The sequence below is a fragment of the Alloalcanivorax gelatiniphagus genome (assembly GCF_005938655.1).
In the GTDB taxonomy this organism is placed as follows: Bacteria; Pseudomonadota; Gammaproteobacteria; order Pseudomonadales; family Alcanivoracaceae; genus Alloalcanivorax; species Alloalcanivorax gelatiniphagus.
Genome location: NZ_VCQT01000046.1, coordinates 55,543 through 112,380 on the forward strand (window position 1 = coordinate 55,543; position 56,838 = coordinate 112,380).

At 66.4% G+C, this 56,838-nt stretch carries 52 protein-coding genes (2 of these 52 cut by a window edge); 19 read left to right on the forward strand and 33 right to left on the reverse strand.

All coding sequences use genetic code 11. The features are described from left to right. Both FGS76_RS17840 and FGS76_RS17845 read left to right on the forward strand, forming a co-directional pair. Nucleotides 1–138, forward strand: the 3' end of a protein-coding gene (locus FGS76_RS17840) for a type II toxin-antitoxin system ParD family antitoxin (protein ID WP_138774012.1). The gene continues 150 nt to the left of window position 1, outside the view; the window shows 138 of its 288 coding nt (coding positions 151–288); its start codon lies beyond the left edge, outside the window; the stop codon is at nt 136–138. A gap of 2 nt (nt 139–140) precedes the next feature. Beyond that, the gene (locus tag FGS76_RS17845; RefSeq protein WP_138774013.1) at nt 141–503 is read left to right on the forward strand and encodes a type II toxin-antitoxin system RelE/ParE family toxin; all 363 of its coding nucleotides are present in this window, start codon (nt 141–143) and stop codon (nt 501–503) included. A gap of 57 nt (nt 504–560) precedes the next feature. On the opposite strand, the gene FGS76_RS17850 is transcribed toward FGS76_RS17845, so the two are convergent. Together FGS76_RS17850 and FGS76_RS17855 are read right to left on the reverse strand one after the other, a co-directional pair. Further along, nucleotides 561–1,487 (reverse strand): hypothetical protein, encoded by a 927-nt coding sequence (locus tag FGS76_RS17850; protein ID WP_138774014.1) that lies wholly within the window; start codon nt 1,485–1,487, stop codon nt 561–563. A 378-nt stretch (nt 1,488–1,865) separates the two neighbouring features. Further along, nucleotides 1,866–2,450, reverse strand: coding sequence for a superoxide dismutase (locus FGS76_RS17855; protein ID WP_138774015.1), 585 nt, complete (start codon nt 2,448–2,450; stop codon nt 1,866–1,868). Nucleotides 2,451–2,713: 263 nt separating this feature from the next. On the opposite strand from FGS76_RS17855, the gene FGS76_RS17860 reads away from it, so the two are divergent. Both FGS76_RS17860 and FGS76_RS17865 read left to right on the forward strand, forming a co-directional pair. Beyond that, nucleotides 2,714–3,895, forward strand: a complete 1,182-nt coding sequence (locus FGS76_RS17860; protein WP_138774016.1) for an acetyl-CoA C-acyltransferase — start codon at nt 2,714–2,716, stop codon at nt 3,893–3,895. Between the two features lie 456 nt (nt 3,896–4,351). Further along, nucleotides 4,352–6,154: a beta-ketoacyl synthase gene (locus FGS76_RS17865; protein ID WP_138774017.1), complete on the forward strand. Its 1,803-nt coding sequence runs from the start codon at nt 4,352–4,354 to the stop codon at nt 6,152–6,154. A 60-nt stretch (nt 6,155–6,214) separates the two neighbouring features. Here FGS76_RS17865 and FGS76_RS17870 read toward each other — a convergent pair whose 3' ends face one another. Next, complete coding sequence (locus tag FGS76_RS17870; RefSeq protein ID WP_138774018.1) at nt 6,215–8,884, reverse strand: DUF6351 family protein; 2,670 nt, start codon at nt 8,882–8,884, stop codon at nt 6,215–6,217. Between the two features lie 224 nt (nt 8,885–9,108). On the opposite strand from FGS76_RS17870, the gene FGS76_RS17875 reads away from it, so the two are divergent. Beyond that, complete coding sequence (locus tag FGS76_RS17875; protein ID WP_138774019.1) at nt 9,109–10,566, forward strand: phospholipase D-like domain-containing protein; 1,458 nt, start codon at nt 9,109–9,111, stop codon at nt 10,564–10,566. Between the two features lie 53 nt (nt 10,567–10,619). Here the strand turns inward: FGS76_RS17875 and FGS76_RS17880 are convergent, their stop codons facing one another. Then, the gene (locus tag FGS76_RS17880) at nt 10,620–10,937 is read right to left on the reverse strand and encodes a hypothetical protein (RefSeq protein WP_240692594.1); all 318 of its coding nucleotides are present in this window, start codon (nt 10,935–10,937) and stop codon (nt 10,620–10,622) included. Nucleotides 10,938–11,104: 167 nt separating this feature from the next. On the opposite strand from FGS76_RS17880, the gene FGS76_RS17885 reads away from it, so the two are divergent. Continuing rightward, complete coding sequence (locus tag FGS76_RS17885; RefSeq protein WP_138774020.1) at nt 11,105–11,305, forward strand: CsbD family protein; 201 nt, start codon at nt 11,105–11,107, stop codon at nt 11,303–11,305. Nucleotides 11,306–11,488: 183 nt separating this feature from the next. Here the strand turns inward: FGS76_RS17885 and FGS76_RS17890 are convergent, their stop codons facing one another. From FGS76_RS17890 to FGS76_RS18025, 28 genes are all read right to left on the reverse strand, one after another. Further along, the gene (locus tag FGS76_RS17890) at nt 11,489–13,084 is read right to left on the reverse strand and encodes an isocitrate lyase (protein WP_138774021.1); all 1,596 of its coding nucleotides are present in this window, start codon (nt 13,082–13,084) and stop codon (nt 11,489–11,491) included. Between the two features lie 206 nt (nt 13,085–13,290). Then, nucleotides 13,291–14,136, reverse strand: a complete 846-nt coding sequence (locus FGS76_RS17895) for a universal stress protein (protein WP_138774022.1) — start codon at nt 14,134–14,136, stop codon at nt 13,291–13,293. A 26-nt stretch (nt 14,137–14,162) separates the two neighbouring features. Then, nucleotides 14,163–15,641, reverse strand: a complete 1,479-nt coding sequence (locus tag FGS76_RS17900) for a SulP family inorganic anion transporter (protein ID WP_205717289.1) — start codon at nt 15,639–15,641, stop codon at nt 14,163–14,165. Nucleotides 15,642–16,088: 447 nt separating this feature from the next. Then, nucleotides 16,089–17,669, reverse strand: a complete 1,581-nt coding sequence (locus FGS76_RS17905) for a peptide chain release factor 3 (protein WP_138774024.1) — start codon at nt 17,667–17,669, stop codon at nt 16,089–16,091. Between the two features lie 202 nt (nt 17,670–17,871). Next, the gene (locus FGS76_RS17910) at nt 17,872–18,573 is read right to left on the reverse strand and encodes an RNA polymerase sigma factor FliA (protein WP_138774025.1); all 702 of its coding nucleotides are present in this window, start codon (nt 18,571–18,573) and stop codon (nt 17,872–17,874) included. Nucleotides 18,574–18,675: 102 nt separating this feature from the next. After that, nucleotides 18,676–19,092 (reverse strand): flagellar protein FlhE, encoded by a 417-nt coding sequence (locus FGS76_RS17915; protein ID WP_138774026.1) that lies wholly within the window; start codon nt 19,090–19,092, stop codon nt 18,676–18,678. Next, nucleotides 19,089–21,005: a flagellar biosynthesis protein FlhF gene (locus FGS76_RS19495; RefSeq protein ID WP_170214512.1), complete on the reverse strand. Its 1,917-nt coding sequence runs from the start codon at nt 21,003–21,005 to the stop codon at nt 19,089–19,091. The genes FGS76_RS17915 and FGS76_RS19495 overlap by 4 nt, the downstream gene beginning before the upstream one ends. Before the next feature lies 1 nt (nt 21,006). Beyond that, a complete protein-coding gene (gene flhA / locus FGS76_RS17925) occupies nt 21,007–23,091 on the reverse strand; it encodes a flagellar biosynthesis protein FlhA (protein WP_138774027.1) in 2,085 nt (694 codons plus the stop codon). Further along, nucleotides 23,088–24,224, reverse strand: coding sequence for a flagellar biosynthesis protein FlhB (gene flhB, locus FGS76_RS17930; RefSeq protein WP_138774028.1), 1,137 nt, complete (start codon nt 24,222–24,224; stop codon nt 23,088–23,090). Before flhB ends, flhA begins: the two co-directional genes overlap by 4 nt. 228 nt (nt 24,225–24,452) lie before the next feature. After that, nucleotides 24,453–25,145, reverse strand: a complete 693-nt coding sequence (gene cheZ, locus FGS76_RS17935) for a protein phosphatase CheZ (protein ID WP_138774029.1) — start codon at nt 25,143–25,145, stop codon at nt 24,453–24,455. 33 nt (nt 25,146–25,178) lie between these two features. After that, entirely contained in the window at nt 25,179–25,565 is a 387-nt protein-coding gene (cheY, locus tag FGS76_RS17940) for a chemotaxis response regulator CheY (protein WP_138774030.1), read from the reverse strand. Between the two features lie 47 nt (nt 25,566–25,612). Next, on the reverse strand, nt 25,613–27,385 hold the full coding sequence (locus tag FGS76_RS19810; RefSeq protein WP_138774031.1) for a methyl-accepting chemotaxis protein: 1,773 nt from the start codon (nt 27,383–27,385) through the stop codon (nt 25,613–25,615). A gap of 41 nt (nt 27,386–27,426) precedes the next feature. Further along, nucleotides 27,427–28,488 carry a protein-glutamate methylesterase/protein-glutamine glutaminase gene (locus FGS76_RS17950; RefSeq protein WP_138774032.1) on the reverse strand — a complete coding sequence of 354 codons (1,062 nt, stop codon included), beginning with the start codon at nt 28,486–28,488 and terminating at the stop codon, nt 27,427–27,429. Between the two features lie 146 nt (nt 28,489–28,634). Then, a complete protein-coding gene (locus FGS76_RS19815) occupies nt 28,635–30,455 on the reverse strand; it encodes a methyl-accepting chemotaxis protein (protein ID WP_150002956.1) in 1,821 nt (606 codons plus the stop codon). 104 nt (nt 30,456–30,559) lie between these two features. After that, nucleotides 30,560–31,423 (reverse strand): CheR family methyltransferase, encoded by an 864-nt coding sequence (locus FGS76_RS17960; protein ID WP_138774033.1) that lies wholly within the window; start codon nt 31,421–31,423, stop codon nt 30,560–30,562. Next, nucleotides 31,420–33,012 (reverse strand): methyl-accepting chemotaxis protein, encoded by a 1,593-nt coding sequence (locus tag FGS76_RS17965; RefSeq protein WP_240692595.1) that lies wholly within the window; start codon nt 33,010–33,012, stop codon nt 31,420–31,422. Before FGS76_RS17965 ends, FGS76_RS17960 begins: the two co-directional genes overlap by 4 nt. A gap of 104 nt (nt 33,013–33,116) precedes the next feature. Continuing rightward, the gene (locus FGS76_RS17970; RefSeq protein WP_138774035.1) at nt 33,117–33,614 is read right to left on the reverse strand and encodes a chemotaxis protein CheW; all 498 of its coding nucleotides are present in this window, start codon (nt 33,612–33,614) and stop codon (nt 33,117–33,119) included. Next, a complete protein-coding gene (cheA, locus tag FGS76_RS17975) occupies nt 33,611–35,692 on the reverse strand; it encodes a chemotaxis protein CheA (protein ID WP_138774036.1) in 2,082 nt (693 codons plus the stop codon). The genes FGS76_RS17970 and cheA overlap by 4 nt, the downstream gene beginning before the upstream one ends. Nucleotides 35,693–35,694: 2 nt before the next feature. After that, nucleotides 35,695–36,567 carry a flagellar motor protein MotB gene (gene motB, locus FGS76_RS17980; RefSeq protein ID WP_138774037.1) on the reverse strand — a complete coding sequence of 291 codons (873 nt, stop codon included), beginning with the start codon at nt 36,565–36,567 and terminating at the stop codon, nt 35,695–35,697. Beyond that, complete coding sequence (gene motA / locus FGS76_RS17985; RefSeq protein ID WP_138774038.1) at nt 36,564–37,439, reverse strand: flagellar motor stator protein MotA; 876 nt, start codon at nt 37,437–37,439, stop codon at nt 36,564–36,566. Before motA ends, motB begins: the two co-directional genes overlap by 4 nt. Before the next feature lie 127 nt (nt 37,440–37,566). After that, nucleotides 37,567–38,112: a flagellar transcriptional regulator FlhC gene (flhC, locus tag FGS76_RS17990; RefSeq protein WP_138774039.1), complete on the reverse strand. Its 546-nt coding sequence runs from the start codon at nt 38,110–38,112 to the stop codon at nt 37,567–37,569. A gap of 10 nt (nt 38,113–38,122) precedes the next feature. After that, entirely contained in the window at nt 38,123–38,428 is a 306-nt protein-coding gene (gene flhD / locus FGS76_RS17995; RefSeq protein WP_138774040.1) for a flagellar transcriptional regulator FlhD, read from the reverse strand. A 528-nt stretch (nt 38,429–38,956) separates the two neighbouring features. Next, the gene (locus tag FGS76_RS18000) at nt 38,957–39,253 is read right to left on the reverse strand and encodes an EscU/YscU/HrcU family type III secretion system export apparatus switch protein (protein ID WP_138774041.1); all 297 of its coding nucleotides are present in this window, start codon (nt 39,251–39,253) and stop codon (nt 38,957–38,959) included. Next, a complete protein-coding gene (gene fliK / locus FGS76_RS18005) occupies nt 39,246–40,424 on the reverse strand; it encodes a flagellar hook-length control protein FliK (RefSeq protein WP_138774042.1) in 1,179 nt (392 codons plus the stop codon). The genes FGS76_RS18000 and fliK overlap by 8 nt, the downstream gene beginning before the upstream one ends. Further along, nucleotides 40,421–40,810, reverse strand: a complete 390-nt coding sequence (gene fliT, locus FGS76_RS18010) for a flagellar protein FliT (protein WP_138774043.1) — start codon at nt 40,808–40,810, stop codon at nt 40,421–40,423. The genes fliK and fliT overlap by 4 nt, the downstream gene beginning before the upstream one ends. Further along, entirely contained in the window at nt 40,807–41,232 is a 426-nt protein-coding gene (gene fliS / locus FGS76_RS18015; protein WP_138774044.1) for a flagellar export chaperone FliS, read from the reverse strand. The genes fliT and fliS overlap by 4 nt, the downstream gene beginning before the upstream one ends. A 24-nt stretch (nt 41,233–41,256) precedes the next feature. After that, the gene (fliD, locus tag FGS76_RS18020) at nt 41,257–42,606 is read right to left on the reverse strand and encodes a flagellar filament capping protein FliD (protein WP_138774045.1); all 1,350 of its coding nucleotides are present in this window, start codon (nt 42,604–42,606) and stop codon (nt 41,257–41,259) included. A gap of 145 nt (nt 42,607–42,751) precedes the next feature. Beyond that, entirely contained in the window at nt 42,752–44,416 is a 1,665-nt protein-coding gene (locus FGS76_RS18025) for an HD domain-containing phosphohydrolase (protein ID WP_138774046.1), read from the reverse strand. Nucleotides 44,417–44,690: 274 nt separating this feature from the next. Here FGS76_RS18025 and FGS76_RS18030 point away from each other — a divergent pair, with 274 nt between their 5' ends. Together FGS76_RS18030 and FGS76_RS18035 are read left to right on the forward strand one after the other, a co-directional pair. Further along, complete coding sequence (locus FGS76_RS18030; protein ID WP_138774047.1) at nt 44,691–45,968, forward strand: FliC/FljB family flagellin; 1,278 nt, start codon at nt 44,691–44,693, stop codon at nt 45,966–45,968. A gap of 305 nt (nt 45,969–46,273) precedes the next feature. Then, nucleotides 46,274–46,642, forward strand: a complete 369-nt coding sequence (locus FGS76_RS18035; RefSeq protein WP_138774048.1) for a flagellar protein FlaG — start codon at nt 46,274–46,276, stop codon at nt 46,640–46,642. A 95-nt stretch (nt 46,643–46,737) separates the two neighbouring features. On the opposite strand, the gene fliE is transcribed toward FGS76_RS18035, so the two are convergent. Next, complete coding sequence (gene fliE / locus FGS76_RS18040) at nt 46,738–47,079, reverse strand: flagellar hook-basal body complex protein FliE (RefSeq protein ID WP_138774049.1); 342 nt, start codon at nt 47,077–47,079, stop codon at nt 46,738–46,740. A gap of 243 nt (nt 47,080–47,322) precedes the next feature. Here fliE and fliF point away from each other — a divergent pair, with 243 nt between their 5' ends. The 11 genes from fliF to fliP all read left to right on the forward strand — a co-directional run. Next, entirely contained in the window at nt 47,323–49,035 is a 1,713-nt protein-coding gene (gene fliF, locus FGS76_RS18045) for a flagellar basal-body MS-ring/collar protein FliF (protein WP_138774050.1), read from the forward strand. After that, nucleotides 49,028–50,023 (forward strand): flagellar motor switch protein FliG, encoded by a 996-nt coding sequence (fliG, locus tag FGS76_RS18050; protein WP_138774051.1) that lies wholly within the window; start codon nt 49,028–49,030, stop codon nt 50,021–50,023. Before fliF ends, fliG begins: the two co-directional genes overlap by 8 nt. Continuing rightward, nucleotides 50,016–50,729, forward strand: a complete 714-nt coding sequence (gene fliH / locus FGS76_RS18055; RefSeq protein ID WP_138774052.1) for a flagellar assembly protein FliH — start codon at nt 50,016–50,018, stop codon at nt 50,727–50,729. Before fliG ends, fliH begins: the two co-directional genes overlap by 8 nt. Continuing rightward, on the forward strand, nt 50,726–52,096 hold the full coding sequence (gene fliI / locus FGS76_RS18060) for a flagellar protein export ATPase FliI (protein WP_138774053.1): 1,371 nt from the start codon (nt 50,726–50,728) through the stop codon (nt 52,094–52,096). Before fliH ends, fliI begins: the two co-directional genes overlap by 4 nt. Continuing rightward, the gene (gene fliJ / locus FGS76_RS18065) at nt 52,093–52,536 is read left to right on the forward strand and encodes a flagellar export protein FliJ (RefSeq protein WP_138774054.1); all 444 of its coding nucleotides are present in this window, start codon (nt 52,093–52,095) and stop codon (nt 52,534–52,536) included. The genes fliI and fliJ overlap by 4 nt, the downstream gene beginning before the upstream one ends. A 21-nt stretch (nt 52,537–52,557) precedes the next feature. Beyond that, the gene (locus tag FGS76_RS18070) at nt 52,558–53,718 is read left to right on the forward strand and encodes a flagellar hook-length control protein FliK (protein ID WP_138774055.1); all 1,161 of its coding nucleotides are present in this window, start codon (nt 52,558–52,560) and stop codon (nt 53,716–53,718) included. A gap of 134 nt (nt 53,719–53,852) precedes the next feature. Then, complete coding sequence (gene fliL / locus FGS76_RS18075) at nt 53,853–54,329, forward strand: flagellar basal body-associated protein FliL (protein ID WP_138774056.1); 477 nt, start codon at nt 53,853–53,855, stop codon at nt 54,327–54,329. A gap of 13 nt (nt 54,330–54,342) precedes the next feature. Then, nucleotides 54,343–55,371 carry a flagellar motor switch protein FliM gene (gene fliM, locus FGS76_RS18080; protein ID WP_138774057.1) on the forward strand — a complete coding sequence of 343 codons (1,029 nt, stop codon included), beginning with the start codon at nt 54,343–54,345 and terminating at the stop codon, nt 55,369–55,371. Then, the gene (gene fliN / locus FGS76_RS18085) at nt 55,364–55,837 is read left to right on the forward strand and encodes a flagellar motor switch protein FliN (protein WP_138774058.1); all 474 of its coding nucleotides are present in this window, start codon (nt 55,364–55,366) and stop codon (nt 55,835–55,837) included. The genes fliM and fliN overlap by 8 nt, the downstream gene beginning before the upstream one ends. Then, on the forward strand, nt 55,834–56,268 hold the full coding sequence (gene fliO / locus FGS76_RS18090) for a flagellar biosynthetic protein FliO (RefSeq protein ID WP_138774059.1): 435 nt from the start codon (nt 55,834–55,836) through the stop codon (nt 56,266–56,268). Before fliN ends, fliO begins: the two co-directional genes overlap by 4 nt. Beyond that, nucleotides 56,265–56,838, forward strand: partial view of a flagellar type III secretion system pore protein FliP gene (gene fliP, locus FGS76_RS18095; RefSeq protein WP_138774060.1) — the 5' portion only. It continues 179 nt past the right edge of the window; 574 of the gene's 753 nt are visible here — the first part of the coding sequence; the start codon lies at nt 56,265–56,267; its stop codon lies beyond the right edge, outside the window. Before fliO ends, fliP begins: the two co-directional genes overlap by 4 nt.

Sequence of the window (56,838 nt, forward strand, 5' to 3'; positions counted from 1 at the left end):
CAGGTACTCAAGGACGCCGCCGCCAGAGGGTGGTCCGATATTGACGCCGGGCGCTATCAGGAAGTGGCCGACGACCGGCTGGACGATTACCTGGACCAATTGGGGCACACCGCTGCTCGGGAAAGAACCCGCGATTAACCATGCGCTATGTTCTCCCCGCCGCCGCGCAGGACGATATCCGCGACCTTCTTGGCTGGACGCATGAGCGGTTCGGAGCAGCGGCCCGGGTGCGCTATCAGGCGCTTCTGGCCACCGCCTTGCGGGACCTTGCCCATCAACCGGCGAGGCCGGGTAGTGTTGAGCGCCCCGAGCTGGGTCAAGGCGTTCGTTCCTGGCACCTTCAGCTGAGTCGCGAGCGAGCGCGTACTGATCCGGGTGTGGTGCGGCGTCCCCGCCACTTTGTGATCTACCGTGTCGAGGCCGAGCGCATTCTGATCGGCCGGGTCCTCCACGACGCCATGGAACTGGCTCGGCATCTGGACGCGGACGCGCCCTGGAAATAGTCGCTCAGCCCTTGAAGGGCTGAGCGGGTATGAGCAGGTCTGAGCGAAGTACGGGTTTTACTGCTCGATGCGATCCAGCCGGTTATTGACCTGCAGCCGGTACTGGTCGAACGCCTTGATGGCGTCCTCGATATTGGAAAGACGCTGGTTGAGCCGGTCGGTGCCGGCCTGGTTGCTTTGCAGTTTGGCCAGGGCCTGTTTCTGGGCTTGGTTCTGCTGCTCCAGCTGTTTGACGGTATCGACCACCACGTCCACCTGGGTTTCCAGCTGGCTGAGCTGGGTGCGCCACTGGCCGTTGGCGTCGTTGACCGCCTTGACCGCGCTGTCCACTTTCTTCTGCAGGTCGGCGATCTGGTCGCGGGCCTGTTTGATGTTCTGGTCATAGCCGTCCACGGTTTTCTTGAGGGCGGCGGTGGCGCTTTGGTTGTCCTTGAGGCTTTTCTGGACGCTGGCCAGGTTCTTCTGGTTTTCCTCGATCAAATCCTTGTTGCGCTTGTTGCTCAGGTCCCAGAGCTTGCGGATCTCGGCACTGTTGGTGTCGATGGCCTTGCTGTGCTCGCTGAGGGTGCCGCGCAGTTTGCCGGACGACTGGTCCAAAGATTCGTCGGTGGCGGAGAGCCGGGCCTGCAGGTTCTCCAGTTGCTCGGAGGACATGCCCATGCGGCTTTCCATTTGCCCCTGCAGGCTGCTGATCTCCCGGTAGAAGTAAGTGCACGCTACCGCCAGCACCACGGCCAGCACCAGGGTGAGAATGATCCAGCCGCCGGAGCCGCCGCGCTCGTCGTCGCGCGGTGGCGGCGCCCGACGGGGCGCCGGCCGGTCGCCACGGCCACCACCATCGCCGCCCCGGCCGCCGCCTTTACCGCCGTTACCCGCACCGCCGCCGCCCCGCGGCGGACGCTCCTGAGCGGTGGACCGGCGGCGGGGGTCGTCCACGTTCACGTCGTCGATATCACCCAGTTTCACGTCGCGATCTTGGGTCATTGGCGAATTCCTGTACGAAGTAAGAAAACACGCATGTTACCCGTCCGCCGGGATCGGCGCACGGAGCTGGGGGCTTGGTGCGGAAAAGACAAAGGAAAGTTCCACCCGCCCGTCACGACCTTTCCTCTCAAGGAGAAGGAGGGAGAGAGGGAAACAAAGGGGTGTTGTTAAAAACGGTTCTTTATAGCTGGAAGTGCCGGGCGCCTTCCAGCGCCGCTTCCGGCGTCGCCGGGGGATCGCTCTCAAGGCGCGGACTCGCAGGCGTAGCAGCGCTACGTCAAGAGGCCGCAACGCGGAGAGCGGGCCCCCGGCGGCGCCCCGAAGGGCGGCCGCCAACGGCGGCCGCGGATGCGGCGATGGAAGGTGTTCGGTACTTCCTTACGCGAAGTTCTTGGCCGCGAAGTCCCAGTTGATCAGGTTCCAGATGGAAGACAGATACTTGGGACGGGCATTGCGGTAGTCGATGTAGTAGGCGTGCTCCCACACGTCCACGGTCATCAGCGGCGTGTGGCCGTTGTCGTGGGCGATCGGGGTGTCGGCGTCGTCGGTGTTGACGATGTCCACGCCACCATCGGAGGTTTTCACCAGCCAGGTCCAGCCGGAACCGAAGTTGCCAGCACCCTTGGCTTCAAACTCTTCCTTGAACTTGTCGAAGGAACCGAACTTCTTGTTGATGGCGTCAGCCAGGGCGCCGGTGGGCTCGCCACCGCCGTTCGGGCTCAGGCTGTTCCAGTAGAAGGTGTGGTTCCAGACCTGGGCCGCCTGGTTGAACAGACCACCTTTGGCGCTCTTGATGATCTCTTCCAGGGATTTCCCTTCGTCATCGGTGCCCTTGATCATGTCATTGAGCTTGGTGACATAGGCGTTGTGATGCTTGCCGTGATGGTACTCGAGGGTCTCCGCGGAAATGTGCGGTTCGAGAGCGTCTTTCTCATACGGAAGCGGCGGAAGTTCAAAAGCCATAGTCAATTCCCCTGACGGTTGGTCGAATTACCATTCGCACTGCGAATTTCGGCAGCATCATAACAAGCAGCTTAACCGCGAACCACTGACGGCCCGGCACCACGGTCGGCACCTTTTACGCGATTTGACCCCTTGTTGAGAATGATTGCTCTTTCCTTTGATTCGCGGGCGTGCATGGACAAACTCACATGGGGACCCGGCCGGGTATCTCAAGTAGAATGAGCCACGTTTTTTTCAAGAATATTTTTCCTCGGAGAATTTACATGGCCAACGATTCCGTCGTCATCGTCAACGGGGCGCGCACCGCCATGGGCGGCTTCCAGGGTGCGCTGGCACCGATGAGCGCCCCGCAACTGGGCGCCGCCAGCATCCGCGAAGCGGTGGCCCGCGCCGGCCTGGACGCCGCCGATATCGAGGACGTGGTAATGGGTTGCGTGCTGCCCGCCGGCCTCAAACAGGGCCCCGCCCGTCAGGCCATGCGCCTGGCCGGCCTGCCCGACGGCACCGGTGCCACCACCATTAATAAGCTGTGCGGCTCCGGCATGCGCGCCACCATGTTCTGCCACGACATGATCAAGGCCGGCAGCCACGACATCGTGGTCAGCGGCGGCATGGAATCCATGAGCAATGCGCCTTACCTGCTGGAAAAAGCCCGCGCCGGCTACCGCATGGGCCATGGCCAGGTGTTCGACCACATGTTCCTGGACGGCCTGGAAGACGCCGAGACCGGCCGCCTGATGGGTTCCTTCGCCCAGGACGTGGCGGACCAGCGCGGCATCACCCGCGAGCAAATGGACGACTTCGCCATCGAATCCCTGAAGCGGGCCCAGGCGGCCATCGCCAATGGCTGGTTCGCCGACGAGATCGTGCCGGTGACGGTAACCACCCGCAAAGGCGAAACCGTGGTCGACACCGACGAACAGCCGGGCAACGCCAACATCGACAAGATTCCCACCCTGAAGCCGGCGTTCAAGAAAGACGGCACCGTCACCGCCGCCAACGCCAGCTCCATCTCCGACGGCGGCTCGGCGCTGGTACTGGCCCGCGAAAGCGTGGCCGAACAACGCGGCCTCAAACCGCTGGCGCGGCTGCTCGGCCACGCCACCAACAGCCGCCACCCCGGCGAGTTCACCATCGCCCCCATCGGCGCCACCGAGAAACTGCTGAAAAAAGTGGGCTGGACCGTGGACGACGTGGACCTGTTCGAAATCAACGAAGCCTTCGCCATGGTCGCCATGATGCCGATGCTCGACCTGGGCATTCCCCACGACAAGCTCAACATCCACGGCGGCGCCTGCGCCCTGGGCCACCCCATCGGCTCCACCGGCTCACGCATCATCCTCACCCTGATCCACGCCCTCAAACGCACCGGCGGCAAACGCGGCATCGCCAGTCTTTGTATTGGCGGTGGCGAGGCCACGGCGGTGGCGGTCGAGGTTTTCTGAGCTTCAAGCTGCAAGCGGCAAGCTGCAGGCCGAATTAAAGCGGAGGGGTCGTGCCGGTCGGTACCCAGTTGAAAGTTGAAAGTTAAAAGTTGAAACGCGGGTTGGCGGATTGGAGGCGGTTGGGCCATGCCCGCGTTCGGGCTACAAGCCACAGGCCGCAAGCCACAAGCTGGCCGTGCAGGGACAGGGACCGTACCCACTCTTGAAGGGCGGTAAACCCTCTCGGCCACGCAGGGCCCCTCCGACCAGGCCCTTTCAACTTTAAACTTTAAACTTTCAACTGGCCGCCTGTGGCACGGCCCCCACGGCCAGCCTGCCGCTTGCAGCTTGCGGCTTGCAGCTGCCGCCCCCCAGGGCGGCCGTAATATCCCGTTGCAACATCAACCCCTCTGACCAATACGCAAAAGTGTCGCGGGCGCCTAGAATCGACCGTTCAGTCACATTCTGGGGAGTTCTATGTCCGCCCTGCCCGTCATTACCGCCATGGGTGGCATCAATGCCGCCGGCCGCACGTCCTTGCATCATGGTTTTCGCCGTCTGGTGTTCGATGCCCTGGAGCCGGCCCGGCAGGACAGCACCCTGGCCTCGCTGGCGGCGCTCACCGGCGGCCACGGGCGGGAGGCGCTGCTCAACGGCACCCTGATTCGCGGGTTGCCGGCGGATCGCCGTCTGTCCATGGCGGTGAACGGCCACAGCGACAGCCCGGTGACGCTGGAAATGCGTAACCTGGATCTCCCCGACCCGGTGCCCGCCGGTTGGCGGGTGGAGCCGATCAGCCGCCAGCGCAGCCGCGTCACCCTGCCCGCCGGGGCCGGCCTGCGGGTGCCCACGCCCATCGCCCGCCGGGTGAGCGCCGCCGGCCAGTTGCCGGACGGCTTCGACCCGGCCGCCCTGTACGCCTCGCGCAACCATCCCCGCGCCCTGCAGATGGCCATCTACGGCGTCAGTGATGCGTTCGGCATGCTCGGCATTCCCTGGGAGCAGCTGCGTGGCCGGCTGGCGCCGGATCAGGTGGCGGTGTTCGCCTCCAACGCCATGGCGCAGCTGGACGACGCCGGCCTGGGCGGCATGATGCGCGCCCCGGCCCTGGGCCAGCGCACCACCTCCAAACAGTGCCCGTTGGGGCTCGGCGAGATGACCGCCGACTTCATCAACGCCTATGTGCTGCGCAGCGCCGGCGGCACCGGCGGCCTGCTGGGCGCCTGCGCCACCTTCCTGTACAACCTGGAGCGGGCGGTGCACGCCATCCGCGCCGGCCGCGCGCGGCTGGTGGTGGTGGGCACCAGCGAGGCGCCGCTGGTGCCGGAAGTGATGGAAGGCTACCGCGCCATGGGCGCGCTGGCCGAGGACGACGACCTGGCGGCGCTGGACGGCGCCGACCGGCCGGACCTGCGCCGGGCGTGCCGGCCGTTCGGCGACAACTGCGGCTTCACCATGTCGGAGTCCGCCCAGTTCGCGGTGCTGATGGACGATGCCCTGGCCCTGGAACTGGGCGCGGACATCCTCGGCGCCGTGCCGGACGTGTTCGTGCACGCCGACGGCGCCAAGAAGTCGATTTCCTCGCCGGGCATCGGCAACTATCTGACCCTGTCGCGCAGCGCCCACCTGGTGCGCCAGCTGATCGGCGAGGACGCTCTGCGCCAGGAAACCCTGGTGCACGCCCACGGCACCGGCACCCCGCAGAACCGGGTTACCGAATCCCACGTTATCAACCAGGTGGCCCATGCCTTCGGCATCCACGACTGGCCGGTGGCGGCGATCAAGGCCTATGTGGGGCATTCCCTGGGCAGCGCCGGCGGCGACCAGTTGGCCGCCACCCTGGGTACCTTCAACGACGGCCTGCTGCCGGGCATCGCCACCGTGGACCGGTTCGCCGACGATCTGCACGCCGACCGCCTGTCCCTGTCCCGGGACCACCGCGAACTGCGGCCCTCGGCGGCGCTGCTCAACTCCAAGGGCTTCGGCGGCAACAACGCCACCGCCGTGGTGCTGTCACCGCAACGGGCCACCGACCTGCTGGCCCGCCGCCACGGCGAGCGGGCCCTGGACGCCTGGCGCGACCGGGTGGCCGCCACCCGCGACGCGGCCGCCGACTACGACCGCCGCGCCCTGGCCGGCCAGGTGGTGCCCGAGTATCACTTCAACGATGGAGTGCTGAACGGCGACGATCTTACCGTCACCGACAAGGACATCCGCCTGCCCGGTTGGGAGCAGCCGCTGACGTTCAAGGACGACAGCGGCTTCGACGACTACCGCTGATCGCGACTGAAGTCGCTCCTACACAACGTGCCGTAGGAGCGGCTTCAGCCGCGATAGCCTTCACATCCCTACCTGAAACGCCGGGGTGGCCCAGCCGCTCCGGGAATCCTCGGCGGCGGCGTCGTTCATCGGCTGGCCGCCGGTGATCACCCGCTCGGCGTTGCCATAGCTCAGCCAGGTCAGGGTCGGCACCCGGCCCACCGGCGGCTGGCTGTAATCGCACACCCCATCCGGGAAGACCTCGCTGACCCGGGCCGCGAAGGCCTCGGAGCTGAACACTCCGGTGAGCGGGTTGACCGGGTAATCCGCCGGGTCCACCGGCCGCAGGGCGCATTTGTTGGTGAGGGTGGTGACATCGTCACCGGCCACCGTGCGCGGGGTGCCGAAGCGGGTCTGCACCAGCAGCTGCTGCAGGTCCACCACCGGATCGGTAAGCGCCAGCAGCGGGTCCGCCAGCCCCAGCAGCGGGTTGAGAATGGGGCCCAACAGGCCGTCCAGCCCCAGGGAACCGCCCACCGTGTCCACCAGCCCGTCCACGTCCAGGCCACACAGCTGCCCGGTGACCGCGTCCACCACCACGCCCAGTTCCGAGGGCGGCGGCGGCAGCAGGCTCAGGTCCAGGCCGGGCAGGATCGGGTCCGGATACAGCAAGTTGCCGGTGAACGGCACGATGGGCCCGTCCGCGCCCAGCAGCGACGACACCGACAGACAACGGTCGCGGGCCTGGATCGGTTTGTTGGCCACCACCTTGTCGGCCAGCGGCGCGTCACCGGCGTCCGCTTCGATGTCGGCCAGCCAGCGGTCCATCACCAGCAGCGCCTCGGTGGTATAGACGGTGTCACCGGCCAACGGGAAGGCGCCGTACCAGATCACCTGGTTGTCGGCGTTACCCTGGGCGGCTTCCAGGCGCGCGCGCATCTGCCAGGAGTGGTAGGCGTCGTGGGCCAGCCCCGGGTCCGGTCCGCGCAGGTCGATGATCGGCACATTGCCCAGGTGCTCGGCGGTGTTGATGGCGCCGGTGCGGTAGGCGTTCCGCAGCGTTCGCGGGTCGGCCACGGTGCGCGCCGGCTGCGGATCGATGTCCACGTCCAGGCCGCCGATGTCCCGGTTCAGGTTGATGAACTGGTTACCGCTGATCAGCCCCTGCTGCAGAGCCCGCAGGCCATATTGCACGCCGGTGTTGTCCAGGGGAATGCCGGTGAAGCCCCGCGACAGCAGCGACTCGTTGGGGCTCCACACCTCCGGCGGGCGGGTGCCGAACTGGTTCTTCATGTAATCCAGCAGGCCGCAGCGCAGGCCGTCCGGCGCGCTCTCTCTGTCATAAACAGTGACGCCCTCCTCCAGCCCCGGACAGTCGGCCTGGTCCGGGGACGCGGACGGAAAGAACGCCAGATCCGAAAGCACCGGGTTAAGCGGCAGATGGCCGTAGAACGCGGACCATTGCGCCACCGGAATCACCCCGGAGCCGAGCAGCCGGCTGACCACCGAAACAAAGTCCTCCGGGCCTTCCGGGATCTGGTTGCCGAAGTAGCGGCTCAGCAGATTGTAGTCGGCGAACTGGGTGGCGGTGGTCCACACGTCCGGGTAGGAGCACTGCACGATCAGCCCCTGGTAGATGCCCGGGTAGGCGTTGGCCACGTGCTGCTGGGCGATGGCGCCGCCGGAGCAGCCGGTGCCGATGGTGTAGCGCAACTCGCCGTACTGCTCGACGATGCGTTCCTTGGCCATCATCAGCGACTCGGCGGCGGTCACCAGATTAACGTTGTGCCCGAGATTGGCCTGGGCGGTGGACAGGGTCATGAACCCCCGCCCCAGGGCCACGCTGATGCTGTCGCCCAGCAACAGCTCGGCGCCGTCCGGGGCGGTGCCGGCGATGTCGCCATTGGGCGGCTCGCCCATGGCGAAGCTGACGCCCACGTTACCGCCGTGGTGAATCAGCAGCTTGCCGTTCCACTGGTCCTGGGGCGCGGTGGCGGTCCAGGGCTGGCCGGGCCGGTAGAGGGTCATGATCTGGTAGCGGTCCCGGTTCTGCACGCCGGTCTCCACGCGCACGATAAAGGGCACCTCCACGCCGGTGTCGGTGGTTACCGTGGCGATCTCCTCCGCCGGCGGCGGCTGGTCCGGATCGTAGTCCAGGAAGCTGGCGGGCAGCCCCGGGTTCATCGGGTCGAAGCCGGTAATCAGCGCCCGCAGCCGGTCGGCGGGGACGTACTTGAACCGGTACTCCGCCGGCTGATTGCACTGCGCATCCACCGCCGCCGCATTGGTGCAGCGCCAGGGCTGAATCTGCGGCCCGGAGAACACCGGCCCGCCATTGGGATGGTTGATCACGGTGCGGTCCAGCACGGTGTCGTCGGCCAGCACCACACGCAGGCGGTTCTCGCCCAGGGCCAGGCCGCTGACCAGCCCCTTGAGGCCGCCGTCGCCGTCCGCCACCAGCTCCGCCCGGGCCGGCTCACCGCCCACCAGCAGGCGCGCGCCGCGCAGATTGGCCGGGTCGTCCGCCTCCACGCGGATCAGCGCGTCGCCGCCGCTGATCAGATCCGCGCGGTTGGACAGCACCTGGATGCGGCCCTCGCCGGCCTCCGGTTGCGGTTCCGGTTCGGAGGGATTGGGGGTGCCACCTCCTCCGCCGACACTGCCGCCACCGCTGGAGGAACCACCCCCACCGCCACAGGCGGTGAGCGCCAACAAAGCCGCCAACAAAGCGGCCGTGGTCGTTTTTTTCATTGTTATATCTCCCGAAGATGAAAGCCGGTGTTCCGGCTCGTCTTCAGTGTGCGCAGTGGTGGATACGAACACTATTGCGCAATCGTTGCCCCCTGGTTACCTCCGTAAACAACGTGTTACCGGCTCGGCCCCTTTTGGCACCGTCCAAAGGCGGCGCCGCTTGCAGCGGCAAGCCCCAGGCCCGAAGCTTACGTCTCACCCGATTCACCAACCCACGGAAGACCATGCCTAGACACCGTCCCCGCCCGCTTCGCCTGCTGCTGCTTGTACTGCTTTGCGCCTGGCTGCTCACCGCCCTTTATCACCGTTACAAACCCCTCCCGGAAGACGTGGGCCGGGCCTGGCCGGTGCGCGACGCGGAGAACCTGGCGTTGCTGGCCGACGACACCTGGGTGGAAGGGGACGCCGGCGAGGAAGCCGGGCGCCAGTATGATCAGGCGATCTTCGATGAGTTTTTCCGGCTGATCGGTCAGGCGGACAAGCTGATCGTGGTGGACATGTTCCTGTACAACGACATGGCCGGTGCCACCACCGACAGCCTGCGGCCGCTCAGCGAGCAGCTCACCGACGCCCTGGTGGCGCGCAAACAGCAGCGTCCGCACGTGCGCGCGGTGCTGATCACCGACCCGTTCAATACCTTGTACGGCGGCGTGGCGGCGCCCCATCTGCAACGGCTCCGCGACGCCGGCGTGGAGGTGGTGTTCACCGATCTGACCCGGCTGCGCGATTCCAATCCCACCTGGTCCGGCCTGTGGCGGCTGTGCTGCCAGTGGTTCGGCAACAGCACCGAAGGCGGCTGGCTGCCCAACCCCACCGGCGACGGCAAGGTGACCCTGCGCACCTATCTCAGCCTGATCAACTTCAAGGCCAACCACCGCAAAACCCTGGTGGTGGACGAAGGCAACCAATGGACCGGCCTGGTGACCTCCGCCAACGCCCACGATGCCAGCAGCGCCCACTCCAATCTGGCACTGCGCTTCAGCGGCCCGGCGGCCCTGGATCTGCTGCAGTCGGAGCTGGCGGTGGCGAACTTCTCCGGCGCCAACCTGGGGGACAACTGGCCGGCCCCGCCGGCGCCGGCCGCCGTGGAAAAAGGCCCGCGCCTGCGGGTACTGGACGAAGGGGCGATCCGCGACGCCCTGCTGGAAACGGTGAACGGCGCCCGCGCCGGCCAGCACCTGGACGTGGGCGTGTTCTATCTGTCCCAGCGGCCGCTGGTGGAAGCCCTGGCCGCCGCCCAGGAGAGAGGCGTGCGCCTGCGGTTACTGCTGGACCCGAACAAGGATGCCTTCGGCCGCGAGAAGAATGGCGTGCCCAACCGCCAGGTGGCCTGGGAACTGCACCGCGCCGGGGTGCCGGTGCGCTGGTGCGCCACCCACGGCGAGCAATGCCATACCAAGATGCTGCTGCGCTACGGCGCTCACCGGCCGGCCACGCTGATTCTCGGCTCGGCCAACTACACGCGCCGCAACCTGGACAACCTGAATCTGGAAACCAGCGTGGAACTGGTGGCGGAAGCCGGCGACCCGACCATCCGGGCGGCCCGGGAGATCTTTCAGAAGCGCTGGTCGAACCCGGACGGCAAGGTGTTCAGCCTGCCCTACGAGGATTTCGCGGACGACTCCCGCTGGCGGTATGGCCTGTACCGGGTGATGGAATTCACCGGTTGGTCCACGTTTTAGGCCGGATCGCGGCTGAAGCGGAACGCCGCCCGGCCGCTCCTACGGGCCGGTTATCAACGCGCGGTGATCCCAACCCGCCAGAGGCGCAGGGAGACCGCGCCGTTGATCAGCCAGGCCAGCGCCACCAGGGTCCAGGCCAGCGGCCAGCGCTGGGGTTCCGGCAGCAAGGTGCCGGCGGGCACCGCCAGTAGAAACAGCAGGGTTTCCAGAGCCGCCAGCAGCAACGGGGCGGCCAGCCGCGCCGGCCGGTGCAGGGTCACGGACAACGCCGCCAACAGCGCCCGAGCGCCGCTCAACGCCAGCCAGATCATGATCAGACCGCCCGCCAGTACCGCCGCCATGGTAATGCCCTCGCCGTGAAAGGCGCCCATGATGGCGCCCGTCCTTTCATCCGGCAAGTCCACCGCGAACCGGCACGCCACCGGCCGCACTGTAAACTTCTTAAAAGAACGCTAAATGTAATCGGTCATGGCTTCGAATTGTCGCCAACTGGCGCATACTGGATTCTCCAATTCGCCGTTAACGCATGGAGTCAGCAATGAACAGCGATACTCTGAAGGGTAAGTGGAAACAGATGATGGGCGACGCCAAGAAGAACTGGGGCAAGCTCACCGACGACGATCTCAAGCAGATCGAAGGACGCAAGGACAAGCTGGTCGGCAAGATCCAGGAGCGCTACGGCTCCACCCGCGAGGACGCCGAGCGTCAGGCCGACGAATGGCTGGGTAAGCACGGCTGACAGGCGCGCCTGTGTAGGAGCGACTGTTAAGCAGAGACTGTAGGAGCGACTTCAGTCGCGATAAACGAGGCAACAGTGGGCTTCAATCGCGACTGAAGTCGCTCCTACGGCACCAATCAGGTGACATAAAAAAAGGGCGGGACCGCAAGGTCCCGCCCTTTTTACTGAACACCGAACCGGTTCTTAGCCGAACTGGTTCATGGTGTTGTCTTTACCACCGGCTTTCAGCGCGGCTTCACCGGAGAAGTACTCTTTGTGGTCATCACCGATGTTGGAACCGGCCATGTCCTGGTGCTTCACGGTGGCGATGCCTTCGCGGATTTCCTTACGCTGAACACCCGCTACGTAGGCCAGCATGCCTTCGTCGCCGAAGTAACCTTTCGCCAGGTTGTCCGTGGACAGGGCGGCGGTGTGGTAAGTCGGCAGAGTGATCAGGTGGTGGAAGATGCCCGCTTCGGCGGACGCCTTGCGCTGGAAGTCCTGAGTCCACTCGTCGGCCAGCTTGCCGAGCTCGGTGTCGTCGTATTCCTGGCTCATCAGCTTGGCGCGGTCGTAGGAGGACACGTCCTTGCCTTCCTGTTCCCAGGCGTCGAACACCTGCTGACGGAAGTTCAGGGTCCAGTTGAAGGACGGGCTGTTGTTGTAAACCAGCTTGGCGTCCGGCACTTCCTCGCGGATGCGGTTAACCATCTCGGCGATCTGACCAACGTGCGGCTTCTCGGTTTCGATCCACAGCAGGTCGGCGCCGTTTTGCAGGCTGGTAACACAGTCCAGAACCACGCGGTCCACGCCGGTGCCTTTCTTGAATTCGAACAGGCCGGAAGCGAGGCGCTTGGGACGAACCAGCTTGCCACCTTGCTTGATCACAACGTCACCGTTGTTGATGTCCTCGGCGCTGGCGATTTCCTCACCGTCCAGGAAGCTGTTGTACTTGTCACCCAGGTCGCCCGGCTCGCTGGTCATGGCGATCTTCTGGGTCAGGCCGGCACCCAGGGAGTCGGTACGGGCAACGATCACGCCGTCGTCCACGCCCAGCTCCAGGAACGCGTAGCGCACCGCGTTGATCTTGGCCAGGAAGTCGGCGTGGGGAACGGTCACTTTACCGTCCTGGTGACCACACTGCTTCTCGTCGGAAACCTGGTTCTCGATCTGGATGCAGCAAGCACCGGCTTCGATCAGCTTCTTGGCCAGCAGGTAGGTGGCTTCCGGGTTACCGAAACCAGCGTCGATGTCGGCAATGATCGGCACCACGTGGGTTTCGAAGTTGTCGATCTTGTTGATCAGCTCTTTCTGCTTGGCTTCGTCACCGGCGGCCTTGGCATCGTCCAGGTCGCGGAACAGGTGGTTCAGTTCCCAGGCGTCAGCCTGCTTGAGGAAGGTGTACAGTTCGCGGATCAGATCAGCGACCACGGTCTTCTCGTGCATGGACTGGTCGGGCAGCGGACCGAACTCGGAACGCAGCGCGGCAACCATCCAGCCGGACAGGTACAGGTAACGACCCTTGGTGTTGCCGAAGTGTTTCTTGATGGAAATCATCTTCTGCTGACCAATGAAGCCGTGCCAGCAACCCAGGGACTGAGTGTACTTGGACGTGTCCGCGTCATAGGCAGCCATGTCTTCGCGCATGATCTTCGCGTTGTACTTGGCGATGTCCAGATGCGTGTTGAAACGGTTCTGGAGACGCATGCGAACAGCGGATTCCGGGTTGATGTCGTGCCAGGTCTTATTGGCGCCAACCACGGAGCTCAGTGCTTCGATCTCTTTCAGGTACTGTGACATGGTCGATCCTTGTCAGTAGAAGAAATGAACATCGACGACGCCGCCGCCACCGATTGCGCGCATTCTAGGAGCCGGCTTTTCATAAAAACAATCAATATCGATGATAGCCGGTATTTTTTTGGTGAATGTCCATCGAAAACGGGCACTTAGCGGCGAAAACGCCGCCCGCCGCCGGGCCGCCACGCCGGGCGACCCGTCAGTCACCGTTAGCGCAGGATCAGATGGGGCACCCGCGCATGGCGAATCAGGCGGTCGGTGGTGCTGCCGATCAGGAATTCCCGAATCCGCGAATGGCCGTAGGCCCCCATCACCACCAGGTCCAGGTTCCGTTCCTCCTGGTACTGGTGCAGGCTCGCCTCCACCTCGCCCTTGAGGGCCGCCACGGTGACCGGGTGGCCACTGTTTTCCAGGTGCTCCGCCGCCCAGGCGGCGCCTTCCCGGTCGCCGTCGGAGCCGTTCACCTGCACCAGGTGGCAGGGCAGCCCGCGCAGCAACGGGCTGCTGGCGATCAGGCGCACGCCGTCGCGCATGGACGGACTGTTGTCGTAGGCCAGCATCAGGCCGGTGGGCTCCCGGAAGGGTCCCACCGCCAACAGCACCGAACGGTCCACGCCACGGATCAGTTTTTCCACGTTGTCGCCGATCTGGTCGTGGCCGGGATGGTCGGTGCCCTGCTTGCCGATCACCAGCAGGCGGGTGTCGTCGTCCAGTTCGCGCACCGCGTCGAGCAGCTTGCCGTGGCGCTGGCGCAGCACCGGCGACGGCTGGCCGGCGGCCGGCAGCCGCTCGCGGGCCGCCTCCAGCAGCGCCTTGCCCTCCTCCAGGGCCAGGCGGTTGCGGCGCGCGTCCAGGTCCGCCAATTCCTTGAGCAGCGCCTCCCGGGTGCCCAGGCCGATATTGCCGCTCAGGTTCGGCTCGCTGGGGTAACGGGCCTCGTCGAGAACGTGCAGCAACATCAGCGGCGCGTCCAGGCGCCGGGCTGCCCAGGCGGCGTGGTCACAAATGCTGTCCGCGGCGGCGGAGCCGTCGATGCAGGCAATCACATGACTCATGGTCGATCCTCGAATCCGGGGGCGGCTCAGTGGCCACCCATCATTTTTTCCACGGCGTCCGGCTTGTCATGGACGGCGTACTTGTCCACCAGGGTGGCGCTGGCCTCGTCCAGGCCGATCACTTCCACCTCGGTGCCCTCGCGACGGAATTTGATCACCGCCTTGTCCAGGGCGCCGATGGCGGTGATGTCCCAGAACCGGGCCCGGTGCACGTCGATGGTGACTTTTTCCAGGCCTTCCTTGTAGTCGAACGCCTCCAGGAAACGGTCCGCGGAGGTAAAGAACACCTGCCCCACCACCTGATAATGACGCTGGTAGCCGGCCTGGTCCGCCTCGCTGGACACGTAGAACACCCGGCCCACCTTGTTGGCGTAGAACAGGGCGCTGAGCAGCACGCCGATGCCCACACCGATGGCCAGGTTGTGGGTGAGCACGGTGACCACCACGGTCACCACCATCACCACGCTGCTGCTGGGCGGGTGGCGGCGCAGGTTAAGGATCGACTCCCAGCTGAAGGTACCGATGGAGACCATGATCATCACCGCCACCAGGGCGGCCATGGGAATGCGTGACACCCAGTCGCCCAGGAACACCACCAACACCAGCAGCACCACGCCGGCGATCAGGGTGGATAACCGGGTGCGGCCGCCGGATTTCATGTTGATCACCGACTGGCCGATCATGGCGCAGCCGGCCATGCCGCCGAGGAAACCGGAGGCGACGTTGGCGATCCCCTGGCCCCGGCATTCGCGGTGCTTGTCGCTGTCGGTGTCGGTGAGGTCGTCGACGATGGTGGCGGTCATCATCGATTCCAGCAGGCCCACCACCGCCATGGTCAGCGACACCGGGAAGATGATGCGCAGGGTTTCCAGGGACAGGGGAATGTCCGGCAACAGGAACACCGGCAGGCTGTCCGGCAGCGCGCCCTTATCGCCCACGGTGGGCATTTCCAGGCCGAAGTACACCGCCACCCCGGTGAGCACCAGAATGCACACCAGCGGCGATGGCACCGCCCGGGTCAGCAGCGGGAACAGGTAGATGATGCCCAGGCCGGCGGCGGTCATGGCGTAGACGTGCCAGGTGACGCCGAGCAGCTCGGGAATCTGTGCCATGAAGATCAGAATCGCCAGGGCGTTGACGAAGCCGGTGACCACCGAGCGCGACACGAAGCGCATCACCGTGGCCAGCTTGAAGATGCCGAAAATGATCTGCAGCACCCCGGTAAGCACGGTGGCGGCGAGCAGGTACTGCAGCCCGTGCTCGCGCACCAGGGTCACCATCAGCAGAGCCATGGCGCCGGTGGCGGCGGAGATCATGCCCGGCCGGCCCCCGGCGAAGGCGGTGACCACGGCAATACAGAAAGAGGCGTACAACCCCACCTTGGGGTCCACCTCGGCGATGATCGAGAACGCGATGGCCTCCGGGATCAGGGCCAGCGCCACGACGATGCCGGACAGCACGTCGCCACGAACATTGGAAAACCAGTTTTCTTTCAACGGCAGCAAAACGGAATCCTTCTCACAAAAAACCGCACGGAACGGGACCACGGCCACGCCGACGCGGCAAACCAACAACACACAAGAATTACGGCCGGAGGGCCGGGTACGCCGTCACGGAAGACGGCCGACGGGATCACTCAGGGTGATCGGGGGGTGGGAACGCTAGGGCGGATTGGACGCCATGGACATATCGCAATCGGGGTCGGTGGCAAAGAGGGCGGCGAGTCTAGCACAGAGCCCCGGCCCCCGCGACCGCGCCGCCGCGGACGTGTAGGAGCGGCTTCAGCCGCGATGGGGGCGCCCCCACAGGCCGGCGGGTGATCGCGGCTGAAGCCGCTCCTACAAAACACCCAGAGCCCCGACCTGTAGGAGCGGCTTTAGCCGCGATTGGGGTGCCCCGGCGGGCCGCCGGGTGATCGCGGCTGAAGCCGCTCCTACTTCTGTGGGGGGCGATCAGATTTCGCGGGTTTCGCGGAAGCGGATCTCCGGGTGCCGTTCCCGGGCCAGTTGCAGGTTGACGCGGGTGGGCGCCAGGTAGGTGAGGTGGCCGGCGCCGTCCCGGGCCAGGTGGTCGTAGGCCTTGCGCTCGAAGTTCTCCAGCTCCCGGTCGCTGTCCGCTTCCACCCAGCGGGCGGTGCTGACGCTGACCGGCTCATAGCGGCAATCGACCCCGTATTCACCCTTCAGGCGCGCCGCCACCACGTCGAACTGCAGGGTGCCCACGGCGCCCAGCACCACGTCGTTGTTGCGCAGCGGGAAGAACACCTGGGTGGCGCCCTCCTCGGCCAGCTGGGTGAGGCCCTTGTGCAGTTGCTTGCTCTTCAGCGGGTCATTGAGCACCACCCGCTGGAACAGCTCCGGCGCGAAGTGGGGTATGCCGGTGAAGCGCAGGTCCTCGCCCTCGGTGAAGGTATCGCCGATCTGAATGGTGCCGTGGTTGTGCAGGCCGATGATGTCACCGGCGAACGCCTCTTCCACGTTGTCCCGCTCGCCGGCCAGGAAGGTGAGCGCGTCGCCCAGGCGCAGGTCCTTGCCGGTGCGGCATTGCTTGAGCTTGATGCCCTTGTGGTAGCGGCCGGAGCAGATGCGCAGGAAGGCGATGCGGTCCCGGTGGCGCGGGTCCATATTGGCCTGGATCTTGAACACGAAGCCGGTCATCTTGGCCTCGTCCGGCTGCACCTGGCGCTCGCCGCCGTCCCGGGGCAACGGCGCCGGCGCCCACTGCACCAGGCCATCGAGCATGTGGTCCACGCCGAAGTTGCCCAGGGCGGTGCCGAAGAACACCGGGGTCAGCTGGCCGGCGCGGAACCGTTCCAGGTCGAAATCGTGGCTGGCGCCCTGCACCAGTTCCAGGGTGTCACGCAGCTCCTGGGCGTAGTCGGCGCCCACCGCCTCATCCAGCTCCGGGTTGTTCAGGCCCTTCACTTCGCGCACGTCCTGGATGGTGTGGCCCTGGCCGGTCTTGTACAGCACCGTGGTGTCGCGCAGCAGGTTGTAGACGCCCTTGAAGCTCTTGCCCATGCCGATCGGCCAGGTCACCGGCGCGCACTCGATCTTGAGCACGTCCTCGATCTCGTCGAGCACCTCGATGGGGTCGCGCACGTCCCGGTCCAGCTTGTTGATGAAGGTGAGGATCGGCGTGTCGCGCAGCCGGCACACCTCCATCAGCTTGACGGTACGTTCCTCCACGCCCTTGGCGGCGTCGATCACCATCAACGCCGAGTCCACCGCCGTCAGGGTGCGGTAGGTGTCCTCGGAGAAATCCGCGTGGCCGGGGGTGTCGAGCAGGTTCACGGTGGCGTCCGCATAGGGGAACTGCATCACCGAGGTGGTCACGGAAATGCCCCGTTCCTTCTCCATCTCCATCCAGTCGGAAGTGGCGTGCAGGCCGCTCTTCTTGCCCTTCACGGTACCGGCCATACGGATCTGGTTGCCGTACAGCAGCAGCTTCTCGGTAATGGTGGTCTTACCGGCGTCCGGGTGAGAGATGATGGCGAAGGTGCGCCGTTTGTGGATCTCGTCGCTGGGGTTCATAGAATCCTCGGTTTGCGTCGGCGCGCATTGTAACGCCGCCCCGGGGATTCGTGTAGCCGCGTCGCTCAGGGGGGAGGACCGGGGTCAGGATGCAGGGTTCAGGATACAGCGCGGATCGGCGGCGGAGGGGGCGGAGCAATGATCGCGACTGAAGTCGCTCCTACAGCGGGTGCGGCGACGGTAGGAGCGATTTCAGTCGCGATCATTGCTCCGCCAGACGCCCCCGCAGCCGGCTGATGGCCTGGCTGTGCAGCTGACAGACCCGGGATTCGGTGACGCCGAGCACGGCGCCGATTTCCTTGAGGTTGAGTTCTTCCTGGTAGTACAGGGCCAGCAGCAGCTTCTCCCGCTGCGGCAGGGTGTTGATGGCGGCGGTGAGCTGCTCGCGGCGTTCGCCTTCCATCAGGGCGGCGAAGGGGTTGGGCGGCGCGCCGCTGCCGGCCTCCGGTTCGCCCCGTTCCTCCACCATTTCCTCGTAGGGCAGCAGGTAGCCGTTATTGGTGTCGGTGAGCAGTTGCTGGTATTCGGCCAGGTCCATGCCCATTTCGGCGGCGATTTCCCGTTCCTCGGCGGGGCGGCCCAGGCGCTGCTCCAGGCGGTGCACGCATTGGTCCAGGGCACGGGCGTTGCGGCGCACGCTGCGCGGCAGCCAGTCGCGGGTGCGCAGTTCGTCGATCATGGCGCCACGGATGCGCTGGCTGGCGAAGGTGGCGAAGCTGGCGCCGGCGTTGGCGTCGAAGCGGCGCAGAGCGTCCAGCAGGCCGAGGGTGCCGGCCTGGATCAGGTCATCCAGCTCGATGCCCGACGGCAGCTTCACCTGCAGCGCCAGCGCCTGCCGCCGTACCGCCGGCAGATGCTGCTCCAGCAAAGCATTCTGATCGATTTTTCCCTGAGCCGTGTACATGGGATCTGCGGCCTCCTGATGATTCCGGGCACGTTTCCGGTACCGTCATTATTCGGCCAGGAGACGTCACCGGAAGCGGTGAATAAACGATGTTGTGGCGGGCTATTCGCTGCTTTGCGCGGGCGCCGGCCCGGTCACCGTCAGGCGCAGCTGCTCCACCCGTACCGGACCGGCGCCGTCGGCGAGACGGAATCGAAACCGCAGCGGCCGTTCCCCGTCCCAGCCCGCCGGGGCCGAGGCCCGGCCGCGCTGGCCGTGCAGGCGCAGGCACCGGTCGGCCTGGCACAGCCAGGCCCGGGGCGGCGGGCCGCCACGGGCCCGGTAGCGCCAGCTGAGCCGTGCCGGCACCAGGCCGGCGGCCGGCGCCGGCGGCGTCAGCGGCTGGCTGTGGTAGTCCCGGTCCGGGCCGGCCACGCGCACCGCCGCCGGGGTGGCGGTCCAGCTCAGGGTGGCGGCCGCCGCCGTGGCCGCCAGGCCCAGCAGCGGCGGCGCCAACCACCGGGCCATGCGGCGGCTCATGGCGCCAGGTCCCGCCCCAGCGCCCGCAGGCTGTGGCGGGCACGCAGCAGCGCCAGCAGACCGTCCAGCAGGGTTTCCGGTTTGCGGCGCCGGCGGCCGCCGAGCAGCGCCAGCAACTGGCCGCGGGCGTCCAGGGCCCAGTCGCTGTCGTCCAGATCCAGCCGCAGGGCCAGCGCCGCCAGCAAACCGGCGGCCTCCGGCGCCGCCACGCCCTCCTCTTCCAGAGCCTGCCGGGCGCGGCGCTCCAGGGCCGGCAGCGCCTCGGCGCTGAGCGATGCCAGCAGCAGCGCCTGGCTGCGGTCCCGGTCCTGGCCGGCGGGGGCCAGCCAGTAGCGGCGGCCCACCAGCACACCGCTGTCCAGGTCATGCAGGGTGCCGAACCAGGCGCACAGCCGGGCGCTGAGCGGCGCCTCGCCGCCGCCGGCCAGGGGCGCGGCCACTTCCAGCCGGCGCAGGCGCACCTGCACCGGGCGGCCGCGATGGCGCAGCAGGCGGCTGTCCCAGGCCTGGGCGCGGCCCTGGCACAGCTCCAGGGAGCAACGTTCGTGGTGGTGCCAGACCCGGGCGTTGGAGCGCGCCGTGACCAGCCAGTGGCGGTCGCCCAGGCGGTGCCAGAAGGCGGCGTCGGGCAGCGCCGGCAGCAGCCGGCCGCCGTCGCCCTCGGCCCGGGTCGGGCCCAGCGGCAGACCGCTGGCGTCCAGGGCCAGGCGCAGGGTGGCGTCCACGGCGCCGTGCACCATCACCTCCGGGGCCAGGATCGAGAGGCCGTCGTCGGCGCCCTCGTCGAGCAGGCCACGGAACGCCGGCACGCCGTCGCGCAGCAACCGGGTGGCGGCGTCCAGGGCACGGCTCTGATCCAGCAGCCGGTCGGCCCAACGGCGGTCACCGACCTGGGCCGGGGTGCTCTCCGTCGCCGCCAGGGCCTCCTCCACCAGCGCTTCCGGCCGCGCCTCGCGCAGGTCCTCCGGGTGTTGCCCGGTGCTTATATAGTGCAGACGCAGGTCCCGGCGCAGGGCCACGTCGAGCAGCGGGCCCAGGGCGCCGCCGTCGTCCCGGCGGGCAATCACCGCGTCGCCCAGGGGCGCGCCGGCGGCCCGCGCCAGGCCCTGGTAAACCGCCACCGTCTCTTCCAGGCTGTCCACGCCGGCACCGGCGGGCAGCAGCAGCAGCGGCCGGGCGGCCGCGCCCAGGCGCCGCAGCACCGCCCCCAGGTCCGGGTCCCGCAGGCCCCGGCCACGGGTATCAACGATGGCCAGACCGTCGCCGGCGAACACCGAACCCTGCTCCAGATCCAGGGGCTCCCAGATCAGGCCCAGGGCCTCGGCGGCACGGCGCTGGGCCGGTGCCGGTTCGTCCTCGGCGAACAGCCGCGTGCGGCCGCCGTAACGGTGCGCCAGTTTCAACGCCAGGCTGGTCTTGCCGACCCCCGCCGGGCCCAGCAGCACCACCACGCCGCCCTGGTCCAGGCCGTCGCCCACCGGCAGCCGGCGCCCCAGTTGCCGGCGCAGCCAGGCTTCCGCGTCCCCGGGACGGGCTTCCTCGGGCCAGCCGGCCAGCAGGTCGTCGCGGATTTCCGCGCCGAAGCCGGCCCCGGCCAGACGCCGCTCCAGCCCGGCGATGGCGGAGTCCGGCCCGGCCTCGGCACGCTCCAGGCGCGCCCGCAGTTGGCGCACTTCACGGAGCAGTTGCTCGCCGGCATCGCCGCCGCCGGGGTGCTGGCGCGCCGGCCGGGCCGGTGCCGCCGGTGGCGCCTTGGCGGTGGCCTCAGGAGGGGCGTCGTCGGCCACCGCCAGGATTTCCACGCCGTCGGCGGTGCTGCGGTTGGCCAGAATCAGGGCATCGTTGCCCAAAGCGGCACGGACCCGGCCCATGGCCTCGCGGTTGTTGCTGCCGGTGAAGCGCTGCACGCTCATGCTAGCCTCCGATCATTTGAGTGACACGCAGATGGCGGTCGTCGGGGATTTCCGCCTGGGACATCACCACCAGCTGCTTGAGCCGGCGGCGCAGGAAGCTGGCCAGCAACGGTCGCAGCGGGTGGGGCACCACCAGCACCGGCGGGTCGCCGGCGTTTTCCTGGCGCTCCAGCGCTTCGGCGGCCTGGTTCATCAGGGTGTCGGCCAGGCCCGGTTCCAGGGCACCGCCGCCATTGAGCGCCTGGCTCAGTACTTGCTCCAGGCGGTCGTCCAGGCCGATCACGCGCAGTTCGTCGCGGCCCGGGAACCACTGGGAGGTGATCGCCCGGCCCAAGGCCAGGCGGACCCGGGCGGTGAGATCGTGGGCGCTGTCGCTCTCGCCGGCGGAGTGCTCCGCCAGGGTGTCGAGGATGGTGCGCAGGTCGCGGATCGACACGTCCTCGTCCAGCAGGTTCTGCAGGATGCGCTGCAGGGTGGTGAGCGACACCCGCTTGGGCACCACGTCTTCCACCAGGCTCTTGCCGTCCTCGCCCAGTTTGTCGAGCAGCTGCTGCACTTCCTGGCGGCCCAGCATTTCCCCGGAGTGGGCGTGCAGCAGGTGGTTGAGGTGGGTGGCCACCACGGTGCTGGCGTCCACCACCGTGTAGCCGTACACCTGGGCCTGTTCCCGCTGGCCTTCGTCGATCCACACCGCCGGCAGGCCGAAGGCCGGGTCGCGGGTGGGGGTGCCGGTGACTTCGCCGCTCACCTGGCCCGGGTCGATGGCCAGCCACTGGCCGGCGAACGCCTGGCCCCGGCCCACTTCCGCGCCCTTCAGGGTGATCACGTAATCGTTGGCGCCCAGCTCCAGGTTGTCGCGGATGTGCACCACCGGCGGCAGGAAGCCCACGTCCTGGGCGAATTTCTTGCGCACGCTCTTGATGCGGCCGAGCAGCTCGCCCTGCTGGCGGTAGTCGACCATGGGGATCATCCGGTGCCCCACTTCCAGGCCCAGGGTGTCGATCAGCTGCACGTCGTCCCAGCTGGCCTCCGGGGCCTCCGGCTGGGCCGGCGCGGTGCGGGCCTCGATCTGCTCCTCCGCCAGCTGGCGGTCGTGGCGGCGGCTCAGCCACCAGCCGGCGCCGGCCAGCAGGCCGGTGAACAGCAGGAACACGAAATTGGGCATGCCCGGCACCATGCCCAGCAGGCCCAGCACCCCGGCGGACAGGAACAGCACCTTGGGATTGACCAGCAGCTGGTCGATCATCTGCTGGCCCACATCCTGCTCGGTGTTGACCCGGGACACGGTGACACCGGCGGCGGTGGAAATCACCAAGGCCGGAATCTGCGCCACCAGACCATCGCCGATGGTCAGCAGCGTATAGGTGCGGCCGGCGTCGGCGAACGACAGGTCGTGCTGCATCATGCCGATGATCAGACCGCCGATGATGTTCACCGCCATGATCACCAGGCCGGCCACCGCGTCGCCGCGCACGAACTTGCTGGCACCGTCCATGGAACCGTAGAAATCCGCCTCCTGGGCCACCTCGGCGCGGCGGGACTTGGCCTCTTCCTCGCCGATCAGGCCGGCGTTGAGGTCCGCGTCGATGGCCATCTGCTTGCCGGGCATGGCGTCGAGCATGAAGCGCGCGCCGACCTCGGCGATGCGCCCGGCGCCCTTGGTGATCACCATGAAGTTGATCACCACCAGAATCAGGAACACCACCAGCCCGACGGCGAAGTTGCCGCCCACCAGGAACTGGCCGAACGCTTCGATCACCTTGCCGGCGGCGGCACCGCCTTCGTGGCCTTCCATCAGCACCACCCGGGTGGAGGCCACGTTAAGGGCCAGCCGCAGCAGGGTGGTGAACAGCAGCACCGCCGGGAAGGCGGCGAAGTCCAGGGCGCGCAGGGTAAACATGCTGACCAGCAGCACCATCAGCGACAGGGCGATGTTGAAGGTGAAGAACAGATCCAGGGCGAACGGCGGCAGCGGCAGGATCAGCATCGCCATGATCACCAGGATCAGCAGCGGGCCGGCCAGCAGCTTGCCGTCAGCGGCGGTCAGGGTACGGGCCGGGCCCAGGTACTGACTGAGTGCTTTCAAGGCGCCACCTCCAGTTCCGGCGGCACGCTCAGATCCGAGGGCGCGAACGGCATCTCACCGCCCTCCTCCCGGGCCCGTTTCAGGCGGAACGCCCACACCAGCACCTCCGCCACGGCGGTATAGAGCAGGCCGGGGATTTCCCGGTCCAGGTCCACATGGCGGTACAGGGAGCGCGCCAGCGGCGGCGCCTCCAGCAACGGCACGCCATGCTCCGCGCCCAGCTCGCGGATGCGCGCGGCCACCGCGTCGGTGCCCTTGGCCACTACCCGGGGGGCACTCATACGCTGCTCCTGGTACTTGAGCGCCACCGCGTAGTGGGTGGGGTTGGTGACGATCACGTCCGCGTCCGGCACCTGGCTCATCATGCGGTTGCGGGCCATGGACTGCTGCTGGCTACGGATTTTGGCTTTCAGATGGGGGTCGCCCTCGCTTTCCTTGTGCTCGCGCTTCACCTCTTCCTTGCTCATGCGCAACTTCTTGGAGGTACTCCACAGCTGGTAGGGCACGTCGATCAGAATCACCACGATCAGCGACAGCACCATCAGGCCGCAGGCCTGGGCCGCCATGCGCAGGGCATCGGCCAGGGCCTGGTGCAGGGGCTGGTCCATCAATGACATGAATTCGCCCCGGTGGGAGACCATGAAGCTCACCGCCACCAGGCCCACCAGCACCGATTTGGCGATGGCCTTGGCCAGCTCCGCCAGGGCCTGGGAGGAAAACTGCCGCTTCAGCCCCTTGATCGGGTTGAGCTTGCTGGCCTGGGGCTTGAGGGATTTGGCGGAAATCAGGAAGCCGCCGAGCAAATTGGGGGCGATCAGGGCGGTCACCGCCAGCAGCAGAAACAGGGGCGTCAGGCCGAACAGGGCGCGGGCGCCCAGGTCGCCGGCGTGCACCAGCATCACGGTGCTGTCGAAGGCCTGCTGCCGGTCGAACAGGAACGCCTGTTCCATCACCGTGCCGACCTGGTCGAACAGCGCCGGGCCCAGGCTCCACAGACCACCCACCCCGGCCATCAATAGCAGCACCGTGGTGAGTTCCCGGGAACGGGCCACCTGCCCGTCTTCACGGGCTTTTTCCCGTTTTCGGGGCGTGGCCTCTTCTGTCTTTTCCTGATCTTCGGTTTCGTCGGCCATGACGAAGGCTTCCGCGCGCAATTGCTGTCGCGGAACATTGTCGGTCAGGCCGGCAGGGAGCAAACCGCCGATAAGCGACCGCTATGGGCGGCTATTCCGGGCGGCGATTGCCGCCCGGGGCAGGATTGGGTCTGAGCGTTGGTCGCGACTGAAGTCGCTCCTACGGAAACAATGCCAGCGATCCGGGGACAATGCCCTCCGTAGGAGCGACTTCAGTCGCGATCCAGCCTAAAAGCCCAACTCGTCCAGCAGATCGTCCACCTGGTCCTGGCTGCTGACGATGTCCTCGCCGTCCGGCTTGATCTGCGGGCCGTTCATCAGGCCGGCCTGCTCCCGGCGGCGGGCGTCCTCGGCGGTGCGGTTGTTCATGCGCTCACGCATGGCCTCGCGCTCGTCCCCCTCGGGCACGCTTTCCAGCAGCACCTGCAGCAGCTGGCGCTCCACCTCCTGGATCACTTCCATCATCTTCTTGATCACCTGGCCGGTGAGATCCTGGAAGTCCTGGGCCATCATGATTTCCAGCAGCTCCTTGCTGGTATTGCGGGCCATGGCCGGCACCGAGCCCAGGTAGTGGCGGGTTTCGGTGACCAGCTCACGGGCGTCGTCCATTTCCAGCGGCTGCTGGAACCAGGTCTGCCATTTTTCGTCCAGGGCCTGGGCGCCGCGCTCCATTTCGTCCTGCAGGGGCTGGGCGCGGTCCACCGCGTTGAGCGCCCGCTCCGCCGCCTGCTCGGTCATCGACGCCACGTAGTTGAGTCGCGCGCGGGCATCGGGGATCGCCTCGGCGGCCTTTTCCACCTCCTTGTCGAGCCCCAGTTCGCGCATGCTTTCCCGCAGCATTCGCGTCAGCTGGCCAATACGCTGGACCAGATCGTCGTTGTGTCCGGCCTCACTGGTAACGGACCGCGCTTCACCACTCATATTCGCATCTCCTGGATCGCAAGGCCGGGGCCGTTATTTGCCCAGCTTCTCGAAAATCTTGTTGAGCTTTTCTTCCAGCGTCACCGCGGTGAAAGGCTTGACGATGTAACCATTGGCACCGGCCTGGGCGGCGGCCACGATGTTGTCCTTCTTGGCTTCGGCGGTCACCATCAGCACCGGCATGGACTTCATCGATTCATCGGCGCGGATCTGCTTGAGCATCTCCAGGCCGTCCAGGTTGGGCATATTCCAATCCGAAACCACGAAGTCGAAGCCGCCGCCTTTCAGTTTGGTCAGGGCTTCCTGGCCGTCCTCGGCTTCTTCCACATTGGTGAAGCCCAGCTCCTTGAGCAGGCTGCGAACGATGCGTCGCATGGTGGGGAAGTCGTCCACCACCAGAATACTCATGCCCTTATCCATGTTTTCCTCTCACTGCGTCGGAGCACCGGGCGGCGGCCCGGCGCGGGTTAAAATTCTTCCCAATCATCTTCGGTGGTCACCGGCTCGCGGCGCGGTTCCCGGTTGCTTACCGCCGCGTCCTTACGCGGCGCCGACGGCTTCGGCGCCGGGCTCTTTTCCTTGCTCTCGGCCGGTTGCTCCGCTTCCGGCTCCGGGTCCAGGTCCAGGTCGTCCACCAGCGGCACCTGATGCTCCAGGGTCGGTGCCAGGGGCGCGTGGTCCTCGCTGACGCGGAAGATCGCCACCGCCTGCTCCAGGCGCTTGGCCTGCTCTTCCAGGGACGACGCCGCGGCGGTGGCCTGTTCCACCAGCGAGGCGTTCTGCTGGGTTACCTCGTCCATCTGGCTGACCGCCTGGCTGACCTGTTCGATGCCGCCGCTCTGTTCCTGGGAGGCCGCGGAGATCTCATCCATGATGTCGGTGACGCGCTTCACCGCCGCCACCACTTCCTTCATGGTGTCGCCGGCCTGCTCCACCAGCGAGGAGCCTTCCTGCACTTCCACGGCGGAGCGTTCGATCAGCTGCTTGATTTCGCGGGCGGCGTCGGCGCTGCTGCCGGCCAGGTTGCGCACTTCCCCGGCCACCACCGCGAAGCCCCGGCCCTGCTCGCCGGCACGGGCCGCTTCCACGGAGGCGTTGAGCGCCAGAATATTGGTCTGGAAGGCGATGGAATCGATCATGCCGGTGATGTCCGCCACCTTGCGGGAGCTTTCCGTGATGGTCTGCATCTTGGTGCTGACCTGGGTCATCACGTCGCCGCCCCGGGACGCGGTGCCGGAGGCATCGTTGGCCAGGCTGCTGGCCTGGCGGGCGTTGTCCGCGTTCTGCTTCACGGTGGCGGTGAGCTGCTCCATGCTGGCGGCGGTTTCCTGCAGGGAAGCGGCCTGCTGCTCGGTGCGGGACGACAGGTCGGTGTTGCCCTGGGCGATTTCCGAGCTGCCGACCAGAATCGAGCCGCTGCTGGCGCGCACGTCGGCGACGATGCCGGTCAGACTGTCCTGCATCTCGCGCATGGCGGCGAACAGCTGGCCCACCTCATTGCGGCCGCGCACGTCGATGTGCTCGGACAGGTCGGCGCGGGCGATGCGCTGCAGGGTGCGCACCGCTTTCTCCAGCGGCTGCACCACGATTTTGCGAAGGCCGAAATAGATCAGCACCATCACCACCAGCACCATCACCAGGGCCGCCAGGGCAACCATGGCCAGCCGCTGGGATTCCTGGCGGTAGGTGGCCATGATCACCTGGCCCCGTTCGTCCGCGTAGCGCGTGAAGTCGGTCAGGCGTTTGTTCAGATTGGTGCCCGGACCCAGCAGTTCCTGGCGCAGCGCCCGGTAATCGCTGAGGCTGCCGGACTCCAGACTGGTTTTCTGCTGGCGGCTGAGTTCCAGCACCCGCCGGAAGGCGACGCTCAAATCCTCGGACAGAGCGGCGCCCTCCTCGGTGAGCTTCTTGGAGGCGGCGAACTGCTCGAAGCGCGCCAGTGAGCGGTCCAGCAGGTTGCCCACGTTCTGTACCTGGTCGGCGGCGATCATGCGCATGCCCATGTCCAGGTAATCCGCCGCCAGGTCCATCTCGATACGCGCCTGGTTAAGCAGGGTGGTGGCGCGGCTGACCTGGTTAAGCTGCTCCACGTTGATGGTGTTCAGGGTGCTGATGGAATCGTCCACCATGCGGTTGGTAACGAAACGGATCGCCACCAGCACGACGATCATCGAGGCGCAAATCACAAGGGCGCCGGCTACCGCCGTATTGAGCTTCAGATTACGAGGGATTTTAAACATTCCAGCGTTCCTCTATTCACCAATTCCATTTTTATTGGTTATCAAACCCGCTGAGCACGCCCGGAGGCGGCGACCAGCGCCATCATGCGTTCCGCCATGCGATCAAGGGGCAGAATCTCGGTGGCGGCGTCCCGGGCAATGGCTTCCCGGGGCATGCCGAACACCAGTGAGCTTTCCTGATCCTGGGCCAGGGTATGGGCACCGGCGTTGCGCATCGCCAGCAGACCCTCGGCACCGTCCTTGCCCATGCCGGTGAGCAGCACGCCGATGGCGTTGGCGCCGGCCTGCTCCGCCGCCGAGCGGAACAACACGTCCACCGACGGCCGGTGGCGGTTGACCGGCGCGCCATCGTCCAGCCGCACCACATAGTTGGCGCCGCTGCGTACCAGTTTCAGATGCTGTTCGCCGGGGGCGATATAGACATGACCGGGTAGCACACGCTCGCCGTCTTCCGCCTCCTTCACCGACACCTGGCACAGCCGGTCCAGGCGCTGGGCGAAGGAGCGGGTGAAACCGCCGGGCATGTGCTGGGCGATCAGAATCGCCGGCGAGTTGGGCGGCAAGGGTTCCAGCACCTGCCGGATCGCTTCCGGGCCCCCGGTGGAGGCGCCCAGGATCACCAGCTTTTCGCTGGACACCATCACCGGGCGCAGCGCCGACCGGGGCGCGCCGCCGGGCTGGGCCAGGCGGCGCGGCCGGGACTGGGCGGCGGCGCGTACTTTCTCGGCGATGCGGTCGCCGTATTCGCGCATGCCGGAGCGGATGCCCAACGCCGGCTTCTGCAGGAAGTCCACGGCGCCCAGCTCCAGGGCGCGCAGGGTCACTTCGGAACCGGCCTCTGTCAGCGAGGAGACCATCAGCACCGGCATCGGCCGCAGGCGCATCAACCGCTCAAGAAAATCCAGGCCGTCCATGCGTGGCATTTCCACGTCCAGGGTCAGCACATCCGGGTTATGGCGTTTGATCAGGTCCCGGGCGACCAGCGGGTCCGGCGCCACCGCCACCACCTCCATGTCACCCTGTTCGTTGATGATTTCGGTCATCAGATCACGGATCAGAGCCGAATCATCGACGCACAACACCTTGATTTTTGTCCCGCCCAAGATCGGTCTCCCCTGTCACCACTTCGCCGGTTCCGATGCGACGTCCCCCAGTTACAGGAGTTATCGGCGGCGAGGTCGGTATCTTTAATGGTTCACTAATGGGACCGCGCCCGCGCCGCGCGGCGGCGGGCGCCGGCGCCGGTTGTCTAGAACTCGGTCCACTCTTCTTCGGTGGTCTCGGTGCGCCGTGCCGGCATGCTGCCCGCTGAGGAAAAGCGCGCTTGCTTGTGCTCGGCCCTGGCATCGCCATGGGCCTTGTCGTGGTTATCCGCCTTGGCCTCGCCACGGCCCTTGGCGTTGGTCGGAGCGCTGCCGTGGGCCTTGGCCGGCAGCTGGGCGCGCCGGACGGCGGGCTCGGAGCGGCCCTTGCTTGCCGGCTCCATCACCGTCAGGGACGGCGTCCGCTGCGCCTGTTCGAGGCGGAAGATCGCCACCGCTTCTTCCAGCCGCCTGGCCTGTTGTTCCAGGGAGGCGGCGGCCGCCCCGGCCTGTTCCACCAGGGCCGCGTTCTGCTGCGTCACCTCATCCATCTGGCTCACCGCCTGGCTGACCTGCTCAATGCCGGCACTCTGCTCCTGGGAGGCGGCGGAGATTTCATCCATGATGTCGGTGACCCGCTTCACCGCGGCCACCACCTCGGTCATGGTCTGGCCGGCCCGTTCCACCAGCGCGGCCCCCTCCTCCACTTCCACGGACGAGCGCTCGATCAGCTGCTTGATTTCGCGGGCGGCGTCGGCGCTGTTGCCGGCCAGGTTGCGCACCTCGCCGGCCACCACCGCGAAGCCCCGCCCCTGCTCACCGGCCCGGGCCGCTTCCACGGAGGCGTTGAGCGCCAGAATGTTGGTCTGGAAGGCAATGGAATCGATCATGGCGGTGATGTCCGCCACCTTCTTCGAGCTCTCGGTGATGTTCTGCATTTTGCTGGACACCTCCTGCATCACCTCGCCGCCGCGACCGGCGGTGCCGGAGGCGTCATTGGCCAGACTGCTGGCCTGCCGGGCGTTGTCGGCGTTCTGCTTCACGGTGGCCGTGAGCTCTTCCATGCTGGTGGCGGTTTCTTCCAGGGAGGCGGCCTGCTGCTCGGTGCGCGCCGACAGGTCGGTATTGCCACGGGCGATCTCCGAGCTGCCGGTGAAGATCGAGTTGCTGCTGCCGCGCACGCCCTTGACGATCTTCGACAGGCTGTCCTGCATATCGCGCATGGCGGTGAACAGCTTGCCGATCTCGTTGCGACCGTATACCGGGATCGGCCGCGACAGGTCGGCGCCGGCGATGCGTTGCAGGTCGGTCACCGCGGACTCCAGCGGCGACACCACCACCTTGCGCAGCACCCAATAAATGGAGAGCAGCAGCAGCAGGGCGACCGCCACCGTGGCCCAGCCAACCTGGGTGTAGAAGCTGTTGTCGCTACGGTAGTCCGCCATCACCTGGCTGCCCCGCTTGTCCGCATCGCGGGTGAAATCGGTGAGCAGCTTATTCATTGATTCATTGATCGGAATCTGTTGCTGGCGAATCTCCCAGCTCTTTTCCAGGTCACCTTCCTGAATCGACAAGTACTGGCTCTTGTACAGACCGACCAGGGTGCTCAGTGTGGTTTTCAACTCGCCGCCGATGGCGGCGCCGCCGTCGGCCTCGTAGGCCTCATTGAAGTTGGCGAAGCGGGTTTCGCCCCGTTTCAACAGGTCGGAGACCCGATTCAGCTCTTTGTCCGCCTGCCCGGTCATGCCCCGGTCGGTAAACTGCACGGCCAGATCCATCACCGCACCCGCACGGCTGAACAGAAACGCGGCCCGGCCCAGCTCGTTGAGCTGCTCAACGTTCATCCGGTTCAGGGAAACGATGGAATCGTTGGCCATATCATCGCTGGCGGCGCGCAGCACCGCTAACACACCGATAAGAAGGGCACAGCACAACAGCGCCCCCGCCACCGTTACATTAATGTTGGTATTACGCAGTAACTTCATCATTGCTTCGCGCTCCATGCACGCCCGGTTAGAAAAAAATCAGGTTTAGCGTTATTCGTCCTGGCCGGCGGTCGACTGGCCGGCATACTGATATCGGCGGGGCGCGCTCAGCCTTTAGTGTGGACCGGGCGATAGACGGTCTGCCCACGCAACAGAAAGCGGTCGCTGATATAGGAAAAGCTCTCGGAATGGCCGGCGAACAAAAGCCCGTCACTCTTCAGCAAGGGCGCGAAGCGCTCCAGCACCCGGGCCTGGGTGTCGCGGTCGAAATAGATCATCACGTTGCGGCAGAAGATGGCGTCGAACGGCGGGTCCACCTTCCAACCGGGGGTTACCAGATTGAGGGTTTCAAAGCGGACCCGCGATGCCACTTCCGGGCGCACCCGGGCAAAGCCGGCGCGGGCGCCGCTGCCGCGTTGGAAAAAGCGCCGCCGCCGCTGTTCATCGAGCTTCTGCACCTGGGCCAGCGGATAGACGCCGAGGCGCGCCCGGTTCAGGGCATCGGTGTCGATGTCCGTGGCCAGTATTTCGAACTTGGCCTTGTCGCCCAGGGTCTCCAGCAGCAGCATGGCCAGGGAGTAGGGTTCCTCTCCGGTGGAGGCGCCGGCGCTCCACACCCGGATCGGCCCGGGCCGGCCGCGCACATGGTCGGCGAGCAGCGGAAAGTGGTGAGCCTCGCGGAAGAACGCGGTCAGGTTGGTGGTCAGGGTATTGGTGAAGGCCTCCCATTCCGGGCCACCGGTTTCCCGCTCCAGGCGGGTCAGGTAATCGTGGAAGCTCAGCAATCCTTGCTGGCGTACCCGTCGCCCCACGCGGCTGTACACCATATCGCGCTTATGGGAAGCCAATACGATGCCGGCGCGCCGGTAGATCAGCTCACGAATGCGTTCAAAGTCCGCGTCACTGAACAGCAGGTCGCGCTCCGGCGTTTTGGTGGAGCCAGCGGCATAGCGTTCCAGGTCGTTGTTCAAGTGGCACTCTCCAAGGCTGCGTCCCGCGCTCTGGGCGCGCTGGCAACCGGCTTGCGTGCGCGCTCCGGGGAATCATCCAGACGGAACACGTTCATGGAATGGGTCAGTAACCGCACCTGCCGTTCCATGGAAGCGGCGGCGATGGCGGATGACTGAACCCGGTCGGCATTCTGGCGAGTGACCACATCCATTTGCGCCACCGCCGCGTTGATCTGGGTAATGCCGGCGCTTTGCTCTTCGGAGGCGGAGCGGATATCCGCCATGAACTCGTTGACCCGGCCCACCGAGTCGGCCACCGATGAAATGGCCGTTTCCGCGCGCCGCACCAGGTCGGCGCCGCTGTCGATTTCCTGGCCGGAACCGTCGATCAGGCCACGGATTTCCCGGGCGGCGTCCGCGGACCGGCCGGCCAGATTGCGGACTTCCTGGGCCACCACCGCGAAGCCCTTGCCATGCTCACCGGCCCGCGCCGCCTCCACCGAGGCGTTCAGTGCCAGGATGCTGGTCTGGAAGGCGATCGAATCGATGGTGCCGATGATCTCCCCCATCCGTTCGGAGCTGGCGGTGATGCGCGACATGGTGCTGACCACCTGCCCCATCACCTCGACGCTTTCCGATGTGGAACGGGAGGCGTCGGCGGTGAGCTCACTGGCCTGGCGGGCGCTGTCCGCGTTCTGAGCCACGGTGGCGGTCATCTGCTCCATGCTGGCGGCGGTCTGTTGCAGCGAACTGGCCTGCTGCTCGGAGCGCGACGACAGATCCTCATTGCCCTCGGCGATGTCCCGGGCCGCCGGCGCCACCACCGTCATACCCTGCTGCATGTGCCCGACGATGCTGCCCAGGCTGCGGCGCATCAGTTTGAGGCCCATCACCAGCATGCCAAGCTCGCCGCCGGAGCGGGCCGGCGGCCGCGCCGCCAGGTTGCCCGCCGCCACCTGCAGGGTGAACCTGCCGGCGGTGCGCACCGGCGCCAGCACCGACCGGGTCACCGCATGGAAACCCAGCCCCATCAGCGCGATGCCCACGGCGGGCACCGCCAGCAACAGGGTGGGCACGGCCGCCTGCGCCTGCTCCAGGGAATAAAGCACCACGCCGGTGATCAGCAGCACCAGGGCGGCGCAGCCGCTGAACAGCAGCGACATGCGGCTGGTCACCGAGCGGGGGTCCCAGCGTTTCAGCGCCGCCAGCGGGCCACGGCGACGCACCTCGCCCTTGTGCAGGTACAGATGGCCACCACGGCCCTCGCGCAAGGCGGCGTAATCCCGTTCCGCGGCGGCGATGGAGGCGTTATCCGCTTTCAAGCGCACCGATACGAAGCCGACGATGTCACCGCCTTCGCTGATCGGCGTGACGTGGGCGCGCACCCAGTAGTAGTCGCCGTTCTTGCGGCGGTTCTTTACCAGGCCGATCCAGACGTCACCGCCCTTGATGCAGGACCACAGGTCCTTGAACGCCGCCGCGGGCATGTCCGGGTGGCGAACAATGTTATGGGGCGCACCCACCAACTCATCGTTGGTGAAGCCGCTGACCTCCACGAAGGCGGGGTTGGCATAGGTGATGCGACCTCGAAGATCGGTGCGAGAAATCAAAAAATCATCGGACCTCAGCTTGTGCTCATGCCCTGTTACAGGCTGGTTGTCGCGCATCACCTACCTCTTGTTCTTAACTCTGAAGGATCGGTTTCGGCCGGCGCTTACTCGCCGGCCTCCTCGACCAATGCCATCTCTTCGCTGGTCAGCAGCTTCTCGATGTCCACCAGCACCAGCATGCGGTCGTCCAGGTTGCCGAGCCCGTGGATGTAGTCGAGCGGCAGCGAGAGACCGAATTCAGGCGCCGGCTTGCGTTGCTCCGAAGTCAGCGTCATCACGTCGGAAACCCGGTCGACGACGATACCCACCACCCGGTCGGCGATGTTGACCACGATCACCACCGTCTGCTCGTCGTAGTTGGCTTCCGCCAGCCGGAACTTGATGCGCAGATCGACGATCGGCACGATCACTCCGCGCAGATTGGCCACGCCCTTGATGAAATCCGGCGCGTTGGCGATGCGCGTGACGTTTTCGTAGCCACGGATCTCCTGCACCTTGAGGATATCGATGGCGTACTCTTCCTCGCCCAGGGAAAACACCAGAAACTCCTGACTGCCGGTTTCCGCGGCGATGCTATGCTGCAATGCGGTAGCGTTGCTCATGATGGTTCTATCTCCTCTACGAGGTGGGATACATTGCCAAAGATGCGATTGTCTTTTTTGCTCTGTGCCAGACGGTGCAGATCCGAGACATCGAGAATCAATGCCACGCTGCCGTCACCAAGAATGGTGGCCGCCGAAACGCCGGGCACCTTCCGGTAATTGGTTTCCAGGTTCTTGACCACTACCTGCTGCTGGCCGATCAGGTTGTCCACCAGCACCGCGTAGCGGCGTCCCTCGCCCTGTACGATCACGGCGATGGCCCGGGTCGGGTCGGTGATCGCCTCGGCCACGTCCAGGGCGTGATGCACCGCCACCACCGGCAGATAGTCCTCGCGCACCTTGAGAAGGGTGTCGCCGCCGGCCAGTGTGTAGAGGTCGTCGGCGGACGGCTGCAGGGATTCGATCACCGCGCTCACCGGCAGGATGAAGGTCTCGCCGCCCACGCGGATCGACATGCCATCGAGAATCGCCAGGGTGAGAGGCAGCACGATGCGGGTGGTGGTGCCCTGCCCCGGTTTCGACAGGATTTCCACGTGGCCGCCCATGGACTGGATGTTCCGTTTGACCACGTCCATGCCGACACCCCGGCCGGACACGTCGCTGACCTCCTCGGCGGTGGAGAACCCGGGCGCGAAAATCAGCTGCCAGACCTCGTCGTCGCTCATCGAGTCGGACACCGACAGACCGCTGCTGCGCGCCTTGGCCAGCAGTTTTTCCCGGTTCAGGCCGGCGCCGTCGTCGATCACTTCGATCAGAATGTTGCCGCCCTGATGCTGGGCGGAGAGCAGCAAACGACCGGTGCGCGGTTTGCCGGCGGCTTCCCGGCGGTCCGGCGTCTCGATGCCATGGTCCAGGCTGTTGCGAACCAGGTGGGTGAGCGGGTCGATGATGCGTTCGGTGAGGCCCTTGTCCAGTTCCGTGGATTTGCCCTCGGTGACCAGTTCCACCTCCTTGCCGAGCTTGCTGGCCAGGTCGCGCACCAGGCGCGGGAAACGGCTGAACACATAATCCATCGGCACCATGCGCACGGACATCACCGCCTCCTGCAGATCCCGGGCGGTGCGCTGCAGCAGGTTGAGGCCGGTCACCAGGCCGGTGTCCTTGCCGGTGTCGGAGTCCTCGGCCACCTGGTTAAGCATGGATTGGGTGATGATCAGCTCACCCACCAGGTTGATGATCTGGTCGACCTTGGCCACCGGCACCCGGATTGAGGTGGACTCGCCACCGGCCGGGGCTTTACTGGCGGACTTGCCGGCGGCTTTGGCCGGCGCGGCGGGCTTGGCATCCGCCGGCTTGTCGGCGGTCTCGGCCTTCTCGGCTTGCGCGGCTTGCTCGGTTTGTTCCGCTTTCCCGGCTTGCGGCGCGGCGGCCTCGGCCACCGGCTCGGCGGGCGTGTCCAGGGCCTGGATCGACAGCTGTTCCGGCTCGACGATGAAGCACATCACCGCTTCGATGTCGTCAACGCTCAGCGAGGTCTTCATCACCACCCGGTACTGCTCGACGTCACCTTCGTGACTCTCCACCTCACCGAGCTGGCCCAGTTCCTCGATCAGCAGAGCACGGTCCTTGTCGGCCACGCCCAGCAGCGCCACCTGATAACGGCCGCCGCCCACGGCGGCGGCGGGCTCGGGCTCCGCCGCCGGCTTGCTCGCCGGGGTCGGGGCCGGGGCGTCCGCTTCCGCGTGATGGCCGATCTCCTCCAGGGCCAGCCGCCGCAGGGTTTCGCAGATCCGCTCCAGGGCCTCCGGATCGGGCTCGCCGCCCTGACGGTAGGCATCCAGTTGGTCGTTCAACATATCTTTGGCTTCCAGAAAGGTGTCGACGATGTCCCGGCGCAGTTGCAGTTCACCGCGACGGGCGTAGTCGAGCAGGTTTTCCAGCAGGTGCGTGGTGCGTTGCAGCGCCTCGAACCCGAAGGTGCCAGCACCGCCCTTGATCGAATGGGCGGCGCGGAAGATGGCGTTGAGCCGCTCCTGGTCGGGCTGATCCACGTCCAGGTCGAGAAGATGGGTTTCCATCTCCGCCAGCAGCTCGTCGGCTTCCTCGAAAAAGGTGTCGTAGAAATCGGTAATGTCCATGTTCAGTCCGGGACCCGTTGCGAAGGAAGATCGGAGACGTCCGAGCGGCTTCCCGCTTGCAGACGCCGGGCGGCGCTGTCACTGAGCACCACCAGGGTGATGCGCCGGTTGACGGCATCGCCGGGATTGCTGCCCGGCACCGGCACACGGTCGCCCATGCCGGTCACGCGCAGCAGCTTGCTACCATCCAGCCCACCGGCCACCAGTTCCCGGCGGGAGGCGTTGGCCCGGTCGCTGGACAGCTCCCAGTTGCTGTAGCCGCTGTCACCCCGGGCATAGCGCAGGCTGTCGGTGTGGCCGCTGATGCTGAGCCGGTTGGGCACATCGTTGAGCAGCGGCGCCAGGGTGCGCAGCAACTTGCGCATGGCCGGCGACACCCGGTCGCTGCCGAGCTCGAACATGGGCTGACGGTCGGTATCCATCAATTGCACCCGCAAGCCGTCCTGTGTCATTTCGAAACGCATCTGTTCACGCACGTTGCGCAGCGCCGGGTCTTCCTGAATCACCGTTTCCATGCGCCGGCGCAACTCCATCAACCGTGCCCGATCCTCCGCCGGACGGCTCTGGCGCTTCAGATCGATGCGCGCCTGTTCGCCGTCGGAGTGGGCCGGGTCGGCGCCGCCACCGGGAATGGCGCTGGTGCTCGCCGAGTTGCGGTCACCATTGGCCAGCGCCACCTTGAGCGGGGTGCGGAAGTACTCCGCCAGCCCCTGCAGTTCCGAGGGGGTGGCGGTGGAGAGAATCCACAGCACCAGGAACAGGGCCATCAACGCGGTCATGAAATCCGCCAGCGCGATCTTCCAGGCGCCGCCATGGTGCGCCGCGTGGGCGCGCCTGGGTCTGCGAATGACGATGGTGCGATGGTTATTGCTCATGCTTCGCCGGAGCCTCCACCGCGGGCGGAGCGCACATGCTCTTCCAGTTCATCAAAGGACGGACGCTCGGCGCTGTGCAGAGCCTTGCGACCAAACTCCACCGCCAGCTGCGGCGCATAGCCGTTCAGGTTGGCAAGCAGGGTGACGCGCACGCACTGCAGCATCTTCACCCCTTCCGCCACCTGCCGGTCGATGCGGCTGGCCACCGGGTTGACGAAACCGTAGGCCAGCAGAATGCCCAGGAAGGTGCCCACCAGGGCGTGGGCGATCATGATGCCCATTTCACCGGCACCGGAATCCGCCGAGGCCAGCGCCTTCACCACCCCCAGCACCGCCGCCACGATACCGAACGCCGGCAGGGCGTCGCCCACCTTCATCAGGGCGTCGGCGGGGATATGTGCCTCGTGCTCGAAGGCCTCGATCTCATGGGTCATCAGCTCGTCCAGTTCCATGGGATCGACGCTGCCGCTGACCATCAAACGCAGGTAATCGGTGAGAAACCCCATGATCAGCGGGTCGCTGACGATGCGCGGGTGCTCGGTGAACAGCACGCTCTCCTGGGGATTCTCGATGTCCTTTTCCACGCCCAGCACCCCTTCCCGGCGCATCTTGGTAAGCAACCGGTACTGGAGCGCCATCAGCTCCATGTAAATGCTCTTGTCATAGTGCTTGGTGCGCTTGAGGCGGCTTGCGGAACGGAACGTGGCCTTGATCGCCTTGCCGTTGTTGGCGGCCACGAAAGCGCCCACCGCCGCACCCACGATCATCAGAATTTCGGTGGGCTGATAGAGCGGCCCCAGGCTTCCTCCCGCGAGAGCGAAGCCCCCGAACACGGAGAGCGTGACGATAATGAAGCCTAGAGGTATCAGCACAACGGGTGTCCTTCCTGCCGGGAGGTGAATCGCATTACCTGAGGTATCGGCAGGAAGGCGTCGGGCTTGAGGGGATTTTTAGCGGCTGGAGCGGCGCCGGAGACCCGGCGCCGGGTACTTGATAGGCTCAGATGCCCACGGCTTTGTTGACGCTGGGCTTCTTACGGGTTTTGCCGGCCCGGGAGGGGGGCTGGCAAATGCCACAGACAAAGTCCTGGCTGGGTGTATGGGCGTGGTTGACGAAATGGCCGCCGCAGCTGGTACAGGAGGACAGCTCGAACAGCTCGCTCTCGAAAAAGCGGATCAACGTCCAGGCGCGGGTCAGGCCAAGCACCGGCTCCGCCTCATCCAGGGCCATCTGTTCCAGGTACAGGCGGTAGGATTTGACGAACCCTTCCATGCGCGCGCAACCCTGCACCTCGGTCAACTGCCGGTAGTAGGCATAGAACAGCGAGGAGTGGATATTGGGCAGCCAGGTAATGAACCAGTCCGTGGAGAACGGCAGCATGCCCTTCGGCGGCGAGGCGCCACGCACCTCCTTGTAGAGGCGGATCAGCCGGCCACGGCTCAGCTCGATTTCCGATTCCAGAACCTGCAGGCGGGCGCCCAGTTCGATCAATTCAATGGCAAGCTGCACCTGATGCATCTCGCCGACCAGACTTTTCTCGGACATATCCCCCCCTTCAGTGCTGGCAGGCCGCCATGAGCAGGGAAGCGTGGGTTTGCCCCAGGCCCTGCTCACGCTTTTCACGGGTCAGCTGACTGACCTGCTCGGCATCGTCCAGCTGCAGGCGGAACAACAACTGATTGGTGCGAGCCAGGCGCGCCAGTTGCTTCGCGGACAGCGAAACCAACACCCGGCCCATTGCCTCATCGATCTTGAGGCGGAACAGAGCGGTGGTGAAATCTTCATTGAGAAGCCGCTGCGCCAGCAGCATGTAAGACAGATTCAAGTCCTGGATCTCATTAAGAACATGGTCGACGTTCATGGCTGCGGTGCTCCTTCGGTAACCCCAATCGAGGGCCTATCCCCGATTCCATAGTTAAGACGTGACGGCCGGCCCGGGCATCCCGGTCTGGTCCCCGACGGGAAGCCGCCAAAACCGTCACTGTATGCTGAAAATCCGCGAAACCTAGTACTTTTGTATTATAAGTGTACTGGAAAGTAAGAGAGTCATCTATTGGTTATGTGATTCGAAACGTACCATAGGAGTGATTCTTTTCTCATACTTAATTGTGAACAAAATCACATATAGCTTGAAAAATGTGATCTATGTCACATTACGGGAAAGAAAAAAGGGGGTGATCGGAGGGGTTGTCCTACGGCTCAGGACGGTGGGAGCGGATCTGCTATTTTTTTCATCTTCCTGTTAAATCAACAAGTTAGAGTCACTTTTCAGAAGCATGGACGGCCGTGCAAACTCCTCTTTTCCTACCGTCCGACACAAGCAAGGAACCCGTTCACATTAGAAAGCCCCCAAAAAAGGGCGCAACTCCTTGCATCTGGTACTTTATGGTCAGTCTCCGAAGCGCTGTTTTTCCCGCTCCTCCAGGTCCCGCACCCATACCAGCAACTCGGCGATCACCTGATACAGGGCCGGCGGGATACAGGCATCCACGTCCAGTTGCATCAACAACGCCACCAGTTCCGGGGCATCGTGGACGAATACCTGGTTACGGTGGGCCTCGGCGATGATCTGTTCCGCCAGCTCACCGTAGCCCCGCGCCAATACCCGGGGGGCGGCCTCGCCTTCCCGATAGGTGAGGGCCACGGCGCGGCGCCGCTGACGGTCTTCCGGGGAACCTTCATTCATGCTCGCGCACCTCATGGACGGTAACGCTGACCGGGTCCCGCACCACCTGCTCCAGGCGCTCGCGCAGCCGCGAACCACCGGCCCGCAACCGCCGGGCGGTGGTTTCCGCGGCGCTCAGCTCCAGATCCACACGCTGCCCCGCCAGGGTCAGCCGCACCCGCACGTCCCCCAGGGTGGCCAGGCGCAGCGTCAGTTCCGAGCGCCAGGCCGGGGCGGCGTCGTCCCGCTGTTGCCGTTGCTCACCTTGGGGCTGCTCCCGGCCCTGGGGGTCGCGGGGCGGAATCTGCATGACCAGGGCCATGAACAGGCCGGACCACACATCGCCCTCCCAGCGCAGCACCGGGGTGGCCAGCATTTCCAGCTGGTGGCGCAGCACGCCGTGCAGCGCCTCACTCTGGCCTTCGGAAAATGGCACCCGCCCGGCGGGGGCGGATTCGGCGGCGACACGAGCTTCCGGGTCCGCCCCGCTCTCCACGTTGCCGGCCCCGGCGGGGCTGGTGGTGGCGGCGGCGGCCGGGGACGAGGCCACGGAAGGGGCCGCCGCCGGCGCGGCCGGCCGCGTGTCCGGCTGACCGGCGGGCGCGGCGGCGGCCGTGCCGGTCCGCGCCGGTGCCTGGGGGCGTGCCGGCGGTTCGGCGCCGGCGGTTGGCCCCAGGGCCTCCCGGAACAGCCGCATCTGCGGCTCCCGGGCCAACTGCTCCAGGCTGCGCTCGCCCCGGAACCAGCCCTGAAGATGGGATTCGTAGAACAGGCCGCTCTGTTCCAGGCTGCCGCGCAGATCGGCGGCGACCCGAACCGCCCCGGTCTCGCCGGCGGGCAACAGCGGCGCCGCCGGACGCACCGCCGAGGGCGGTGCCGGGTACTGACTGAGCAGATCACCGATGGTGCGGGCGGCGGCGCTGAAGTGGGTGCGGGTGGAGCCCCCCGCCGGTGGCGCCGCCGGCAGTGGCGGCGGCGCGGCGGGACGCTCCGAGGTGGGCGCGCCTCGCGCACTGTCGCCGGCGGGCGTCGGACGCGGGTCCAGACGGGAATCACTGTGCACCGCCTGCAACGCCTGCCCCGGCTGCAACGGCCGCACCGGTGACGGCAGGTCGCGTATCACCGGCACGTCCACCCGCTTGCCCAGCACCTGATGGAGCAGGGTATCGAGAATCGGCGTGATGCCGCTCACGGACGTCCTTTTTCGAAGCGTGCCCGGCCGTCCACCACCGCCGCTTCCTGGGGTCCATAGGAGCGGTTCAGGTCACGCCGCCGGCGGGACAGACCGATCAACTGATCCAGCTCGTCGCGGCGCGCCACCAGACAGGCGCGGATGTTCAGTTCCCGCTCCAGCAGAATGCCCAACACGGCGGTCTTGCGCTCCTGCTGGTCGTTGCTCAGTTGAACATCCTGTTCGCAGCGGGACAGCCATTCCACATCCCGCACATAGTGGGTCTCTTCGTCGATAAGAGCGTCCCAGTCTCCCTCGCGGGCGAAGGCTTCCATGCGCTGCGTGCGACGGGCCAGGTGTTCGTAAACCTTCATCACCTGATCGGCGGTGGTGGCTGTGCGCGTCATTCGCCCCCCTGCGCGGCGGCTGGCTCGATTTCCCGCCAGGCCGAGGCGATGTTGGCGAGCAGAGCACCGGCCTGGTCCAGGCTGGCCTGGTCATTATGCAGATTGGCTTGCAGCAACAGCCGCCCGATGTAGTCGTACAGCGACGCCAGACGTTCGGCGATCTCACCGCCCTTGTCCCGATCCAGCGCCGCCAGCAGCCCGTTGTTGACGATATCCAGGGCCTTGGAAATGGCCTGGCCCTTCTGCGCCGCCCTGCCCGCCTGCATATGCATGCCGGCGGTGCGAATGGCGCTGGCCGCGCCATCGAACAGCAGGGTAATCAGTTGGTGGGGACTGGCGGACAGTACGCCGCTTTCCACTCCGACCCGGGCGTAAGCCCCGGCACCGCGGCCGTAAGCGGCGGCACCACGCGATGTTGTCATATTAACCTTCCTTCGCCGTGGCGTTTATTTGCCCAGTTGAGCATTCAGCGCATCGAATTGTTGGGTGAGATAGGAACTGGTGGAGTTCATCTGAGCGATCATGCTGTCCAGCTGCTGAAACTGCTTGCGATAACGGGCCAGCGTGGCATTGATACGCTCCTCGGTACGCGAGTAATGGGCCTGCAGGTTCTCAATGCTGGTCTCAAGACCTTTGGTGGCGTCCTCCAGGGTGCCGCCGTCATCGACGATGCCGGCCAGGGTCTCCTCCAAGCGGACCGCCATGCCGTCCTCGTCGCCGCTGCCGACGAAGAACGCGGACACCGCGGAAAGGTTGTTTTCCACCGCCGCGTCCAGTTCCTCATCGTCGATTTCCAGGGTGCCGTCCACGGTCAGGGTGATGCCCATATCGGTGAGGGTGTTCAGATCCCCCCCGGGCACGGAGCTCCCCATCAGGCCACGCAGCTGCGCATTGATGCCGCGCAGGGTGGTGTCACCCAGCAGGTCACCGCTGGTACGGGTCTTCTGATCGTAGCGGGACAGGCCGTCGATGGTTTCCTGCAGCTTGTTGTAGCTGTTCACGAAGCTGGTGACGGCTTTCTTGATACCGGCGGTGTCGCGGGTCACGTCCAGGGTGGCGCTGCCGGTTTCCACCAGATTCAGGGTCAGGCCCTGAATCGCGCCCTCCACCCGATTGCTCTGGCTGCTCACGGCGATGCCGTTGACGGTCAGCTCCGCGTTGCGCGCCGGCACCTCGGTGTCCGGGTCCAGGCTCAGGCTGCCGGCGGGCCCGCCGCTGAAGGAGACATCGGCGATGGCCGCCTCGGTGCCGGTGGCCGAGGACGACAGCACCAGCCGGAACGGGGTGCCGCTGCCGTCGTTCATCAGCGAGGCCTGAACGCCGCCGCCGGCGGCATTGATGGTGTCGCGGATGCTTTCCAGCGAACTTTTCTTGTCGGTGATTTCCACGTCCATGGTGTCGCCGTTGGCCAGCGTGATGCTGATCGAGCCGGCGCCCAGCCGCTCTTCCGAGTCGGCCACGCCCTGGGTGGCGATGCTGTAGCCGCGGGCGCGCTGGGTGACTTCCAGGTCGTAGTTACCGGTGAGCGCGCCGTCGCCCTGTATCACGGTGATGGCGTCGCCGCCGACCTGATTCTTGACGGCCTGGAAATGTTTGGTTTCGGAGAGCTTCTCGCTGGCTTCCTTGAACGCATTCAGCGCGCTCTCAAGCTTGCCATAGGCGGAGATCTTCGCCTGGTAGCTTTGCTGCTTGCGGGTGATCGGTGCCAACTGCTGGCGCTCGGACGATTCCAGCTGATCAAGCAGTCCGTTCAAGTCCAGGCCGGAGCCGATGCCCAAGGAGGAAATTGAGGCCATCTTGGTTCCCTATTCGTATTCTCCGGGGGATTGTCGCCGAATCGACCGCCCCGGTAGCGGTGGAATAACGACCGGCAAGGATCGCTTTTCACCGATATCGGCGCGACGAGGCGGGACTTTAGGGAGAATGGCCTCCTGTGCTCAATCAATCCGCCGGCGCGGCCAGCGACATCTCCGGTTCCTCCCTGTTTGCCAGTTCCTCGGCTTCTAACCAGCCGCCGTCGGCGGCGGGCAGCCGCAGCCGGGAAGGCAACCCCCGCTGGTCCAGGGCGGCCACGCGACCGATCAGGCCGTCCGGATAGCGCACCAGGCTGCCCACCGGCCAGATGCCGAAATGGTCCCGGTAGCGATTCACCCAGCGGCGGTCGAAGCGGGCACCGTTACGGTCCAGCCAGGCATAGATGTCGGTGACCGACCAGGGATCACGGCCCGGCCGCTGCCGGGACATAATGTCCACCACGTCCACCACCGATGCCAGCCGCGCCAGCTGGCTCAGGTCATCGCCCTGCCGCTGCCGGGGATAACCACTGCCATCCAGACGTTCGTTGATGTCTCCCACCACCGCGTCCAGCACCGGCCGGGTCAGCCAGCCGCAATCGTCCATGCGCTGCATCAGCAGGGGCACATGGCCCTGCAACCAGCTGTACTGGCGGGCATCCAGCACCGGCAGGGCGAGCAGGTTCGGAGGCAACAGCGCCTTGCCCAGATCGTGCACCATGGCGGCCGCGGCCAGGGCCTTGCACAGCGCCCGGGGCATGTTCTCGGCGCGGGCCAGGTCCAGCAAATGCACCGCCACGCCCAGACCATGGCGCACCAGCAAGGGCTCCCGGTCCAGGCAGCGGGTGGCGAACAGCAGGCCCTCCCGGTCCTCCTCCCAAAGCTCGATCAGACGGTCCGCCTGACGGGACAGTTGCGCGCCATCAATATGCTGCCCCTGGCGCAGAACCAATATCTGGTTATCCAGCCAGCCGGCGCAGGGCGCCAGCTTTTCGGCCATGACCGGCACCGGGAAGCGGGAACGCGGGTTGGCCCTCAGGGGCGCCGGCGCCAACCGCCGGAACAGGGATGAGGGGGCCAGATCCTTGCGCATGCCGCCGGCGGTACGCGCCGCTTCGCGCTCCACCTCCCGCACCAGGAACCACAGCCGGCGCTCCTGCTCCAGATTCAGATCCTCGAAGGAAAAGCCGACGCTGACCATGCCGCGCTCCGCATCCACCCGCTGATGGGGGGAGCGGGCCGCCACCTCGAAAATACTGCCATCGGGGAAGGTCATTTCCAGAGCCAGACGGTGGTCCGGGTCCAGACCGGCGGTCAGGCCGCTGGCTTCCAGCTCCACCCGACAACCGGTGAGCGACAGGTCGCGCAGATCACCGAGCCCGCTGACACCCCTGTCCCGGTCGTACACCGCCACCGCCGCTTGCATGCCAAGCCGCAGCTCCGCCCGGAAGGCGTCACGGCGCTGCTGCCACTCCAGATAGCCCGGGTAAGGACAGCGCAGCCACCACCGGCCTTCCTTGTCCTCTATATCCACGGCCTTGAGCACCGGCGTGCGGATCATGCCGCCCTGCCCCTGCCCCACCAGCCGGAAGCCCACGCCCCGGCGTAGCTTGCCGATACGCTCCCCCAGGGTGGAGATATCCAGCAGCAACGGCTGGCCGGGTTGGAACCCCTCCAGCAGCGCCGGCATGGGGTCGCTGTCCCGATTCTCCAGGGACAGGCCCAGGCCCGCGGGGCCGGACAAAATGGTCAGCAGCTCGTCAATGCGATCCGATTGAACGATCCGCTCGAAATCCTTGGGGGGAGACGTCATGGAAGATCCTCGTAACACGCAGCCCCCAGTGTATCGGCTAAGGGGCTGAACGCTTTATATGCAATCATCCACGAATGTCGTGGGGCCGGCGTGAAAGTCCCTCACGGCGGCCTTTGTGGGGAAGAAAAACGTCCCCGCGCCGGTTTCACCGGAGGCGCGCCACAGCTTTTTTTATGGTCGACCCTAAAGACCGGGCGTGTGCAGCCGAAAAAAGGGGTAACGGCCCGCGCCGTTGCTCTCATACCCAAACGGTGAAATCGAAAAGGACATTGCCATGTCAGTTATCAATACCAACATCACGGCCATGATCGGCCAGCAAAATCTGGGCAAATCCCAGAGCGCGCTGCAGACCTCCATGGAGCGTCTGTCCTCCGGCCTGCGCATCAACAGCGCCGCCGACGACGCCGCCGGCCAGGCCATCGCCAACCGCATGACCGCTCAGACCACCGGTCTGGCACAGGCCCAGCGCAACGCCAACGACGGTATCTCCGTGGCGCAGACCGCTGAAGGCGCTCTCAACCAGGTCAACGACAACCTGCAGCGCATCCGTGAGCTGACCGTTCAGGCTCAGAACGACACCAACAGCGCTTCCGACCTGTCCTCCATCCAGGACGAGATCAACCAGCGCCTGGAAGAAGTTGACCGTATTTCCCAGGAAACCAACTTCAACGGCGTTAAAGTGCTGGCTTCCAACCAGGAATTCTCCATCCAGGTAGGCGCCAACGATGGTGAGAAAATCACCATGAACCTGAAAGAAATCAACGCCAAGACCCTGAAACTGGACAACTTCGACATCACCAAGGAAACCGTCCAGTCCGCTAACTTCGGCGACAAAGTGGCCGACGGCGCCGGCGCCACCGCCAAATTCGCCACCGCCGACCTGGCCGACCTGGTTGACCAGAACGGTACCCCCCTGGGCGACGTAAGCGCCGACGGTAACATCTATGAGAAAGCCGACGGCTCCGGCTACGCGGTTCTGGCCAGCGATGGCAACTACTACGGCGTGGACGCATCCGACTCCACTGGCCTGACCTTCGACAGCTCCGGCACCGCCCTTGATGCCGCCGATGTGGACACTCAGAACGGCCCGGTGACCAGCGTTAAAGCCGACGTGACCGCTGTCGACACCGCCACCAACCTGGGTTCCTCCGACCTGATCGAGCTGAACGACTCCAAAGGTAACGGTACCGGTGAGTTCGTGGTGGACAACGGCGACGGCACCTATAACAAGGTCAGCATCGCCACCGACGGCACCGCCACCAAGGGCGACGAAGTGAACGTTGACCCCCTGAAAGCTCTGGACGGCGCTCTGAGCAGCGTGGATAGCCTGCGCTCCGAGCTGGGTGCCATGCAGAACCGCTTCGATTCCGCCATCAGCAACCTGAGCACCACCGAAACCAACCTGACCGCGGCCCGTTCGCGCATCGAAGATGCCGACTACGCGGTGGAAGTGTCCAACATGACCCGCGCGCAGATCCTGCAGCAGGCCGGCACCTCCGTACTGGCCCAGGCCAACCAGGTACCGCAGGGCGTTCTGTCCCTGCTCGGCTAAACCGGTACCATCCGGTCGCCATGAAGGGCCCTTCGGGGCCCTTTTTTTTGCGCCCATCTTTGAGTAGGAGCGGCTGGGCGGCACTCCGCTTAAGGCACGATCCCCTCGGGTGCCATCGTTATCGCGACTGAAGTCGCTCCTACCCAGGGTTCAACGGTTCCGCTACCTCGAAGCGCAGCTGTGTGGGTGTCTTTTGTAGGAGCGACTTCAGTCGCGATGAACCTTGGCCGTCTTGCCGCTAAAGATCACCGGGCGCCGGTCGATAACAGGTTCGATACAATGACAAATATTGCAGAGACCCCGCCATGAGCTATCCGATCGACGGTTCCGCTTCCTCGCCGCAGGCGTCCCAGTTCTCTTATCTGGCCGCCCGACAGCGGGTGGAAAAGGTGCTTCAGCAACTGGCGGTGCGCCCGGACGCGGACCACACCACCGCAGCCGAGGCCCGCGCCGTGTCCGGCGAGGACCTGGTGCGCCCGGTTCAGCAGGTCAACGAGGTATTACGCCGCTATGGCGTGCAGTTCGAGATCAGCGACGACTCCGGCCGCACCATCATCCGTCTGATCGACCGGGACAATGGCGAGCTGATCCGTCAGATCCCGCCGGAGGAGGCCCTCAATGCGGCGCAACGGCTGGAGGAGGTAAAAGGTCTGTTGTTGCGTGAGGAAATCTGAGAACGGGAAGCCCCCGATTGAGCGCGGGCACGGCTCCCCTGCCCGGGAAACGCATGTCCGCGTTTTAACTTTCAACTTGTCACTTTCAACTACCCTCAAACCTGCATATTCATGATGTCTTTATAGGCATTCACCAACCGGTTGCGCATCTGCACCCCCATCTCGAAGGCGATGCTGGCTTTCTGGCCGGTGATCATCACGTCATGGAGTTCCACCCCGGGTTCGCCGGCCTGGAAGGCGCGGGCGCTGGCGGCGGAGTCCTGTTGCAGTTGGTTGATGCGCTCCAGGCTGCTCTGCAGAGCATCGCTGAAGCCGCCGCTGCCCACGGTGGCATTGAACCGCTCGCCCCGGGGGGCATCCGCGGGGCCGGCCTGGGCGGCCAGTTCACGCATTTGGGTCAGGGCCGCCTGCAGGGCGGGGGAGACCGATGTGCTCATCCTGCGCTCCATTTCTCAGGGTCGATAAACCGGGATCGGATCACGGCGAGCAGATTAGCAGCGGGCCGCCGGGACCCATGCGCCCAATTGACGGCAAAAAGCGGGGCTTTTCTCTCCTTTGACGTGCTCCCGGGTGCCGATAATGGCAAGCGTTGAATAACCGGTGGCCGGGGGATCGTGCCGCCGGCCCCGACCAAGAGACCTAGCAATGCCCGAACAGCACACCCAGATCCGGGGGATGGCATGAGCAACGGCACCCCCAACCGGCCATCCGGCAACCCCAGCGGCGCGGAAGCGCTTTTGGCACGGCTGCGCGCCAATCCGCTGGTCCCGCTGCTGGTGGGTGGCGCCGCCGTGATCGCCGTGGTGGCGGCGTTGCTGATGTGGGCCAGCACCCCGGAGTACCGGGTGCTGTTCAGCAATCTCAGCGAGGCCGACGGCGGCCGCATCATCAGCGAGCTGGAAAGCCGGGCGGTGCCCTACCGCTTCGCCGAGGGCGGCCAGGCCCTGATGGTGCCCGGCGATCAGGTCCACCGGCTGCGTTTGCAGCTGGCCGAACAGGGGCTGCCGGAAGGCGGCAACGTGGGCTTCGAGATCATGGACCGGCAGGCGTTCGGCATCAGCCAGTTCGCCGAGCGGGTCAATTTCCAGCGCGGTCTGCAGGGCGAGCTGGCCAGTTCCATTGAGGCCCTGGGGCCGGTGGCGCGGGCCCGGGTACACCTGTCCATGGCCAAGCCGTCGGTGTTCATCCGCGACCGTGAGCCGGCCAAGGCGTCGGTGATCCTGACCCTGGCGCCGGGGCGCGTGCTGGGCGAAGGCCAGGTCAACGCCATCGTCCATCTGGTGTCCGGCAGTGTGCCGGAACTGGCCATGGAAGACGTGACCGTGGTGGACCAGGCCGGGCGCCTGCTGTCCCGGCCGGAAGGCGGCACCGGCGGCCTGGACGGCAGCCAGCTGGAATATGTGCGTGATCTGGAGCGCGGCTACCGCCAGCGCATCGAAAGCATTCTGGCGCCGATTCTCGGCCGCGACCGGGTACGTGCCCAGGTGGTGGCGGACGTGGACTTCTCCCGCCGCGAACAAACCAGCGAGCGCTACGGCCCCAACCAGGACGGCAACCCGGCGGCGGTGCGCAGCCGCCAGCTCAACGAACAATACCGTGGCGGTGAGGATCTGGCCGCCGGCGTGCCCGGCGCGCTCAGCAACACCCCGCCGGGGGCGGCGCCGTCACCGATACAGAATGACCCGGCCAACGCCGACGGCAACGGCAATGGCGCCAACACCAACGACCAACCGGTACGGCGCCTCAATCAGGACAGCGTGGTCAACTACGAAGTGGACCGGGACGTGACCCACGTACAGCACCAGCGCGCCCGCCTGGAGCGGCTGTCGGTGGCGGTGGTGGTGGATTACCACGACGTGGTCAACGACCAGGGCGAGACCGTGAGCGAACCGCTGGACCCGGAACGGCTGGAGCGTATCCGCCAGCTGGTGCGCCAGGCCATGGGGTACTCCGAAGCCCGTGGCGACGGCCTGGAAGTGCTCAACAGCCCGTTCACCGAGGACACCGAGGTGCTGGAACCGCGTGACTGGTGGCGCGATCCGTTCTGGCAAACCCTGTTGCTGTCCCTGGGCCGCTGGCTGCTGGTGGGCCTGGCCGCGCTGCTGCTGTTCCTGTACGTGATACGGCCGCTGCTGCGCCGCTTCCTGGAACAGCGTCCGGCACTGGCCCCGCAGGCCGCGGTGGCCCCGGCGCCGGTGGCCGCCGCGCCCTACGCCGCCCGGCCCAACGGCGACGCGCAGGAGCCGCGTGCCCAGGAGCCGGCCCAACCACGCCGCCGACGTCAGAAGAACGGCGCCCACGAACAGAACCTCAAGGATCTGCAGGAAATGGCCCAGGAAGATCCGGCCATGGTGGCAATGATCGTACGCAGCTGGATGAACCGTAATGACTGAGCTGAGCCATCTCCGACGCGGAGCGATTCTGCTGCTGGCCCTGGATGAGGACAGCGCCGCCGAGGTATTCCGCCACCTGTCCGCCCGGGAAGTGCAGGAAATCAGCCAGGAAATGGCCAATCTGGGCCATGTTTCCCATGATCAAATGCGCCAGGTCCTGGACGATTTCTACGACGAGTCGGAGCAATACGCGGCGCTCAATCTGTACTCCAGCGACCACATCCGTTCGGTGCTGACCAAGGCCCTGGGCAGCGAGCGCGCCTCCAGCCTGCTGGAAGACATCCTGGAACAGAGCGGCGCCAATTCCGGCATCGACGCGCTCAACCTGATGGAAGCCAATATCGTCTCGGAAATGATCCGCGACGAGCATCCACAGATCATCGCCACCATCCTGGTGCATCTGGAACGGCGCCAGGCCGCCGATGTGCTGGAGTATTTCGACGACCGCCTGCGCAACGACGTGGTGCTGCGTATCGCCACCTTCAGCGGCGTGCAGCCCGCCGCCCTGCAGGAGCTCACCGAGGTACTGGGCGGCATGCTCGACGGTCAGAACCTCAAGCGCAGCAAGATGGGCGGCGCGCGCACCGCCGCCGAGATCCTCAACCTGATGAACTCCAGCGCCGAGGAGCGAGTGATCGAGACGGTGCGCGCCCACAGCGAGGATCTGGCCCAGAAGATCATCGACGAGATGTTCCTGTTCGAGAACCTGCAGGACGTGGACGACCGGGGCATCCAGCTGCTGCTCAAGGAAATCAACAGCAATTCCCTGGTGATCGCCCTGAAGGGCTGCAACGAACAGCTCAAGGAAAAATTCCTGCGCAACATGTCCACCCGCGCCAGCACCCTGCTGCGCGAGGACCTGGAAGCCAGCGGCCCGATCCGCGTATCCCAGGTGGAGAACGAACAGAAAGCCATTCTTCAGGTGGTACGCCGCCTGGCCGACAGCGGCGAGATCGTGCTGAGCGGTGGGGACGACACCTATGTCTGAGACTTCCGGCAACCCGCGGCAGGCCTGGCGCCCCTGGCGCATGGCGGAACTGGACGAAGAACGGCCGAAGGCAGCGGCCGGCAAACCGAGCGATCCCTCCTTCGACCACCAATCGGAACTGCGCGCGCTGCGTGAAAAGGTGCGCGAGGAAGCCTGGCGGGAGGGTCACCAGGCCGGCTACGAAGCCGGCCACCGCGAAGGTCTCGACCAAGGCCTGGAACAAGGCCGTCAGCAGGGCGAGCAGGAAACCGCCCGCCAGCGCGTGGACACCCTGATGCCCCTGGCGGAACTGGCGCGCGGCTTCAGCGAGGCGTTACGCACCCTGGACGGTGAGGTCGCCGAACAACTGGTGGATCTGGCCCTGGCCACCGGCCGCCAGCTGGCCGGCGAGGCGCTGCGCGCGCGCCCCCGCCAGGTCCTCACCATCGTCCGCGAACTGATTCACGACGAGCCCTCCCTGAACGGCAAAACCCGGCTCTGGCTGCACCCCCTGGATCTGGCCCTGGTGGAAAAGGACCTGGGCGCGGAACTGGCGGCGGCGGGTTGGAAGCTGCACCCGGACGACCAGCTCCAGCGGGGCGGCTGCCGGGTCACCAGCCCCAGCGGCGAACTGGACGCCACCTGGGAGACCCGCTGGGCCACGGTGGCCAGCCGGGTGCGGCGCCGCCGTCGCGCCGACGATCAGGAATCCGGAGAGCCCTCATGAGCGCCGCCGAACGCCACCACCAGCACTGGTGCCAGGCCCTCGGCCAGGTCAGCGAACGGATCGCCGGTGCCCCCGCCTACCTGACCAGCGGCCGGGTGGTACGCGCCGCCGGCCTGGTGCTGGAGGTGGTGGGCCTGCGGGTGCCGCTGGGCAGCGGTTGCCGTATCGAACTGTCCTCCGGCGGCGGCCAGCCGGCCGGCTTCGCCGAGGCCGAGGTGGTGGGTTTCGCCGGCGACAGATTGTTTCTGATGCCGCTGGTGGAAATCAGCGGCCTGACCCCGGGGGCCAGGGTGTTTCCCCTGGGCCAGGATGGCGCCGGCGCGCGCCGCTTCCCCCTGGGGGACGCCCTGCTCGGGCGGGTGGTGGACGGCAACGGCCGCCCCCTGGACGACGGCGATCCGCTGGACGAAGCCCCCCACGACACCCTGGCGGCGCCGCCGCTGAACCCGCTGGCGCGGGCCCCCATCGACGCCCAGGTGGACGTGGGCATTCGCGCCGTCAACACCCTGCTGAGCATCGGCCGGGGCCAGCGCATGGGCCTGTTCGCCGGCTCCGGCGTGGGCAAGTCGGTGCTGCTGGGCATGATGGCCCGCTACACCAGCGCCGACGTGATCGTGGTCGGTTTGATCGGCGAGCGGGGCCGCGAGGTTAAGGATTTCATCGACAATATTCTCGGCGAGGAAGGCCGTCGCCGCGCCGTGGTGGTGGCGGCGCCGGCGGACACCTCGCCGTTGCAGCGCCTGCAGGGCGCCGCCTACGCCACCCGCCTGGCGGAGTATTTCCGGGACGCCGGCCGCAACGTGCTGCTGATCATGGACTCGCTGACCCGCTTCGCCATGGCCCAGCGGGAAATCGCCCTGGCCATCGGCGAGCCGCCGGCCACCAAGGGCTACCCGCCGTCGGTGTTCGCCAAACTGCCCGGTCTGGTGGAGCGCGCCGGCAACGCCGAAAGCGGCGGCGGTTCGATCACCGCCTTTTATACCGTGCTCACCGAAGGCGACGACCAGCAGGACCCGATCGCCGACGCCGCCCGCGCCATCCTCGACGGCCATGTGGTGCTGTCCCGGAGCCTGGCGGAGGCCGGCCACTATCCGGCCATCGACATCGAAGCCTCGATCAGCCGCGCCATGAACCACATCGTCGACGACCGCCAGTGGCGGCGCGCGCAGCGCTTCAAGCAACTGTTCTCGCGCTACCAGCGCAACCAGGATCTGATCAGCGTCGGCGCCTACAGCCCCGGCCACGATCCGCTGCTGGATGAGGCGGTGCAGTTGTACCCGCGCATCGAGGCATTTCTGCAACAGGCAATCGACGAACGGGCCGATATCGACAACGCCCGCCATGATCTGGAGGCACTGCTGCAATGACCGCGTCCAATCCTCTCGAAACCCTGATCGAAAAAAGCCGGGAAGCCCGCGACCAAGCCGGCCGACTGCTCGCCGACGAACGCCGGGGCGAAGCGCAAAGCGCCGCCCAGCTGCACGCCCTGGAGCAGTACCGCGCCGACTATGGCCGGCAACTGCAGGAAGCCATGAACGCCGGCATCGACGCCGCCCGGCTGGGCGATTACCGGCGCTTTATCCGCTCCCTGGACGACGCCATCGAGCAGGCGCGCCAGGCTCTGGCTCAACAGGGTCAGCGGGTGGCCGCCAGCCGCGACCAGTGGCAGCAGCGACAGCGGCAGCTGTCCAGCTACGACACCCTTTCCCAGCGCCGCGCGGCGCAGGCGCGCCACCAGGAGCGGCGCCGCGAACAGCGCGACAGTGACGAATCCACCAACAACGCCGTGGCCCGGCGACCGCGATAGGGCTCTGGCCCGGGAGACTTCATGGACATCAGTGCACTGCTCAGCGCCCGCCCGGCGGGCACCCCCCGCGCCGCCACCCCGACCGAAGGCGGCGACCTGCCGGCGGGCTTCCAGGACGTGCTGGCCCGCGCCGCCGCGCAGGGTGCCTCCCCGGCCGACGGGCTGACGCTGCTGGCCGGCGCCCGGGCCACCGCTCCGGAGGCGCCGCCCTCCCCCGCCGCGATGATCGGCGAGGCGCTGCTGCGGGCGCCGTTGATGCCGGCGGCCTCCCAGGCGCGCGGCGCCGAGGTGAGCGGGGACGGCGATCGCCCGGAGCCGTCGGCGACCGATGACCCGGTGCCGGCGGCGGACCCGGAGGCGGTGCTCAACCCGCTTATCACCGCGCCGGCGCCCCCGGCGCAGCCGGGTAACCCCACCGGCGATGCCCCGGCCACCGCGCCCCTGGCGGCGCGGGTGCCGGATGCGGCCGGCGCCGCGGCCCGGGGCGAGCCCCGGGGTGAGGCCCGGGCCGCCAACGATCTGGCCATCAACCCGGCCGCCGACGGCACCCGCCCGGAGGGCCGCCCGGCCGGCGATGCCAGCAGCGCGCCCCTGAAAGCCGACGCCGGCGTGCCGCCGGTGGTCAACGAGGCGCCCACGGCGCGCACCGTGACCAGCAGCGAAGGCCCGGCGCCGACCGCCACCGCCGCCACCCACACCCCGGCGCCGGCCTCGCCCGCCGCCCCCGCTTCCACCACCGTGACCTTGCAGGCGCCGGTGGCCAGCCAGGCCTGGGGCCAGGAGCTGGGCCAGCAGCTGGTAAGCGTGGCGCGCCACGGCGAGCAGCGCATGGAGCTGCACCTCAACCCCCGCGATCTGGGGCCGATGAGTGTTTCTCTGAAGGTGGACGATCAGGGTGCCCAGGCCCACTTCTTCTCCAGCCACGCCGCCGTGCGTGGCGCCCTGGAGCAGGCGCTGCCGCAACTGCGTGAGGCGCTGGCGCAACAGGGCATCGCCCTGGGCGAGGCCATGGTCGGCGATCAGCCCCGCCAGTTCAGCGGCGGTGACGGCGGTGGCGACGGCCAGGGTCAGCCTGGCGCGGCCACCTCCATGGCCGCTGCCGAGCCGGTGGACGACGCCCCCGTCACCGCGCCGGTGGCCGATCACCGCGCCGACGATGGTGGCGTGGATCTGTATGCCTGATGCCGGCCGGCGGCAAGCCACCGGAATCCAAAATAGCCCCTATATCGCCCGCTTTTCCGACCATCCCGGAAGCGGGCCAGCGGCCATACTGGCACCACTAACGTTTCATTTTTCAGGTAAGGAAAGCATCAACCATGGCAGAGCCCGGAAAACGATCCCGTAAGGTCGTGGCATTGATCGCCCTGATGGCGGTGCTGGTCGCCACCCTGGTGGCAGTGAATCTGTACTTGCTGCTGGGTAAGGACGAGCAGGCCAAAGCCGGCCCGGCGGCCGCCGAAAGCAAGGCGCCGGAACCGGCCCGCTTTATCAAGCTGGACCCGTTCACCGTCAATGTGCAGGGCGACCTGTGCGGGCAACGGCTGCTGTACGTGGGCCTGACCCTGCAGGTGGGCGACGAGAAGACCGAGCGTTACCTGCTGGATAATCTGCCGCCGCTGCGCAGCCGTTTGTTGATGCTGCTTTCCAGCCAGGACGCGGAAACCGCCGCCACCGCCGACGGCAAGCGCGCCCTGGCCCGTGACGTCACCGCCATGTTCGAGGAGCCGCTGACGCCTTCGCAGCCGGAACTGACGGTGCAGGAGGTGCTGTTCACCGAGTTCATCGTGCAGTAATCGGGAGCCGGCCATGGCACAAGACGATCTGCTGTCCCAGGAAGAAATCGACGCCCTGCTCAACGGCCCGGGCGGCGATGAGGACTCTCAGCCGGAGCGCGACAAGCGCCCCAAGGCCTATGACCCGGCCTCCCAGCACCGGGTGATCCGTGAGCGTCTGCATGCGCTGGACATTATCAACGAGCGTTTCGCGCGCCTGTTCCGGGTCAGCCTGTTCAACCTGATCCGGCGCAGCGCCGACATCACCGTGGACTCGGTGCGTTATCAGAGCTTCAAGGACTTCGCCCGCAACCTGCCGGTGCCCACCAACCTGAACCTGATCGCCATGAAGCCGCTGCGCGGCACCGGGTTGATGGTGTTTCCGCCGAGCCTGGTGTTCATGGTGGTGGACAATCTGTTCGGTGGCGACGGCCGCTTCGTGACCAAGTCCGAGGGCCGCGAGTTCACCAACACCGAGCAGCGCATTATTCAGCGCATCCTGCGTCTGGCCATCGACGGCTACCAGGATGCCTGGAAATCCGTGTACGCCCTGGACATCAGTTACCTGCGCTCGGAGATCCAGGCCAAGTTCGCCAACATCACCAACTCGCCCAACGAGATCATCGTCAACACCACCTTCCATCTGGAAGTGGGCAACCTGTCCAGCGACTTCCAGGTGTGCATGCCCTACTCGATGATCGAGCCGCTGCGCGAGCAGCTCAACAACCCGATATTGGATGGCCGCGAAGGCACCTCCGACTACACCTGGGGCCATCGCATGGCCGGTGAGATCCGCCAGTCCGAGGTGGAGCTGGTGGCGGAATTCCTGACCGTGCCCAGCCGCATCTCCCAGGTGATGAAACTGAAGCCCGGTGACGTGCTGCCCATTGAACTGCCGGACACGGTGACCGCCCGGGTGGACGGCGTGCCGGTGCTGGAATGTGAGTACGGCAGCCGCAACCAGCAACGCGCGTTGCGTGTCACGCGCGTGATTGACCACGCCAATGCCCACGCGGCCACCGCCGCCGGCTTCGTGAAGAGCAAGGACTCCGACCATGAGTGACGACAACAAACCCGATCACAACGCTGACGACGACTGGGACAAGGCGCTCGCCGAGCAGCAGGGCCAGGAAGACGGCGGCAACGCCGCCGGCGAGGACGATCCCTGGGCCGAGGCGATGGCCGAGCAACAGCAGGCCGGCGACCCCCGCGCCGCCGGTGATCAGGTGTTCAAGCCCCTGGGCGAGGACAGCGGCGCCGGTGGCAACCGTGATCTGGAAATGATCATGGATATCCCGGTGAAGCTGAGCGTGGAACTGGGCCGCACCCGCATCACCATCAAGCAGCTGCTGGAACTGGCCCAGGGCTCGGTGATCGAGCTGGATGGCCTGGCCGGCGAGCCCATGGATATTCTGATCAATGGCTACCTGGTGGCCCAGGGCGAAGTGGTGGTGGTGGAAGACAAGTACGGCATCCGCATCACCGAGATCGTGACGCCCTCCGAGCGTGTGCAGAAACTCAACCGATGAGCACCGACGCCGCCCGCGATAACGCCCTGCAGGCCGTGTCCATGTCCGGTGGCGGCGAAGCCATGCTGGGCATGGCCGCCCTCGGCAAGACCGCCCTGGTATTGCTGCTGCTGGTGGGCGTGATCCTGCTGTGCGGCTGGCTGCTGCGCCGGCTGACGCCGGGCCAGGGCCGTGACGCCCGGCGCCTGACGGTGGTGGCCAGCCGCGCGGTGGGCCCCAAGGAGCGGGTGGTGGTGGTGGACGTGGACGGCACCCGGCTGGTGCTGGGCGTGGGCGGCGGCCGGGTCAACCGGCTGCACCACTACCCGGTGGAACAGGCACCGCCGCTGGACGGCGCGCCCCAGTCCGACCAAGCTCCGGACCCGGCGGCGCCGTTCGCCGCCCGCTTCGCCCAGGCCCTCAAACAGAATTTGCGCGGAGGGCGGCAATGAACCGGCTGCGCCGCGCCCTGCCCTGGCTGCTGCTGCTCGCCACCCTGGCGCCGCAACTGGCCTGGAGCCAGGCGGCCCTGCCCGGCATCATTACCGAGCCCACCGGCGACGGCGGCCAGCAATGGTCGATCAAACTGCAGACGCTGCTGCTGCTCAGCAGCCTGGCGTTTATCCCCGCCATCCTGCTGATGATGACCTGCTTTACCCGCATCATCATCGTGCTCAGCCTGCTGCGCACCGCCATGGGCACCCAGTCGGCGCCGCCCAACCAGGTGCTGCTGGGGCTGACCCTGTTTCTGACTTTTTTCGTGATGTCGCCGGTGTTCAACCAGGTCTACGACGACGCCTGGGTGCCCCTGGAACAGGGCGACATTGAATTCGCCGAATTCGCTTCCCGGGGGGTGCAACCGTTCCGCATCTTCATGCTGGCGCAAACCCGCGAACCGGATATCGCGCTGTTCGCGCGGCTGGCGGAAACCGGCCCGCTGCAGGGGCCGGAGGACCTGCCCCTGCGGGTGCTGCTGCCGGCGTTCGTGACCAGCGAACTGAAAACCGCCTTTCAGATCGGCT

Bases quoted from the DNA above. Each gene is read 5' to 3' on its own strand.
- FGS76_RS17845 (WP_138774013.1), top strand. From the start codon at position 141: ATGCGCTATGTTCTCCCCGCCGCCGCGCAGGACGATATCCGCGACCTT.
- FGS76_RS17850 (WP_138774014.1), bottom strand. From the start codon at position 1,487: ATGACCCAAGATCGCGACGTGAAACTGGGTGATATCGACGACGTGAAC.
- FGS76_RS17855 (WP_138774015.1), bottom strand. From the start codon at position 2,450: ATGGCTTTTGAACTTCCGCCGCTTCCGTATGAGAAAGACGCTCTCGAA.
- FGS76_RS17860 (WP_138774016.1), top strand. From the start codon at position 2,714: ATGGCCAACGATTCCGTCGTCATCGTCAACGGGGCGCGCACCGCCATG.
- FGS76_RS17865 (WP_138774017.1), top strand. From the start codon at position 4,352: ATGTCCGCCCTGCCCGTCATTACCGCCATGGGTGGCATCAATGCCGCC.
- FGS76_RS17870 (WP_138774018.1), bottom strand. From the start codon at position 8,884: ATGAAAAAAACGACCACGGCCGCTTTGTTGGCGGCTTTGTTGGCGCTC.
- FGS76_RS17875 (WP_138774019.1), top strand. From the start codon at position 9,109: ATGCCTAGACACCGTCCCCGCCCGCTTCGCCTGCTGCTGCTTGTACTG.
- FGS76_RS17880 (WP_240692594.1), bottom strand. From the start codon at position 10,937: ATGGGCGCCTTTCACGGCGAGGGCATTACCATGGCGGCGGTACTGGCG.
- FGS76_RS17885 (WP_138774020.1), top strand. From the start codon at position 11,105: ATGAACAGCGATACTCTGAAGGGTAAGTGGAAACAGATGATGGGCGAC.
- FGS76_RS17890 (WP_138774021.1), bottom strand. From the start codon at position 13,084: ATGTCACAGTACCTGAAAGAGATCGAAGCACTGAGCTCCGTGGTTGGC.
- FGS76_RS17895 (WP_138774022.1), bottom strand. From the start codon at position 14,136: ATGAGTCATGTGATTGCCTGCATCGACGGCTCCGCCGCCGCGGACAGC.
- FGS76_RS17905 (WP_138774024.1), bottom strand. From the start codon at position 17,669: ATGAACCCCAGCGACGAGATCCACAAACGGCGCACCTTCGCCATCATC.
- FGS76_RS17910 (WP_138774025.1), bottom strand. From the start codon at position 18,573: ATGTACACGGCTCAGGGAAAAATCGATCAGAATGCTTTGCTGGAGCAG.
- FGS76_RS17915 (WP_138774026.1), bottom strand. From the start codon at position 19,092: ATGAGCCGCCGCATGGCCCGGTGGTTGGCGCCGCCGCTGCTGGGCCTG.
- FGS76_RS19495 (WP_170214512.1), bottom strand. From the start codon at position 21,005: ATGAGCGTGCAGCGCTTCACCGGCAGCAACAACCGCGAGGCCATGGGC.
- flhB (WP_138774028.1), bottom strand. From the start codon at position 24,224: ATGGCCGACGAAACCGAAGATCAGGAAAAGACAGAAGAGGCCACGCCC.
- cheZ (WP_138774029.1), bottom strand. From the start codon at position 25,145: ATGAGTGGTGAAGCGCGGTCCGTTACCAGTGAGGCCGGACACAACGAC.
- cheY (WP_138774030.1), bottom strand. From the start codon at position 25,565: ATGGATAAGGGCATGAGTATTCTGGTGGTGGACGACTTCCCCACCATG.
- FGS76_RS19810 (WP_138774031.1), bottom strand. From the start codon at position 27,385: ATGTTTAAAATCCCTCGTAATCTGAAGCTCAATACGGCGGTAGCCGGC.
- FGS76_RS19815 (WP_150002956.1), bottom strand. From the start codon at position 30,455: ATGATGAAGTTACTGCGTAATACCAACATTAATGTAACGGTGGCGGGG.
- FGS76_RS17970 (WP_138774035.1), bottom strand. From the start codon at position 33,614: ATGAGCAACGCTACCGCATTGCAGCATAGCATCGCCGCGGAAACCGGC.
- cheA (WP_138774036.1), bottom strand. From the start codon at position 35,692: ATGGACATTACCGATTTCTACGACACCTTTTTCGAGGAAGCCGACGAG.
- motB (WP_138774037.1), bottom strand. From the start codon at position 36,567: ATGAGCAATAACCATCGCACCATCGTCATTCGCAGACCCAGGCGCGCC.
- flhC (WP_138774039.1), bottom strand. From the start codon at position 38,112: ATGTCCGAGAAAAGTCTGGTCGGCGAGATGCATCAGGTGCAGCTTGCC.
- flhD (WP_138774040.1), bottom strand. From the start codon at position 38,428: ATGAACGTCGACCATGTTCTTAATGAGATCCAGGACTTGAATCTGTCT.
- FGS76_RS18000 (WP_138774041.1), bottom strand. From the start codon at position 39,253: ATGAATGAAGGTTCCCCGGAAGACCGTCAGCGGCGCCGCGCCGTGGCC.
- fliT (WP_138774043.1), bottom strand. From the start codon at position 40,810: ATGACGCGCACAGCCACCACCGCCGATCAGGTGATGAAGGTTTACGAA.
- fliS (WP_138774044.1), bottom strand. From the start codon at position 41,232: ATGACAACATCGCGTGGTGCCGCCGCTTACGGCCGCGGTGCCGGGGCT.
- fliD (WP_138774045.1), bottom strand. From the start codon at position 42,606: ATGGCCTCAATTTCCTCCTTGGGCATCGGCTCCGGCCTGGACTTGAAC.
- FGS76_RS18025 (WP_138774046.1), bottom strand. From the start codon at position 44,416: ATGACGTCTCCCCCCAAGGATTTCGAGCGGATCGTTCAATCGGATCGC.
- FGS76_RS18030 (WP_138774047.1), top strand. From the start codon at position 44,691: ATGTCAGTTATCAATACCAACATCACGGCCATGATCGGCCAGCAAAAT.
- FGS76_RS18035 (WP_138774048.1), top strand. From the start codon at position 46,274: ATGAGCTATCCGATCGACGGTTCCGCTTCCTCGCCGCAGGCGTCCCAG.
- fliE (WP_138774049.1), bottom strand. From the start codon at position 47,079: ATGAGCACATCGGTCTCCCCCGCCCTGCAGGCGGCCCTGACCCAAATG.
- fliF (WP_138774050.1), top strand. From the start codon at position 47,323: ATGAGCAACGGCACCCCCAACCGGCCATCCGGCAACCCCAGCGGCGCG.
- fliG (WP_138774051.1), top strand. From the start codon at position 49,028: ATGACTGAGCTGAGCCATCTCCGACGCGGAGCGATTCTGCTGCTGGCC.
- fliH (WP_138774052.1), top strand. From the start codon at position 50,016: ATGTCTGAGACTTCCGGCAACCCGCGGCAGGCCTGGCGCCCCTGGCGC.
- fliI (WP_138774053.1), top strand. From the start codon at position 50,726: ATGAGCGCCGCCGAACGCCACCACCAGCACTGGTGCCAGGCCCTCGGC.
- fliJ (WP_138774054.1), top strand. From the start codon at position 52,093: ATGACCGCGTCCAATCCTCTCGAAACCCTGATCGAAAAAAGCCGGGAA.
- FGS76_RS18070 (WP_138774055.1), top strand. From the start codon at position 52,558: ATGGACATCAGTGCACTGCTCAGCGCCCGCCCGGCGGGCACCCCCCGC.
- fliL (WP_138774056.1), top strand. From the start codon at position 53,853: ATGGCAGAGCCCGGAAAACGATCCCGTAAGGTCGTGGCATTGATCGCC.
- fliM (WP_138774057.1), top strand. From the start codon at position 54,343: ATGGCACAAGACGATCTGCTGTCCCAGGAAGAAATCGACGCCCTGCTC.
- fliN (WP_138774058.1), top strand. From the start codon at position 55,364: ATGAGTGACGACAACAAACCCGATCACAACGCTGACGACGACTGGGAC.
- fliO (WP_138774059.1), top strand. From the start codon at position 55,834: ATGAGCACCGACGCCGCCCGCGATAACGCCCTGCAGGCCGTGTCCATG.